47 protein-coding genes and 2 pseudogenes are annotated in these 44,240 nt (G+C 55.9%); 47 read left to right on the top strand and 2 right to left on the bottom strand.

Annotation, left to right across the window (positions count from 1 at the left end; translation table 11 throughout):
- Positions 1 to 66 precede the first annotated feature (66 nt).
- The 27 genes and pseudogenes from H5U02_03515 to H5U02_03385 all read left to right on the top strand — a co-directional run bounded on the left by H5U02_03515 (position 67) and on the right by H5U02_03385 (position 24,669).
- Positions 67 to 195, top strand: a pseudogene (locus H5U02_03515) (MFS transporter).
- A gap of 421 nt (positions 196 to 616) precedes the next feature.
- The gene (locus H5U02_03510; protein ID MBC7341506.1) at positions 617 to 1,069 is read left to right on the top strand and encodes a winged helix-turn-helix transcriptional regulator; all 453 of its coding nucleotides are present in this window, start codon (positions 617 to 619) and stop codon (positions 1,067 to 1,069) included.
- A gap of 120 nt (positions 1,070 to 1,189) precedes the next feature.
- The gene (gene arsB / locus H5U02_03505) at positions 1,190 to 2,290 is read left to right on the top strand and encodes an ACR3 family arsenite efflux transporter (GenBank protein ID MBC7341505.1); all 1,101 of its coding nucleotides are present in this window, start codon (positions 1,190 to 1,192) and stop codon (positions 2,288 to 2,290) included.
- A 279-nt stretch (positions 2,291 to 2,569) separates the two neighbouring features.
- Positions 2,570 to 2,719: a 50S ribosomal protein L33 gene (gene rpmG, locus H5U02_03500; protein MBC7341504.1), complete on the top strand. Its 150-nt coding sequence runs from the start codon at positions 2,570 to 2,572 to the stop codon at positions 2,717 to 2,719.
- 15 nt (positions 2,720 to 2,734) lie between these two features.
- Entirely contained in the window at positions 2,735 to 2,959 is a 225-nt protein-coding gene (gene secE / locus H5U02_03495; protein MBC7341503.1) for a preprotein translocase subunit SecE, read from the top strand.
- 112 nt (positions 2,960 to 3,071) lie between these two features.
- Positions 3,072 to 3,599, top strand: a complete 528-nt coding sequence (gene nusG, locus H5U02_03490; protein MBC7341502.1) for a transcription termination/antitermination protein NusG — start codon at positions 3,072 to 3,074, stop codon at positions 3,597 to 3,599.
- A 36-nt stretch (positions 3,600 to 3,635) separates the two neighbouring features.
- Positions 3,636 to 4,064 carry a 50S ribosomal protein L11 gene (gene rplK / locus H5U02_03485; protein MBC7341501.1) on the top strand — a complete coding sequence of 143 codons (429 nt, stop codon included), beginning with the start codon at positions 3,636 to 3,638 and terminating at the stop codon, positions 4,062 to 4,064.
- A gap of 53 nt (positions 4,065 to 4,117) precedes the next feature.
- Entirely contained in the window at positions 4,118 to 4,819 is a 702-nt protein-coding gene (gene rplA, locus H5U02_03480) for a 50S ribosomal protein L1 (protein MBC7341500.1), read from the top strand.
- 386 nt (positions 4,820 to 5,205) lie between these two features.
- Entirely contained in the window at positions 5,206 to 5,745 is a 540-nt protein-coding gene (locus tag H5U02_03475) for a 50S ribosomal protein L10 (protein ID MBC7341499.1), read from the top strand.
- Positions 5,746 to 5,959: 214 nt separating this feature from the next.
- Positions 5,960 to 6,346, top strand: coding sequence for a 50S ribosomal protein L7/L12 (gene rplL, locus H5U02_03470; protein MBC7341498.1), 387 nt, complete (start codon positions 5,960 to 5,962; stop codon positions 6,344 to 6,346).
- A 279-nt stretch (positions 6,347 to 6,625) separates the two neighbouring features.
- Positions 6,626 to 7,393, top strand: coding sequence for an IclR family transcriptional regulator (locus H5U02_03465; protein MBC7341497.1), 768 nt, complete (start codon positions 6,626 to 6,628; stop codon positions 7,391 to 7,393).
- A gap of 91 nt (positions 7,394 to 7,484) precedes the next feature.
- Entirely contained in the window at positions 7,485 to 9,242 is a 1,758-nt protein-coding gene (locus H5U02_03460; GenBank protein ID MBC7341496.1) for an FAD-binding protein, read from the top strand.
- A gap of 38 nt (positions 9,243 to 9,280) precedes the next feature.
- A complete protein-coding gene (locus tag H5U02_03455; protein MBC7341495.1) occupies positions 9,281 to 10,876 on the top strand; it encodes an acyl CoA:acetate/3-ketoacid CoA transferase in 1,596 nt (531 codons plus the stop codon).
- A 34-nt stretch (positions 10,877 to 10,910) separates the two neighbouring features.
- Complete coding sequence (locus H5U02_03450; GenBank protein ID MBC7341494.1) at positions 10,911 to 11,315, top strand: enoyl-CoA hydratase; 405 nt, start codon at positions 10,911 to 10,913, stop codon at positions 11,313 to 11,315.
- Positions 11,316 to 11,629: 314 nt separating this feature from the next.
- A complete protein-coding gene (locus H5U02_03445) occupies positions 11,630 to 12,058 on the top strand; it encodes a MaoC family dehydratase N-terminal domain-containing protein (GenBank protein ID MBC7341493.1) in 429 nt (142 codons plus the stop codon).
- Positions 12,059 to 12,156: 98 nt separating this feature from the next.
- The gene (locus H5U02_03440; protein MBC7341492.1) at positions 12,157 to 13,146 is read left to right on the top strand and encodes a sugar ABC transporter substrate-binding protein; all 990 of its coding nucleotides are present in this window, start codon (positions 12,157 to 12,159) and stop codon (positions 13,144 to 13,146) included.
- Between the two features lie 82 nt (positions 13,147 to 13,228).
- The gene (locus tag H5U02_03435) at positions 13,229 to 14,740 is read left to right on the top strand and encodes a sugar ABC transporter ATP-binding protein (protein ID MBC7341491.1); all 1,512 of its coding nucleotides are present in this window, start codon (positions 13,229 to 13,231) and stop codon (positions 14,738 to 14,740) included.
- A 69-nt stretch (positions 14,741 to 14,809) separates the two neighbouring features.
- Positions 14,810 to 15,751: an ABC transporter permease gene (locus tag H5U02_03430; protein MBC7341490.1), complete on the top strand. Its 942-nt coding sequence runs from the start codon at positions 14,810 to 14,812 to the stop codon at positions 15,749 to 15,751.
- A 27-nt stretch (positions 15,752 to 15,778) separates the two neighbouring features.
- Positions 15,779 to 17,485, top strand: a complete 1,707-nt coding sequence (locus tag H5U02_03425; protein ID MBC7341489.1) for an FAD-binding protein — start codon at positions 15,779 to 15,781, stop codon at positions 17,483 to 17,485.
- 42 nt (positions 17,486 to 17,527) lie between these two features.
- Entirely contained in the window at positions 17,528 to 17,959 is a 432-nt protein-coding gene (locus tag H5U02_03420; protein MBC7341488.1) for a MaoC family dehydratase, read from the top strand.
- The gene (locus H5U02_03415) at positions 17,956 to 19,479 is read left to right on the top strand and encodes a hypothetical protein (GenBank protein ID MBC7341487.1); all 1,524 of its coding nucleotides are present in this window, start codon (positions 17,956 to 17,958) and stop codon (positions 19,477 to 19,479) included. The genes H5U02_03420 and H5U02_03415 overlap by 4 nt, the downstream gene beginning before the upstream one ends.
- 125 nt (positions 19,480 to 19,604) lie before the next feature.
- Complete coding sequence (locus tag H5U02_03410) at positions 19,605 to 20,378, top strand: IclR family transcriptional regulator (protein ID MBC7341486.1); 774 nt, start codon at positions 19,605 to 19,607, stop codon at positions 20,376 to 20,378.
- A 23-nt stretch (positions 20,379 to 20,401) separates the two neighbouring features.
- Complete coding sequence (locus H5U02_03405) at positions 20,402 to 20,737, top strand: hypothetical protein (GenBank protein ID MBC7341485.1); 336 nt, start codon at positions 20,402 to 20,404, stop codon at positions 20,735 to 20,737.
- Positions 20,738 to 20,846: 109 nt separating this feature from the next.
- Entirely contained in the window at positions 20,847 to 22,361 is a 1,515-nt protein-coding gene (locus H5U02_03400; protein MBC7341484.1) for an acyl CoA:acetate/3-ketoacid CoA transferase, read from the top strand.
- A gap of 16 nt (positions 22,362 to 22,377) precedes the next feature.
- Positions 22,378 to 23,148 carry an enoyl-CoA hydratase/isomerase family protein gene (locus H5U02_03395; protein ID MBC7341483.1) on the top strand — a complete coding sequence of 257 codons (771 nt, stop codon included), beginning with the start codon at positions 22,378 to 22,380 and terminating at the stop codon, positions 23,146 to 23,148.
- A 190-nt stretch (positions 23,149 to 23,338) separates the two neighbouring features.
- On the top strand, positions 23,339 to 23,674 hold the full coding sequence (locus H5U02_03390; GenBank protein ID MBC7341482.1) for a nucleotidyltransferase domain-containing protein: 336 nt from the start codon (positions 23,339 to 23,341) through the stop codon (positions 23,672 to 23,674).
- Positions 23,675 to 24,072: 398 nt separating this feature from the next.
- Positions 24,073 to 24,669, top strand: a pseudogene (locus H5U02_03385) (transcription elongation factor GreAB).
- 93 nt (positions 24,670 to 24,762) lie between these two features.
- Here the strand turns inward: H5U02_03385 and H5U02_03380 are convergent.
- Both H5U02_03380 and H5U02_03375 read right to left on the bottom strand, forming a co-directional pair.
- Positions 24,763 to 25,164 carry a HEPN domain-containing protein gene (locus H5U02_03380; GenBank protein ID MBC7341481.1) on the bottom strand — a complete coding sequence of 134 codons (402 nt, stop codon included), beginning with the start codon at positions 25,162 to 25,164 and terminating at the stop codon, positions 24,763 to 24,765.
- The gene (locus H5U02_03375; protein ID MBC7341480.1) at positions 25,154 to 25,444 is read right to left on the bottom strand and encodes a nucleotidyltransferase domain-containing protein; all 291 of its coding nucleotides are present in this window, start codon (positions 25,442 to 25,444) and stop codon (positions 25,154 to 25,156) included. The genes H5U02_03380 and H5U02_03375 overlap by 11 nt, the downstream gene beginning before the upstream one ends.
- A 446-nt stretch (positions 25,445 to 25,890) precedes the next feature.
- On the opposite strand from H5U02_03375, the gene rpoB reads away from it, so the two are divergent.
- The 20 genes from rpoB to H5U02_03275 all read left to right on the top strand — a co-directional run bounded on the left by rpoB (position 25,891) and on the right by H5U02_03275 (position 44,180).
- Positions 25,891 to 29,613, top strand: coding sequence for a DNA-directed RNA polymerase subunit beta (rpoB, locus tag H5U02_03370; GenBank protein ID MBC7341479.1), 3,723 nt, complete (start codon positions 25,891 to 25,893; stop codon positions 29,611 to 29,613).
- 23 nt (positions 29,614 to 29,636) lie between these two features.
- Positions 29,637 to 33,185: a DNA-directed RNA polymerase subunit beta' gene (gene rpoC / locus H5U02_03365; GenBank protein ID MBC7341478.1), complete on the top strand. Its 3,549-nt coding sequence runs from the start codon at positions 29,637 to 29,639 to the stop codon at positions 33,183 to 33,185.
- Between the two features lie 89 nt (positions 33,186 to 33,274).
- Positions 33,275 to 33,526, top strand: a complete 252-nt coding sequence (locus H5U02_03360; protein MBC7341477.1) for a ribosomal L7Ae/L30e/S12e/Gadd45 family protein — start codon at positions 33,275 to 33,277, stop codon at positions 33,524 to 33,526.
- Between the two features lie 187 nt (positions 33,527 to 33,713).
- Positions 33,714 to 34,097 (top strand): 30S ribosomal protein S12, encoded by a 384-nt coding sequence (locus H5U02_03355; protein MBC7341476.1) that lies wholly within the window; start codon positions 33,714 to 33,716, stop codon positions 34,095 to 34,097.
- 17 nt (positions 34,098 to 34,114) lie between these two features.
- Entirely contained in the window at positions 34,115 to 34,585 is a 471-nt protein-coding gene (rpsG, locus tag H5U02_03350) for a 30S ribosomal protein S7 (protein MBC7341475.1), read from the top strand.
- A gap of 82 nt (positions 34,586 to 34,667) precedes the next feature.
- Positions 34,668 to 36,761 (top strand): elongation factor G, encoded by a 2,094-nt coding sequence (fusA, locus tag H5U02_03345; GenBank protein ID MBC7341474.1) that lies wholly within the window; start codon positions 34,668 to 34,670, stop codon positions 36,759 to 36,761.
- 20 nt (positions 36,762 to 36,781) lie between these two features.
- Positions 36,782 to 37,984: an elongation factor Tu gene (tuf, locus tag H5U02_03340; protein ID MBC7341473.1), complete on the top strand. Its 1,203-nt coding sequence runs from the start codon at positions 36,782 to 36,784 to the stop codon at positions 37,982 to 37,984.
- Between the two features lie 215 nt (positions 37,985 to 38,199).
- Positions 38,200 to 38,508: a 30S ribosomal protein S10 gene (gene rpsJ / locus H5U02_03335; protein ID MBC7341472.1), complete on the top strand. Its 309-nt coding sequence runs from the start codon at positions 38,200 to 38,202 to the stop codon at positions 38,506 to 38,508.
- 19 nt (positions 38,509 to 38,527) lie between these two features.
- Positions 38,528 to 39,154: a 50S ribosomal protein L3 gene (gene rplC, locus H5U02_03330; GenBank protein MBC7341471.1), complete on the top strand. Its 627-nt coding sequence runs from the start codon at positions 38,528 to 38,530 to the stop codon at positions 39,152 to 39,154.
- A 24-nt stretch (positions 39,155 to 39,178) separates the two neighbouring features.
- Positions 39,179 to 39,805, top strand: coding sequence for a 50S ribosomal protein L4 (gene rplD, locus H5U02_03325; protein MBC7341470.1), 627 nt, complete (start codon positions 39,179 to 39,181; stop codon positions 39,803 to 39,805).
- A complete protein-coding gene (gene rplW, locus H5U02_03320; GenBank protein ID MBC7341469.1) occupies positions 39,802 to 40,098 on the top strand; it encodes a 50S ribosomal protein L23 in 297 nt (98 codons plus the stop codon). Before rplD ends, rplW begins: the two co-directional genes overlap by 4 nt.
- Before the next feature lie 41 nt (positions 40,099 to 40,139).
- A complete protein-coding gene (gene rplB / locus H5U02_03315; protein ID MBC7341468.1) occupies positions 40,140 to 40,964 on the top strand; it encodes a 50S ribosomal protein L2 in 825 nt (274 codons plus the stop codon).
- Positions 40,965 to 41,010: 46 nt separating this feature from the next.
- The gene (rpsS, locus tag H5U02_03310; GenBank protein ID MBC7341467.1) at positions 41,011 to 41,295 is read left to right on the top strand and encodes a 30S ribosomal protein S19; all 285 of its coding nucleotides are present in this window, start codon (positions 41,011 to 41,013) and stop codon (positions 41,293 to 41,295) included.
- An 18-nt stretch (positions 41,296 to 41,313) separates the two neighbouring features.
- Positions 41,314 to 41,652, top strand: a complete 339-nt coding sequence (gene rplV / locus H5U02_03305) for a 50S ribosomal protein L22 (GenBank protein MBC7341466.1) — start codon at positions 41,314 to 41,316, stop codon at positions 41,650 to 41,652.
- 3 nt (positions 41,653 to 41,655) lie between these two features.
- Positions 41,656 to 42,321: a 30S ribosomal protein S3 gene (gene rpsC, locus H5U02_03300; GenBank protein MBC7341465.1), complete on the top strand. Its 666-nt coding sequence runs from the start codon at positions 41,656 to 41,658 to the stop codon at positions 42,319 to 42,321.
- 2 nt (positions 42,322 to 42,323) lie between these two features.
- Entirely contained in the window at positions 42,324 to 42,752 is a 429-nt protein-coding gene (rplP, locus tag H5U02_03295; GenBank protein MBC7341464.1) for a 50S ribosomal protein L16, read from the top strand.
- Positions 42,749 to 42,991 (top strand): 50S ribosomal protein L29, encoded by a 243-nt coding sequence (gene rpmC, locus H5U02_03290; GenBank protein ID MBC7341463.1) that lies wholly within the window; start codon positions 42,749 to 42,751, stop codon positions 42,989 to 42,991. Before rplP ends, rpmC begins: the two co-directional genes overlap by 4 nt.
- Positions 42,992 to 43,008: 17 nt before the next feature.
- On the top strand, positions 43,009 to 43,302 hold the full coding sequence (gene rpsQ / locus H5U02_03285; GenBank protein MBC7341462.1) for a 30S ribosomal protein S17: 294 nt from the start codon (positions 43,009 to 43,011) through the stop codon (positions 43,300 to 43,302).
- Positions 43,303 to 43,332: 30 nt separating this feature from the next.
- The gene (rplN, locus tag H5U02_03280; GenBank protein ID MBC7341461.1) at positions 43,333 to 43,701 is read left to right on the top strand and encodes a 50S ribosomal protein L14; all 369 of its coding nucleotides are present in this window, start codon (positions 43,333 to 43,335) and stop codon (positions 43,699 to 43,701) included.
- A gap of 122 nt (positions 43,702 to 43,823) precedes the next feature.
- Positions 43,824 to 44,180, top strand: a complete 357-nt coding sequence (locus H5U02_03275; GenBank protein ID MBC7341460.1) for a 50S ribosomal protein L24 — start codon at positions 43,824 to 43,826, stop codon at positions 44,178 to 44,180.
- Positions 44,181 to 44,240 lie beyond the last annotated feature (60 nt).

The following is a 44,240-nucleotide window of genomic DNA, read 5'->3' as shown; positions in this document are numbered from 1 at the left end:
GGCATGCTTACCTTTCTTACCCCGAGCATGATCTCTGAACAAAATCTTAACCGGAGGTCTGAAGCAATGTCTAAGCGTATGATTCTTCTCATCCTTGGCCTAGCGGGGTTTGTGACTATGACCGATAACTGGGTGGTCTCGCCTATTCTCGCAGCCATCTCAGCCAATTTGCACGTCGATCTGGTGCGGGCTGGAACCGCCTGATCCTTCTCGGCCTCGGGTTCATGTTTGCGCACTCTATCTTCTTAACCGTTGCCACTGAATCTGCGGCTTTACCTCCTTTTTCCGAGATTACGGTTTAGCGCTATTGGCATTGGCCGTAGTGGCACGGCTAGTGGTGCAACCAGGGCCAGCATTGGTGCCTAGCCGGCAGGAAGCTTAGGCTGTCCCTCCTGAGACGGCGCCACAATGGGGCATGGAAGCGTGGTTTCAGCAGGAGCAGGAGGCAGGGGAGGAGGGCGGGGGCGAGGGCGAGACAGGGGTTACCTGTTGACGGGTAAGCGGGCATGATGTACATTAAAAGAAGTATATTATAGATTGCTAATACCGATTTGGTCAAACGTGAGCCTAGAATACTAGGCCAACAGCGTTGTTACTGCAGGGGAGGTGAGGTCGAGTGGTCAGCCGTGAATTTGCGGAAGTGTTCAAAGCGTTAGGCCAAGAAATCCGCCTGAAGATCATCTCATTATTGGCGGAGCATGAATTCTGCGTTTGCGAAATGGAGGAAATCTTGGGGATTACCCAATCGGCGGTATCACAGCACCTACGGGTGCTCAGGCAAGCTGGTTTGGTCGAGGAAGAAAAGATTGGCCAGTGGGTGTTTTACCACTTGCGGCGAGATCAGATAGACAAGTTCTTTCAAGAATGGCAGGAGTACCTCAAACTTCCCCTGGAGCAAAAACCCGGCATGGGGGCTGAACTTAAAAAGGTTAAATATCTGGAGGAGAACCCCAAGGTCTCCTGCCGGCCGGCCGGGAGCGGTTGTTCACCGCGGCAGGGAGTTGGCGGTGGCTCGCCTGGCCCAGTTGATTTTGATAAGCTGGCCTCTGGCTCCGGTTGCTCAAGCTAGCCGGTTGGATCCTGAGTTGGCTCGGGGGCAGATGCCGGTCAGTTAGCTCCCACTAACATCGGGTATTTGCTTTAATCAAGGTACTTGGGATAAGGGACTTGGTTTAAGGAGGTATATTGGATGACTGCCAACCATGCTGCCCCTACTGGTAACAGCACAACACTTTCCCTGCTCGACCGTTTTCTGACCCTGTGGATCTTTTTGGCCATGGCTTTCGGGGTGGGTCTCGGGTACGTGTTTCCGGGCGTAGCCCGGGCCTTGGACCGGTTATCCATTGGTACCACCTCCATTCCCATCGCCATCGGCCTGATTGTGATGATGTATCCGCCTTTAGCCAAGGTCAAATATGAGGAGCTGGGTAAAGTATTCACCAATGGCCGGGTGATGGCCCTTTCCCTGGTGCAAAACTGGATCATCGGCCCTATCCTAATGTTCTTTCTGGCCATCCTTTTCTTGCATAACTATCCGGAATACATGGCTGGCCTAATCTTGATCGGCCTGGCTCGCTGCATCGCCATGGTCATCGTCTGGAACAGCTTGGCCCACGGTGATTCGGAATACGCTGCTGCCCTGGTGGCCCTAAATTCTATTTTTCAGGTGCTGTTTTACTCCCTATATGCTTACATCTTCATTACTTTGGTCCCCGAATGGCTGGGCCTTAAAGGCATGCAGGTAAAGGTATCCATCGGCGAAGTAGCTACCAGCGTTGCCATTTACCTTGGCATCCCCTTTGTGGCCGGCTTTGTGACCCGGCGAGTGCTTCTGCCCATTCGAGGCAAAGACTGGTACGAGAGAACCTTTGTGCCCAAAATCAGCCCCCTGGCCTTGGTAGCTCTGCTTTTCACCATCGTGGTCATGTTCTCCCTAAAGGGGCAGTACATCGTTTCCTTGCCGCTGGATGTGGTGCGGATTGCTGTGCCGCTTGTGGTCTACTTTGTAGTCATGTTTTTGGTCTCCTTTTTCTTGAGCATGAACCTAGGCGTCAACTACCCGCAGACTGCCACCCTGTCCTTTACCGCTGCCAGCAACAATTTTGAGCTGGCCATCGCGGTGGCGGTGGCGGTGTTTGGCATCAATTCTGGCCAGGCCTTTGCTGCGGTAATCGGGCCGCTGATCGAGGTTCCGGTGATGATCGGGCTGGTGAACGTTGCTCTCGCTTTCAGCCGCAAGTACTTCACCCCCGACGGGCTACCCAAATCCAGGGCGGGGATTGTCCCGTGAGGCTAATCCAGAAGCTCACCCTATTGACATAGAAGGTCTCTCTCCATGGTGACATTTTCTCTGTCCGCGCTCACGTGACAATATCACAGTCCCGTGACACGCCAGGGCAGTCCTTATTGACAGTGCTTGTTTGGTATGCTAAAGTAGTTCAGGTGTTTCAGCGGGTACCTGTATGCCTGCACTCCTTGCAGCTTTCGGCACTTTCCCGGTGAAACTTATTGATTAGTTATTATTGGCTGCTTAGCTTAGTTGGACAATGGCCGGGCGAGGTGAAAATAAATGCGCGTTAACATAACTTTAGCTTGTACCGAATGTAAGCATCGCAATTACACTACCACCAAGAACAAAAAGACTCATACCGATCGTTTGGAGCTTCGCAAATACTGCAAGTACTGCGGCTCCCATACCCTGCACCGGGAGATTAAGTAATAGGAAGTGGGAATTATGCCTCCTAATCCCAAAGCAGTTGCCGTGGGCCGTGGCAACATTGGCCAGCGGGTCAGTGGTTATTTTAAAGGCGTATGGGCGGAGCTGAAAAAAGTTCATTGGCCGACTCGAAAAGAGTTGGTCACTTATACAGGCGTGGTCATAGTCTCGGTAATTATTGTAGCTGTGGCTCTGTGGATCATTGACTCCGTCTTCAGCTTTCTGTTAGGACTCATCCTCTAATTCTAAGGCTTTGGTTTTAGCTCGGCCTCCATGCTAGAAAAAGCCTTTGGTGGTAACAATAGGTAGTAAAGCCATATGCCCTACGCGGCGGAGGGAAGAATAAGCCAAGGTTATGGAAAAGAATTGGTACGTCATCCACACATATGCCGGGTACGAAAATAAAGTTAAGGCTAATCTGGAGAAGCGCATCCAATCCATGAATTTGGAAGACAAGATCTTCCAGGTAGTAATTCCCATGGAGGACGAGCTACAGATCAAGGACGGCAAGAAAAAGATCGTTAAGAAGAAGATCTATCCCGGCTACGTTCTCGTGGAAATGATCCTAACCGACGATTCCTGGTATGCGGTTCGGAATACCCCTGGGGTGACCGGCTTCGTTGGCCCTCCATCCAAGCCGATTGCTCTGCAGCCTCACGAGGTAAAGCAGATCCTGCGCCAAATGGGCGGGGAGGAAGCGCGACCGCGGATTACATTTGCCCTAGGTGAAAGCGTCCGGGTAACCACCGGGCCGTTTGAGAACTTCATTGGTACCGTTAGCGAGATTCATCCCGAAAAGGGCAAGCTTCGAGTCCTGGTTTCTATGTTTGGGCGGGAAACTCCGGTGGAACTCGAGTATACCCAGGTTGAGAAGCTGGATTAGACAGATTGGATTAATTGCAGATCGGAGGTGAAATTTATGGCCAAGAAAGTGGCTGCCATTGTCAAGCTGCAAGTACCCGCCGGCAAGGCTAACCCGGCACCACCCGTGGGGCCGGCTCTGGGCCAGCACGGCGTCAATATTATGGCTTTCTGCAAGGAATTCAATGAGCGCACCGCTGCTCAAGAAGGCATGATTATTCCGGTGGAGCTGACGGTCTATGAGGACCGCTCCTTCACCTTTGTGACCAAGACGCCGCCGGCGGCGGTTTTACTCAAGAAAGCAGCCGGTATTGAGACTGCTTCTGGGGAGCCTAACCGCAAGAAAGTGGCCAAGTTGCCTCGTTCCAAGGTGCGGGAGATCGCCGAGACCAAAAAGAAGGATTTGAATGCCAACGATATTGAGGCGGCTATGCGCATGATCGAGGGGACGGCTCGAAGCATGGGCATCGAGATCGTTGAGGGCTAAGAACAGCAAGTGGGAGGAAGGACTTCCGTTAATACCACTAGGGGGAATGAAAGTTGGCCAAACCAGGAAAAAGATACCGAGAAGCGCTCAAACTGATTGATCGAGAAAGGTTATATGAACCGGCAGAGGCCATGGAAGTCATAGAAAAGATCGGCACTGCCAAATTTGATGAGACGGTTGAAGTTTCGGTGAGGTTGGGGGTTGACCCGCGCCATGCTGATCAGCAGGTGCGGGGGACAGTAGTGCTGCCCCACGGCACCGGCAAGACCCGCCGGGTGCTGGTGTTTGCCAAGGGCGAAAAGGCTAAGGAGGCGGAAGCAGCCGGGGCCGATGTGGTTGGCGATGAGGAGTTGGCTGCCAAAATCCAAGGAGGCTGGCTTGATTTTGATGTGGCCATCGCTACCCCTGATATGATGGGCACGGTGGGCCGATTGGGCCGGATCCTAGGCCCTCGAGGCCTGATGCCCAACCCCAAGACCGGTACCGTCACCTTTGATGTAGCTAAAGCGGTGCAGGAAGTCAAGGCTGGTAAAATCGAGTATCGCACCGATAAAGCCGGTATAATCCATGCCCCAATTGGACGGGTATCCTTTGGCAAAGAAAAGCTTACCGAGAACCTCTTGGTGCTGATTGACGCTTTGGTACGGGCCAAGCCAGCGGCGGCCAAAGGTCAGTACTTGAAGAGTATTACCGTTTCCACCACCATGAGCCCGGGGGTTAAGGTCAACCCGTTGCGGGCTGTAGGGGCCAGGTAGCGAAAGCCAGGAGTAAATGGACAATAAGGGGTTAAGCCCGAAATAAAGAAATAAATGGGTTAAGCCAACTTAGAAGGAAACCAGCTTAGCAGAATAAGAATCGATCACCGTAGACGGTCGGCGCTATCGCCTGAAAAGGGCGAAGCTTAATTGTGGAGCCAATCCACGGCCTGCCTAGGTGCCAAGTGGAGCCAGAATAACCAAGTGCACAAGGCCCGGGAGCACGGTCCCCAGGGTAGGTGTGCAATTGGCCAGGCTCCGTAGGAGGGTAGTCTACGGGGCCTGGTTTTTATTTAAGGCCGCAAGGAGAGCCTAGGGCGGTGAATCGCCAGGAAGCACTGGCGAGGATTGAGGGCTTCGAGTGTACAGTTTAGGGAGGTGAGCAAGTGAGCCTAAGGCGGCAAGAGAAAGTTGAAGTAGTAGAGAGGCTTACCCAGTTGCTTTCCAATTCCAGCGCCAGCATCCTTACCGACTACCGGGGCCTTAAGGTGGCCGAGATTACCGAGCTGCGCCGCAAGTTGCGGGAGCTTGGGGCTGAGTACCGGGTGGTCAAGAATACCCTTACCGCCCGGGCGGCTGCTAAAGCCGGCATAAAGGGATTGGAGCCGTGGCTGGAAGGACCGGTGGCCATTGCTTTCAGCGGTAAAGACCCGGCCGCAATGGCTAAGGCCTTAAACGATTTTGCCCGTACCCATAAGGTGTTCTCTATCAAAGCCGGGGTTCTCGAGGGTCAGGTGATTGGCCCGGAAAGCGTGCAGGCCTTGGCCAGCCTGCCATCCCGGGAGGAATTGCTGGCCCGGGTGGTGGGAGGCTTCCAAGCCCCCATCAGCGGCTTGGTCTCGGTGCTGCAGGGGACCATACGCCAGTTGGTCTATGTCCTGGATGCGGTCCGGGAAAAGCAAGCTGCGGGTGGCGAGGCTGCTTGAGGTGCAGTTTCCATGCCGCTAATTGCGGTACCACAGGGGAGCTGGTCTGAAAGCGAACCAGCACTCAATCGGCAGGCAACCAGGACTAAATAGTGTCTTAGCACCCGACTGGGTGATGCCTGGTGGATGGATAGGTGAATTGAGTGCTGGACGGGTTACGGAGCGGAGGGCCAGCCCCCAAGTTAGAGTAAGTTATTCTTAAGGAGGCAGGATAATGTCCAAGGTTAGCGAGATCGTAGAAGCGGTCAAGGGACTGACCGTGCTTGAGCTTTCGGAGTTAGTAAAGGCTTTGGAAGATGAGTTTGGAGTTACCGCTGCCGCCCCAGTGGCGGTGGCCGCTCCGGCTGCACCTGGCGCTGCCCCGGCTGCCGAGGAAGCAGCTGAGGAGCAGACCGAGTTTGATGCCATCTTGACTTCTGTAGGTCAGCAGAAGATTAACGTCATCAAGGTAGTCCGCGAGATTACCGGCCTTGGCCTCAAGGAAGCCAAGGCTTTGGTAGACGAGGCTCCGAAGCCTATCAAGGAAAAGGTGAGCCGCGAGGAGGCCGAGTCCATCAAGGCCAAGCTGGCCGAAGTAGGCGCTGAGGTAGAGATCAAGTAACAGCACCTCGCCCCATAACTTTGGAATGACTTGCAGGCAGATAAATAAAGTACCCGGTAGGGCGATGCTACCGGGTACTTAATTAAGCAGGCTTAGCCCCGGTTGCCAGCGGTGGCACCAGACCTCACTGCTTTCCTCTCTTAAGCTGCCTCTAGTGTCGCAGCAAAATCTCTCCAAAAAATTTTGTCACCCAGCAGGAATCTTAACCTGAGTAGCGAAATATCTTAACAGTTTCCAAACAGGTGAAACTTCGGTTTCATACAATGGGAAAGGTGCTCCATGTCTAATTTGGAAAACACTCAAATTACTAGTTTGGAGCGAGGCTTAGATATTCTTGGAGCGTTCAGCCGGGAGAGGCCGTCGTTGACTGCGGCGGAGATCGCAGAAGTTACTGGGCTAAGCAAAAGCACCCTTTACCGATTTTTGCATGTGTTGGCGAGAAGGGGTTACATCAGCAAGCGGGGCACCGTCTACATGCCCGGGCTCAAGCTGGTCGAGCTGGGGGATATTGCTGGGGCCAACCTGGAAGTCAAGGCTATTGCCAAACCGGTGATGGTGGAGATAGTTAACCGGACAGGAATGACCAGCAACCTTTCCGCCTATTATGATGGCGACATCGTCTACATTGAGAATATCGTCCCCCGGCACGTGCGGGTGGTATCCATGCATGGTGGCCGAGCTCCGGCCTACTGTACCAGTACTGGCAAGATGCTCTTGACTGGTCAGCCAGCCGAGGAGCTAGAGCGGATCATCCAACGGGGCCTGCGTCGGATTACCGCCAACACCATTACCGATCCAGAAAAGCTCAGGGAGGAAATTGAGGCCATCCGGCGGCGGGGCTACTCCATCGACGATCAGGAGCTGGAGGAGGGCTTGCGGAGCGTAGCTGGCCCTATCTACAATGCCCAAGGGGTTATGGTGGCGGCCATGAGCTTAGCCGGACCGGTCACCAGACTAAGGGATGACAGCATTCCCGAGGTTAGCCAAATAATCACCGAGGCTTGCATGGAAATATCCCGGGAGCTGGGATACAATTCCTCGAAGTAGATAAAGATGCCGATGCTGGGAAACCTCTACCAGCGTGACAAACATTGGTTCAATATCTTGTACGAAGATTGTCCTTAGGGAGGGGAAAGCTTTGACCTGCCGCGACCCCCAAATGCTAACGGCAGATGTCTTAATAATCGGAGGCGGTGGGGCAGCTTGCCGGGCCGCTGTGGAGGCGGCTCAGGCAGGAGCCCAGGTAGCCATGGTCCTAAAAGGGAAGCTGGGGCATTCCGGTACCACTGCCGCCCACGTAGCCGATACCGCTGGCTACAATGCCGCCGATGGTATAGTTGACCCCTCGGATGCACCGGAGGTGCACTACCAGGATATTATCCAGGCCGGCCAGGGAATGGCTAACCCCAAGCTAGCCGAAATTCTTGCTTTCGAAGCCGTTCCCAGCGCGAAATATCTGGAGAGCCTGGGGGTACAATTTGAGCGCCAGGGCGACCGGTACGTGGAAGTGCGCGGCTGCTTCGCTTCTAAGCCCCGCATGCACATCCTTCGCGACCACGGCACTGCCATTATGAACGCCTTGGTCCCGCTGGTAAGGCAGCTTGGCATCACCGTAGTGGAGGATGTTACTGTAGTTGACTTGCTGGTGGAGGATGGGATTTGCGTCGGTGCTTGGGGCATCGGCGCTGACGGCCAACCTTTAGTCCTAGCTGCCCCAAGCACCATCCTGGCCGCCGGTGGGGCGGGGCAGCTCTTCAAGTACAGCTTAGCTCCTGGAGACATTACCGGCGACGGCTACGCCATGGGTTATCGGGCCGGGGCTGAGCTGGTGAATATGGAATTCATGCAAGCGGTGGTGGGGATCATTCACCCCATTAAAAGCCAGTTCAACGCCTTTTTGTGGGCGCTCCATCCCCGGCTATACAATGCTACCGGGGAGGAATTCCTGTCCTCCTACTTGCCGGCGGGGCTGACCCCGGCCGAAGCCATGGACTACAAGTCGCGGCATTTCCCCTTTAGTGTGGCCGATCCCGGCCGGTACGTAGAGATTGCTATCCAAAAGGAGAAGCTGGCCGGGCGGGGCTCTAGTCACGGCGGCGTCTACGTGGATTTGACCGGCATCGGCGACCAAGATATCCAAGCTCTGCCAGCTGATAGCCCTTTGCGGGGCGTGTATGGCGCGGTTAAAGACTGGCTGCTGGCCCGCGGCGTGGATATTTCTAGGCTGCCGCTGGAGGTAGTGGTTTACGCCCATGCCATCAATGGTGGGCTAAAGATCGACGAATGGGGAGAAACCACCATCGCCGGCCTTTACGCCTGCGGCGAAGTGGCCGGTGGTCCCCATGGGGCTGATCGCCTAGGCGGGAACATGCTTTTAACCTGTCAGGTATTTGGCGCCCGCGCCGGGAGGGCGGCAGCTAGGCGAGCCAAAGCAGCGACCAGCTCTACCAAAGCCTTACAATCTAAAGCTAATGCTCAAGCCCAAATCCGGCTGCAAGCCGCTTTTTCCCTTGCGGGTACAAGCTCTGGAATTGAGAACAGCGAAATAGCTGTGGCCAGGGCCAAAGAGATCCGGCACCGATTGCAAGAGGCATGTTGGCAAGGGCTTTTGGTGGTACGGACGGAACCGGGCCTCGAAGCGCTCCTGGCCGAACTAGACGTCATGGAAGACGACCTGACCAGGCTGGGCCAACCCTGGCAGACGAATAAAACTTTAGTTCAAACCGCTAACCTAATCACCGTGGCCCGGGTCATAGCTGCCGCGGCTCGAAAACGCGCGGAAAGCCGTGGCGGCCATTATCGAGAAGACCATCCCTATACGAGTGAAAGATTTGCCTATCCTCTAGCCGTTAGGGCTAAGGAAGGGAATCCCCAGGTCTTTCCGTGTCAATGGTGAAAAGCGAGTTAACTTTAGTAGACGGAGGAAGAGTTGTGATGCAAAAACCCATCATCTCCCCCCAACAAGCAGCCGAGCTCATTAAGGATAACTGGGTGGTGTGCGTGGAAGGAGGAAGCGGAGGCCTGGCCGATGCCGAAGCCATCCTTTCTGCCATAGAGGAGCGGTTTTTGGAAACCGGCCATCCCCGGGACCTCACCCTGTATCACTCCAACGGCCTTGGGGACCGGGGGGATCGCTCCATCGGGCACCTAGCCCATGAGGGCCTCATCAAGCGCGCCATTGGCGGCCACTGGGGGCTTTGCCCCAAGATGGGAAAGCTCGCCCTGGAGAATAAGATCGAAGCTTACAACTTCCCCCAGGGGCCCATGGCCCAGCTCTACCGGGAGATTGCTGCCAAAAGGCCGGGCGTAATCACCAAGGTAGGCCTTCATACTTACGTGGATCCTCGGCTGGAGGGGGGAAAGCTAAACGAGATAACCAAGGAGGATCTGGTGAAGCTGGTGGAGTTTGAAGGAGAGGAGTACCTCTTTTATCCCGCCTTTAAGCCCGACGTGGTCCTCCTTAGGGCCAGCCTTGCCGATACCGACGGAAACTTGAGCATGCAGTATGAAACCGGAACCTTCCAGGTCCTCTCCGCCGCCCAGGCCGCCAAAAACTCCGGCGGCATGGTGATCGCCCAGGTAAAGCACCTGGTCCAGTCCGGAAGCTTAGATCCCCGCCTGGTTAAGGTCCCCGGCTTCCTAGTAGACGCCCTGGTGGTGGTGGAGGACCAGTGGCAGACCTATGAAGCCGAGTACAACCCCGCTTACTGCGGCGAGCACCGCGCCCCCCGGGCCCAGATGGAAAAAAGCCCCTTAAACGAGCGCACGGTGGTAGCCCGCCGCGCTGCCATGGAGCTGGTCCCCGGAGTGGCGTTAAACGTAGGCTTTGGCATGTCCTCCCAGGTGGCTACCATTGCCTTTGAGGAAGGTCTAGAAGAGGATGTGATCTTCACCATCGAGCAGGGCCCGACCGGGGGAACCCCGGTATCCGGCATCATCTTTGGCGTATCCAGAAACCCCATCGCCATCATCGACCAGCCCTACCAGTTCGACTTTTACGACGGCGGGGGTCTTGAAGTGACCTTTTTGGGCATGGCCGAGGCCGACCAGGAAGGGAATGTCAACGTAAGCAAGTTCGGGAGCACCCTGGCCGGCTGCGGCGGCTTCATCGACATCTCCCAGAATGCTAAAAAGGTGGTCTTCTGCAGCACCTTTACCTCCGGAGGCCTGAAAGTAGACTTTTCCTCCGGCCGGGTGAACATCCTCCAGGAAGGCAAGTACAAGAAGTTCATCTCCAAGGTGGAGCAGATAACTTTCAGCGGCTCCTATGCCAAAAAGATGAACCAGGAAGTTCTATTCGTTACCGAGCGGGCGGTATTCCGGCTCCTCCCTGAGGGCCTTACCCTCACCGAGGTGGCCCCCGGGATCGACCCTAAAACCCACATCCTCCCCTACATGGACTTCGAGCCCCGGATCGCCAAAGACCTAAAGGTCATGGACCCCCGGATCTTTAGGGATGAGCCCATGGGGATAAGAGAGGAGATATTGGCGAAAGCAAAGAGACAAAGCCAGGCCATGTACGGCAACTGAGATGCGAAGTAATAGGCGGATGGAGGCATCGGCAATGGCGCAGGAATTAGCTATAGGGAGTAAAGGCCAGTTTACCAAGACCGTCACCGAGAGCGACGTCAACCTGTTTGCTGGCATTACTGGAGACTTCTATGACGTTCACGTCAATGAAGAGTTTGCCCGCAAAACTCAGTTTGGCGGGCGCATCGCCCACGGGGCTTATTCAGTAGGGTTGGTTTCGGCAGCCGTTTCCAGATTGCTGGCCCTGGCCGGAGTTACGGGCTATCCGGTGGGGTACGATGTCAAGTTTACCGGCCCCATTAAGCTTGGAGACACCGTGACTACGGAGGTGACGACTGAAGAAGCGCTGGGGGAGGGCAGGTACAGGCTCACGGTCAATTGCGTCAACCAGTCGGGAGTAAGAATCCTTAAGGGTGAAACCGTTGCCCAGGTTCTGTGAGCCGATTTGAGACAAAAGGTGATGAGCGGCGGGTGCATCCGAAAGAAGTATGAAAATGGCCGGGGATGCTGGCGTAAGGCGACTTTGGGCGAGCCGTGCGAGCCGTTGACGAGACCGAGCTCGGAGGCGGGGCCGAGGACAGGACGTCCGAGGCCGGCCTCTTGAGACAGGAGGTCGAATTGGCCGGGAACCCCGCCGAAGGGTGAGGGGGAGCCATACGGATCGCTGGCGAGGCCAGTCTTTCGCCGGTGCCAGCGCCCCGGCATGGGAAGTGTTTCGGAAGCATCGAGTGGCGTTTGGGGAGGAGAAACCACATGGATGAACGAGCGCAACGCATGGAGGCCCTGCCCATGGGGCACAGAGAAGAGCATACCAAGACCATCACCCAGGCCGATGTGGCCAATTTCCTAACTATTAGCGGGGACTTAAATCCCCTATATATCAATGAGGTGGCCGCCAAGCGGGCCGGGGAAAGGGGAATGGTGGTTCCCAGCGCCCTGCTTGTCGGTATTGTATCGGCGGTGATGGCCAAGATGACGGCCCATGTGCCGCCTCCGGGAGGGGTATCGTACCGTTACGCCTTGACGGCTCTTAAACCGGTGCTTCCCGGGGAGACAGTAACCGCATCTTTGGAGGTGATCGGCAAAGACGTTCTGCGCCATGAGATTTACTTTAATGCCAACTGTTATACCGCCAGTGGAGAGAAGGTGATGGAAGGCCAGACAACCCTAAAAGTACTGTAAACTGCAGCTTATGGTTTTATGTCCTATTGTAGCGTGGCTAACGTTACTTGTGAAATGTCGGCAAAGCGACTGAGAATGAAGGGAGATGACAATAAAGAATGCCAAGATCTCTAAAGCAATCCTTAAGGCTCATATCGCTCGCTTTAATCGTAGCCGTAAGCACCGTACTTGTTGGTGGATGCGGAGGCAGCAAGCCATCGGCGGGTTCTGGTTCCCAGGGTGGAAGTCAGAATAAGAAACCGGTGATCGGGTTGTCTATCTCTACCCTTTCGTTTCCTTGGCAGAAGTTCCTCACCGATACTTCAGTGAAAGAAATCGAAAAAATGGGCGGCGAGGCTATAGTTCTCGATGCCCAAGGCAAGGTCGATAAGCAGACTTCTGACATTGAGGACTTGATTACCAGGAAGGTTGACGCCATTCTGCTCAACGCCATTGATGGCAAGGCGGTAGCTCCGGCAGTGGCGGAAGCCAATAGAGCAGGCATCCCGGTAATAGCAACTGCTCGCCGGGTAGAGGGCGCGGAGATGACCCAGTTTGTCGCCTGCGACAATATAAAAGGCGGGCAGCTCGCTGCCAAGATCATTGCTGAGAAGATTAACGGCAAAGGAAAGGTTGCCTTGATCGAAGGGACGCCAGGCAGTTCTTCTACCACTGATCGGACCACCGGATTCAAACAGGGCATCGCTCAATATCCAGGGATAACTCTAGTCTACCAGCGCCCTGGAAACTACAAGCGGGATCAAGCCCTGAACCTCACCGAGGACCTGTTGCAGGCGCATCCCGACATCGCCGGCATCTTCTATGAAAATGACGACATGGCTATTGGTGGGTTGCAGGCAATCGAGGCTGCTGGCAAGCTCCACAAGGTAGTGGTGGTTGGGTATGACGGCATCAAAGAAGGTCTTGAAAACATCAAGGCTGGGCGCCTGGATGCCACCATCTACAACGATGCCATCTCTATTGCTCAGATCTCTGTAGATAGTGCTTTCAAGGTAATTCGTGGTGAGAAAGTGGATTCTTACGTCTCACCGCCCATGCCAGTTATTACCAAGGATAACGTGGATCAGTTCTTGAAGATTTATCAATAAGCGAAGTAATAATCGACCGACGGGCCTAGGAAGAAGATCGAGGCAGTCTTCCGGGCCCGACGGTCGGGACGGAGTGGTGATTATGCAATCCCTGGTACTGGAAATGCAAGAAATATCCAAGGCTTTTCCGGGCACCCAGGCTCTAAAGAATGTAAGCATCGACCTCTACGAAGGTGAGGTCCTGGCCTTACTGGGCGAAAACGGCGCCGGGAAATCCACCCTGATGAAGATTCTCTATGGCGCCTACCAGAAGGACCACGGTAGGGTGATCCTGAGGGGAAAAGAAGTTAACTTCCAGAGCCCTCATGATGCTTTGCAGGCCGGTATCGCCATGATACCTCAAGAAATTAATCTAGCGCCCCACCTGACGGCGACCGAGAACATTTTCCTGGGCGAGGAAGTCAAAGGTCAGGTGCCGGGCATAGTCGACTGGTCGGCCATGAGGCGCAAAGCCAAAGAGCTTCTGGGGAGCCTGGGAGTGAGCGTCGATGTCAATGTGCCGGTGGGCCGCTTGAGTACCGCCATCCAGCAGATGGTAGCTATTGCTAAAGCCTTGTACGTTAAAGCCCAGATCATAATCATGGACGAGCCTACATCATCGCTTACCGATAGCGAGATTGAGCATCTTTTTGGCGTCATCCGTTCGTTAAAGCAGCAAGGGGTAAGCATTATCTACATCTCCCACCGGCTGCACGAAATTCCCAAGATTGCTGACCGGGTAACGGTGCTTAAAGACGGGGCATTGGTTGGTACCCTGCCCATCGAGCAGTGCGATGAAGACAAAATGGTCCTGATGATGGTGGGCCGGCCCCTGGAATCCAAGTTTCCTGCGGTTGAAAGTCCCAAGGGGGAAGAGATCTTTAGAGTTGAGAATCTCAGCCGCGGGAAGAAATTCCAGAACGTTAACTTGGGCGTACGCCGGGGAGAGATCCTCGGGATATTCGGGCTGGTGGGAGCAGGGCGGACCGAGGTGGCCAGAGCCATCTTCGGCCTAGATCCCAAAGACAGCGGCCGGGTATTCATCGAGGGCAAAGAAGTAACCATCAGGGATCCCATGGACGCCATTGCTGCCGGGATCGGCTTTGTCACTGAAGATCGCAAGAAGGGGCTCCTGCTTAAGCAGGATGTAATGAACAACATCGTCATCGCCGCCATCCCCAAGATGTGCCGGCTGGGCTTTATTGACCTGGCGCAAGCCAGAAACCTGGCCCAGGAATACCGGGAGGCCTTGCGTATCAAAACTCCCTCTCTGAGCCAAAAGATCGTAAACCTTAGCGGCGGCAACCAGCAGAAGATTGCCCTGGCCAAGTGGTTCTGCACCCATTCCAAGGTCATTATTTTCGACGAACCTACTCGAGGCATCGATGTTCAGGCCAAATTTGAAGTCTACGAGCACATGAAGCGGTTTGTGGAAAATGGCGGAGCCGCCATCATGATCTCCTCCGAGCTGCCGGAGATCCTGGGCATGAGCCACCGCATCCTGGTTATGCACGAGGGGGAGGTAATGGGAGAGCTTCCTCGCTCCCAGGCTACGGAAGAAAACATCATGATGCTGGCTTCCGGAAAGCGCATTGCCTTCAAGGAGGCGGTCTGATCGAATATGGCAACAAAGGAAGAGGTGGGCAGCATGTCGGCAGAACCAAAAACCATTGCCAGACCATGGATGGATAAGCTGAAAACATCGCAGAATATACCGCTGCTATTGCTCCTTTTAGCCTTGGTGGTAGCTTTAAGCAGCCTTTCCGACGTCTTCCTGACGCCGGTCAACCTGTTCAGCGTAGGAAGGCAGGTGTCCATCAACGGCCTTTTGGCCCTGGGCATGACCTTTGTGATCATCGGCGGCGGCATCGACCTTTCGGTAGGAGCAGTGGTAGCTCTAGTCTCAGCTGAAATTGCCTTGCTGGCCAAGGCGGGCACGCCTACGGTAGTGATTATCCTGGCTGCCCTTTTGGCAGGAGCAGCCATAGGGGCCATAAGCGGGCTTTTGGTGAGCAAAGCCAGGATCACCCCCTTCATTGCCACCCTGGCCACCATGAGCGTCTGCCGGGGCGCGGTGCTGATTATATCTGAAGGTACGCCCATAACCTTTGACTATAATCCGGTATTGAGCTTCATTGGCAACGGCCTGTTAGGCCCGGTGCCCTTTCCCTTGATTGTCCTAGCGTTGGTGGCCATCGTCTGCCATATCATCTCCAAGAACACCAAGTTCGGCCTCCACGTCTATGCCCTGGGAAGTTCTGAGGAGGCGGCCCGCCTTTCCGGCATCAATACCAAGCTGGTTCAGGGCCTGACCTACGTATTGTCCGGGTTGCTCTGCGCGGTGGCGGCCCTGATCCTTACCGCCCGGGTAAACTCAGCCCAGCCCACCGCCGGGGAGCTTTTCGAACTCGATGCCATCGCCGCGGCCGTAATCGGCGGCACCAGCATGACCGGCGGCATCGGCACCATCAGCGGCACCATTCTGGGCGTGTTGATCCTAGGGGTAATCGGCAACGGCCTAAACCTCCTAAACGTTTCTTCCTACTGGCAGTACGTGATCCGAGGGGTAATCATCGTCATCGCAGTTGGCATTGACATCTTGAGGTCCAGGCGGGCCGGCGGCTGATCCTGGCCTATGAAAGGTGGCTAGACCGTGTCCAAGGGTCAGAGCGATGTTATGGCTCTAAATGCTGACGTCCTCATCATCGGCTTCGGCTCCGCCGGCCTCCGGGCGGCCCTGGAGGCGGCCCGGGCCGGGGCAGAGGTCCTGGTGGTAGGAAAAGACCGCCTTAATGAGGGCGGGGCCACCGGCTACGGGGCCTCGGAGGTGGCCGGGTTCAACGTGGGCGACGGGGCTACCGATCCCCTGGACAACCCCGGGGAGCACTACCGGGACATCATGGGGGCCGCCCAGGGGATGGCCGACCCGGTCCTGGCCCGGATGCTGGCCGAGGAGGCTCCCCTGGCCTATGAAGACTTAAAGGGCTTTGGCGTGCCCTTTAGGGAGGAGCAAGGAAGGCCGGTGGCCATCTCCGGCTGCTTTGCCACCCGGCCGAGGATGCACATCATCCCCGGCCACGGAAAGCCCATCCTCTCCGCCCTCCGCCGGGAGCTTTCCCGCTATCCGGTCAAGTTTCTGGAGGAGCACCTGGTGCTGGACCTGGCGGTGAAGGAGAAGAGGTGCATGGGGGCCCTGGCCATGGGAAAGGACGGCCAGCCCCTTCTCATCACCGCCGGGGCGGTGGTGCTGGCCGCCGGGGGAGCGGGGCATCTCTTCTCTCCCAGCCTCTACCCGGAAAGCATCACCGCCGACGGGTACGCCCTGGCCTACCGGGCCGGGGCCACCCTGGTGAACATGGAGTTCATGCAGGCCGGGCTGGGGATCCTCATCCCCGGGTATCCTCCCTCCCTCCTCAACGCCTGGCTGTGGAAGCTGAAACCCAGGCTGATTGATGAGGAAGGTGATGAGGTCCTCTACCGGTATCTCCCCGATCCTGACCTTATGGAGCAGTGCTACCGGGACAAGGGGCACTTCCCCTTCTCGGTGGCCGATGCCTCCCGCTACCTTGAAATAGCGGTCAAGAAGGAAAGCATAAAAGGAAAGGTTTACCTTGACTTCACCGGGGCATCCCCCGAAGGCTTGAGCGACCCCAACCTCAAATCGGTCTTTCAGGCTACCCGGGAATGGTACGCTGCCCGCGGCGTCGATCTCTTAAAAAGTCCGGTAGAAGTAACCTGCGTCGGCCATGCCGTAAACGGCGGGGCGAAGATCGGCCCCGAGGGCGATACCGACCTGCCCGGCCTTTATGCCGCCGGGGAGGTGGCCGGCGGCCCCCACGGGGCCGACCGCCTGGGAGGGAACATGCTCCTTGCCTGCCAGGTGTTCGGCCGCCGGGCCGGAAAAGCGGCGGCCCGGTACGCCCTGGAAGGCCATCGTCCCAGCCTGGGCGAGCCCCGTTGGGTACGCGGCTTTCTTGCCAACCGCTGGGCGGGGGTGGACCAGACCACCTTCTCCTCAATACGCAGAAGGCTCCAGGAGGCCATGTACCGGGACTACCTGATCGTGAAGGATGCGTCCTCTCTGGCCAGGCTTAAGAACACCATCGATGCCCTCCGGCTTGAGGTTTCGGACAAGTCCTCCCTGGGCGCCAGCCCGGAAAGCGTCTGGAAAACCCAGGAGCTGAAAAACCTCCTGGATGTGGCCGGCATCATGGCATCAGCGGCCGGCCTCCGCACCGAGAGCCGGGGCGGCCACTACCGGGAGGACTTTCCCAAAAAGGACCCTGGTTGGGAGAGGGTGATAACCTGCACCTACAGGGCCGGCCGGGAGCCGGTTCTTGGCACCAAGAGTTTTAGCTAGGCAAAAGACTATTACTACCAATTAAAGGAGCCCGGAATCGAGATGAGCTGGAAAGAGCGAATTCAAGTTGGAGGTCGCTTTTCGGTAACCAAGACCATTTCCGAAAGCGATGTGTACTTGTATGCCGGCATAACCGGCGATTTTCATCCCAACCACGTCAACGAGCAGTATGCTTCCACCAAGATGTTTAAGCATCGGGTGGTGCACGGCGCCCTTTTGATAGGGTTCATGTCGGCGGCCACTACCCAGCTTAGGGATGTGCTTGAGCCGCCCGGCTATATGGCCCAGGAGTATCAGGCCAAGTTTGTGGCCCCGGTCTACTTCGGGGACACCGTCACTGTCACCTTGACCGTGGCCGAGATTTTGGCCGAGCGCCGCAAGGTCATTATGAAGGCAGAGATAACCAACCAGGATGGGACCACGGTAGCCCAAGGCTCGGCCACCGTAAAAGTCCTGCGGGGTGAAGAAGAATGAGGGTCATGACAGCCGAAGAGGCAGTAGAGCTAATCCAGGACAACGACACCGTAGCTGTCTGCGGGTGCGAGAACCTCCTGCTTCCGGAAAAGGTGGTCAGCGCCCTGGAAGAAAGGTTTTTAAAAACCGGACATCCAAGAAACCTGACCGAAGTCCATCCCATCATCTACGGCATGGGGGTGGGCCTGGGGCTTGAGCATTTCGCCCATGAGGGCATGACCCGCCGGGTCATCGGCAGCGGCTACAGCTACCTGAAGACCTCCCGCATGAGCCAGATGGCCCTTCTGGGCGAGGTGGAAGCCTACGTGGTGCCCATGGGGACCGTGTTTGGCCTGCTCCGGGATATCGCCTCCGGGCGGGACTTCCACCTGACCAGCGTGGGCCTAAATACGTTTGTCGACCCCCGTATCGAGGGCGGCCGGCTGAACCAGCGCACCACTGCCGATATATGTTCTCTAAGGGTAATCGACGGCAAGGAATACCTATGTTATCCCACCTTCCCCATTAACGTGGCCATCATCCGCGGCACCACCGCCGATACCCACGGCAACATCACCCTGGAGGATGAACCGGTCACTTTAGGCATCGCCACCCTGGCCATGGCGGCCAAAAACAGCGGCGGCAAAGTGATCGCCCAGGTCAGGCGCCTGGCCGAAGCCGGGAGCTTAAAGCCCAGGGAGGTGGTGGTGCCGGGCATCATGGTGGACGCCATCGTGGTGGACCCCGATCAAACCATTTCCGGAGGCAAAGAACTAAATCCCGCTCTCACCGGAGAGATCAGAATGCCACTAGAAGCCATCGAGCCGCTGCCGCTAGATATAAGGAAAATAATTGTCCGGCGGGCGGCGGCTGAGCTTGGGGAGGCCCGGATAGTGAATCTGGGGGTTGGAATTCCGGTGGAGATCCCGAGGATTGCCCTGGAAACCGGTATCATCGATCGGCTTACTTTCTTCCCCGAGCACGGGTCGGTGGGAGGCGTCCCGGCCGGGCGCGAGGTCTTTGGCGCCAACATCAACCCCGAAGCCATCATCGATTCGACCCAGGTGTTTGACTGTTTCCAGGGGGGCGGTCTGGACGCCACCTTCCTCGGCTTTGGCGAGATCGATGAGCTCGGCAACGTCAACGTCAGCAAATTCAATAATGTGGTTCCCGGTTGCGGCGGCTTCATCGACATCACCCACCGCACCAAAAAGATCGTCTTCTGCGGAACCCTGACTGCCGGAGGGTTGGAAGCGGAAGTAAAACACGGCAAGCTGGTTATATCCAAGGAGGGAAGGTTCCGCAAGCTGGTCAAAAGGGTGGAGCAGATAACCTTCAATGCCGAGAACGCCAAAAGGTGCGGCCAGGAGGTTACCTACGTTACTGAGCGGGCGGTGTTTAAGCTCACGGCCCAAGGCCCGGTTCTCACAGAAATTGCTCCAGGCGTGAGGCTTAAGGAAGACGTCTTGGAGAATATCGATTTTCCAGCTCAGGTCAGCCCGAACCTCAAAATTATGGACCAGGCCCTGCTTTTAGAGTAATTTAGTGGAAGTTTATTAGCATAGGGAGGAATCGGCGTAAGACTGTCGAATACCTAAGGTGTTCCTAGAAAGTGAGATCTTAGTCCCATTCTATGGGAACACCTTAGGAGATGAGGGATGTCCGGGTGCCGGAGAGACCGAACCAGATAGTTACTCTAGAACGGGCGCTTAGCATCCTCCTTGCCTTTAGCCAGGAAAGGCCGGTGTTATCAGCGCAAGAAATCGGTTCACTTACGGGTATTAAAAGAAGCACTTTGTACCGGTTTCTTGATGTCCTCGAGCAATATCAGATGCTGGCCAGGGAAAGGGCTGGCTATAAACTTGGCCTTAAGCTCCTGGAGCTGGGCAACATCGTAGCCAAGAATATGCAGCTTAGGCCCATTGCTAGGCCCTACATGATCGAATTGGTCAATCAGACCGGGCTGACCGCCAATCTAGCGGTTTACGATCGGGGCGAAATCCTTTATGTGGAGAACATAGTGCCCAAGGATGTCAGGGTTGTCTCCATGTATGGGGGTCGAGGCCCGGCACACTGCACTACCACCGGAAAAGTCCTGCTTTCGGGACAGTCCGAGGAAGAATTGGAACGACTTATTGCCAGAGGCCTAACAAGATATACCGATTACACCATTACCGATGGAGCCAAGCTCAAGTGTGAATTAGAAAAGATCCGGCACCAGGGGTACGCTATCGATGATCAGGAGCTGGAAATAGGGCTTCGGGGAGTAGCCGCTCCCATCAAAAACTCCAAGGGGGAAGTGATAGCGTCGCTAAGCCTTTCTGGGCCGACCACCCGGCTTAATGATGAGACCATTCCTCAACTGATTGAGCTGGTGGTAACGGCTTGCGAGGCTATTTCCAAGGAGTTGGGATATCAGGACCGTGGGAGTGACAGCTGACTAGCAAGTAACTCGGGAGCAAAATGGAAAGGCCACCTGGTCCCTCCGCCAAGAGTAACACCAGGTGGTCCGGTCGTAGCCCCTGGGGATATCATCCCCAGGTCTACCCTTTTTGTGATTTTAACACTGATCACGCCAGCGGTAAAGGAGTTGATCTACATGCGGTGGCCGGCATGATCTCCGGCCCCATGATAGCCTACCTTTGGAAATCAAACGCCATGCTCCGGGACTGGATGTTTGAAGGATTGCCGGCAGTAGTTGGGGCGGCGTTGATTGTAATTGTGGTAAGCTTGTTGACTAAGAAGCCCAATGAGGACGAGGTGGAAGAGGACTTTAAGCTCTTGGGCGGTGCTGAGTAAGAGATTGCTGAGAAGCGAGATCGGGCCGGAGGGCCGCTTGCGGCCCTCCGGCCCACGCCCCGCAGGCACGTACTTGGGCAAGCAAAGAGCATGCGAGGAGGAAGATACGTTGGTACGATTTCTAAGTCCTGACCAGGCGGTAGAGTTAATCCCTGATAACGCTACTGTACTGGTGTGCGGGAACGGCTCGGTGTTAAACCCGGACACGGTCTTAGCTGCTTTGGAGAAGCGGTTTCTTGAAACTGGCCATCCTCAGAGCCTTACTGAGGTTCACCCGGTGGTTATGGGCTTTCACCCGGGGACTGGCATCGACCGCTTTGCTCATGAGGGCATGACCAAGAGAGTAATAGGCAGCGGGTACGGGGTTTGGAAGTTGAGAAACATGAATGAAATGATCCGGCAGTGTAAGGTTGAAGCCTACAACCTTCCCATGGGAGTATTGTTTCAGTTGATGCGGGCCATTGCTGCCGGGCAACCGGGCCTGATAACCCCAGTAGGCCTTCATACCTATGTAGACCCACGGGTAGAAGGCTGCGGGTGGAACGAGATCTCAAAGGACGATAGCTTGGTTAAGGTTATCAATCTGGAAGGGCAAGAGTTCCTCTTTTATAGAGGTTATCCCATAGATGTGGCCATCATTATGGGCACCACCGCTGACGAGGACGGCAACATATCGGTGGAAGACGAACCGTCCACTCTAGGCATACTGCCGTTTGCTATGGCTGCTAAGAACAGCGGGGGCGTGGTTATTGCCCAAGTCAAGCGCAAAGCCGCTAGGGGTTCGCTCCACCCGCGGCTGGTGGCGGTACCGGGTGTCCTGGTGGACGCGGTAGTAATTGATCCCGACCAGCCCCAATCAGTTGAGCGGTTTGAAGCGGGCTTGACCGGGCAGCTTCGGGTTCCCCTGGATCAAATTCCTCGTATGGATGAAGGGGTTGAAAAAGCGATTCTCAAACGGGCAGCGAAAGAGTTACAGCCCGGGGATCTGGTCAATCTTGGGTTTGGGTTGCCGGCTTATATGCCTTGGGTGGCGGTAGAACTCGGCCTGCACGACCAGGTTAAGTTTACCACTGAGCATGGTACCATTGGTGGGATTCCGGCCGGCTGGACCTTGTTTGGGACCGCTTATAATGCGGACATGCTCCTTGATTCTTCTTCATTATTTGATCTTTACGCCGGGGGTGGACTGGATGTTACCTGCCTCGGTATGGCCGAGGTAGATGCCCTAGGTAACGTCAATGTGAGTGCTTTTGGCGAAAGAAAGCCTGGCTGTGGCGGCTTCATTGATATTACCTTTAAGGCCAAAAAAATCATCTTTTGCGGCACCATGACCGCCAAAGGGCTGAGGGAAGAGATAAGGGATGGGCAACTGGTCATAGTTCAAGAAGGGACGGTGAAGAAGTTCGTTCCCCAGGTACAGCAGATCACTCTCAATGGCCGGGAGGCAGTCCGGAAAAACCAACAGGTGCTGTACGTCACTGATCGATGCGTGTTTAGGTTAACTCCTAATGGCTTGCAGCTAGTTGAAGTGGCTCCCGGGATTAGGGTGGATGAACACATCCGGCCGGTGGTCCAGTTCGAGTTTTCAGTTGCCGATCAGCTTGGGGTGATGGATGTATTCTAGCTGAGGAGGGGCGGCGGTGGCATTTCAAGATCTGCGGATAGAGCTTAAGAACCAGGTTGCCACTGTGGTTATCTCTAGGCCAAAGAAGCTTAATGCGCTGACCCTAAATACGAAGGCGGAAATTGCTCAAGTTATGACTGGTCTATCGGCCGACCGTGATGTCCGAGCAGTAATTCTCACCGGTGAAGGCGAGCAATCCTTTTCGGTGGGCACTGATGTGAATGAAATGAAAGATTTGTCACCGGGGGAAGCCAAGCAATTCATTGAACGAGAGCGGACGGCTTATACCTCGATTCGCGATTGCCGAAAACCGGTCATCGCCGCCATCAACGGATATGCACTTGGCGGTGGCTGCTGTTTGGCTATGGCTTGCGACTTCAGGATAGCTTCTGAGCATGCCGTCCTCGGCTTAACTGAGCTGGAAATGGGCGTTCCCGTGCCGGTCGAAGGAGCGTTGCTAATTGGTTTGGTGGGGGTAAGTAAAGCCAAGGAGATGATCTTTACCGCTTCCCGGATTTCGGCTCAGGAGGCCAATAAGATAGGGCTAGTTAACCGGGTTGTGCCTTTACCTGAACTCTTGCCCGAATGTTATCGGCTGGCAGAGAGGATATTGAGACTCGACCCTAGGGCTATTGCTCTCCAAAAGGAGATCTTCAACAAATGGATGGAGTTGCCGCTGGAGGCGAGCATACAGTATTCGGTCAATGCTTTTGCCCTAGCCTTTGCTTCTTGCGCCCCAAAGCGCGCCATAGCTTCGTTTCTAGAGCGGCCCCGCCATAAATCCTAAGCGCTTTGGCTAGCTTCCACTTCCTAAATATAACCCAACCCTTGGCTGCCCCCAAGCGGGCAGCCAAGTGGTTTTTCCTGGCCCGGAGCAATGCAGTTCTGCGAAGAAGTTGGCTTTCCTGGCACAGTGTGGTATCATGGTGTTACATGGGAAAAGCTGTAAATGGTGAGAAGAGGAAAAAGGTGATACCATGAAGGAACAAATACCTGATCGGATAAGCAGGGCTATCCAAGAGTTCTGCTATCTATTGAGAAAACGTTTGGGCCCAAAAGTTATAGAAACTCGCTTGTTCGGCTCAGTGGCTCGTGGTACTTTTACTCCCCAGTCGGATATCGATATTCTGGTAATTGTCCAGGACAACGATAAGGCTTACAGAGAAGTGATAATAGATCTAGCCGTAGATATTAATTTGCAATACGATGTTGTGATATCGCCGATCATTATGTCCGTAGAAAGCTTTTCCAGGCCTTTATTTCAAGAAACCTATTTCTATAAATCCATCCAAGAAGAAGGAATATCGCTATGAGCATGGATTTATGTCGGTGGCGATTGGAAAAAGCCAAGAACACCTTTAAGGAAGGGGAACAGCTTTTAGAAGCTGGTTCTTATTAAGCGCCGCATGCTCGGCCGGGGTTTTATCTCCCAAGGCTTTTTTTGTTACCGCCAAGCTGCCTTAGGAAGTTGAAAGCAGCCAGAGCATCCCGGTACTCTGAGAAGAACCAGGCCGGGATCAGGCGGTCTTCCTCCAGGTCCTGGCTGGTGGCCGTTCTTTCTGGCGTGCCACCCGCACCTGGGGCAAGACGGGTTATTAAAAGCTTTACGGCTCGAAGTTTGGTTACCCTCCTTTACTGGCGTTTGGTCGAGGTACAAGATTCTCCACAGGGAGGGGGGTAACCTTCATAACGGCAGAGTACTTGTGCTGCAATAGGTTTAGGAAATTTGTTTTGGAAGCATCTCCAGCTTGGGTTGAAGCTCAAGATTAATGAACAGAAGAGCGCGGTAGACCGGCCGTGGAAACTGAAATACCTGGGGTTTAGCATGTACAAGAATAAGGGGAAAGTCCTCATTCGCCTAGCTCCGCAAACCATCGAACGGGTCAAGAACAGAATCCGAGAGTTTACCTCCCGGAGCAAACCCGTGAGCATGGAGGCCAGGATTCCGCGCATTAACGCCTATCTGGGTGGCTGGATGGGGTACTTCGCCTTAGCTGAAACCCCCAGTGTCTTCAAGGGCCTCGAGGAGTGGCTCAGACGCCGCCTTCGCCTGTGCCTCTGGAGGTAGTGTAAGCGAGTCCGAACCCGCTACCGCGAACTACGCGCACTAGACTTACCAGAATGGGTTGTACACGAGTTCGCCAACTCTCGTAAGGGACCATGGCGGATGGCCCGCGGGCCGATGAATAGAGCCCTGGGCAACACCTACTGGGAAGCCCAGGGCTTGATGAGTTTGACCGCACGTTACCGTAGCATTCGTCAAACTTGGCGAACCGCCCGGTGCGGACCCGCATGCCGGGTGGTGTGAGAGGACGGGGGCTAGCCGCCCCCTCCTACTCGATTTTCCTAGCCCAGAGAAGTGCAATTCTGGCCCTCGTCCTATTAAGTGAGCAGGGATATATCACTCGGAATGGAGAAGGCATCTTCTTGAGGTGTTGTAGATGGCCTCCGCCATTTCTATGGCCTTCTTAGCTTCTTCATTGGTAGCCGGCGGTGCATCCCCAGGGTAACGTCCCTCGGTAGCCCAATCGGTAAGCCAATCTAGGTCAAATTTAGCAAGCAGTTGTTGCTCATTAGGCGGCAAGAGATCAACAAGATAAGCCAGGTCATGTTTATAGGCAAACCTAATTCCGTGCTGAATCAGAAGGGCTTTCAGGCTTTTCTCGGCGCATTGCTGTGAGAGGTAACACGCTAGGTCAGTCTCAGGATCCCTGTCGTTAAATGCCATTTTGGCTACGCGCAGGTCTCTTCTGGCCTTATCTAGCCACTTTGCGGCTTCCTGCTTTCTTACTTCACTGCTCATAAAGCACCCTCCCCTCGTGGAGGGCGGGGTGGTATACTGTCCACCAGGCCTCGTTGTACTTTCTAACGTCTTCCGGGCAAGCAACTATAATGTCTTTTGGAACCTTGAAATCCCGCAGCTCTCTTCTAATGGCTACCTGTAGCTTGCGCTTCTGCTCCCGCCTACAGCGGATAACAATTAAAAGGTCTATATCACTATCTGCTCCAGCATCTTCTCTTGCCAATGAGCCGAAAAGAATTATCTTCTGGGGGTTAAACTTTTCTACGATCCGTTTGGCCATTAACTGTACTACTTCATTCACGGCCGCTTGCCTCGCTTTCTTGTACGCCGCAGCGGACCTCCCAGATGCCGTGCGCTACTTCATCTTACAAATATTAGTATCACACCGTCACTGGGTCTATCAAGGAGAAGAACCGTCTAAGCCCCAGTAACCCATGCCAACATTTTCTCTGTCCGCGCCCACGTGACAATATCACCTCCCGTGACACACGCCAAATTTTTTCTTGACAACTGCCCTGCCTTGAAGTATCATCTCAGGATGCATTGGTATGCACTTATCTGGATCCGAGTATAAGGTTTTCCTACTTGGGTAAATAATATCAAAGATAGGGGTCTTTGTCTTCATTGGGGGAAAAAGCGAGGTTTTAAACGGAAAACCTTGCTTTTACATTCCCTCGAATGAAGGTTTCTTTTGTCTTTTGCTTTTAATTTTGTGGGGGTGAGCCTGTGGAATATCCATACCCGGTTCCGGTAGGCTCGAGGACGCGCTATAGCTTTGGTAAGATCCATGAGGTTCTCGAGATGCCCAACCTCATCGAAGTACAGAAGAAGTCCTACGAGTGGTTTTGGAAGGAGGGCTTGCGCGAGACTTTTCGGGACATTTCTCCCATCCAAGACTTTACCGGAAACTTGGTTTTGGAGTTTGTAGATTATACCCGGGGAGAACCCAAATATAGCATCGAAGAGTGTAAGGAGAGGGACATGACCTACTCCGCTCCCCTAAGGGTCAAGGTGCGCTTGATTAACCGGGAGACGGCAGAGGTCAAGGAACAGGAAGTGTTCATGGGCGAATTTCCTTTGATGACAGAGAAGGGCACCTTCGTCATCAACGGGGCTGAGCGCGTAGTCGTCAGCCAGATGGTACGGTCCCCCGGCGTATACTACGGGGAGCAACAGGACAGCGCCGGCAACAAGGTTTACGAGGCTACCATTATTCCCAATCGGGGGGCTTGGCTGGAGCTGGAGAGCGATGCTGCCGGCGCCATCTACGTCCGGGTAGACCGCACCCGCAAGCTTCCGGTCACGGTTCTGCTTAGGGCCTTGGGCTATGGCAATAAGTTTAAGATCTTAGAGCTTTTTGAAGACGATCCCCATATCCAGGCTACCTTGGAGCGCGATAATACCGATTCTGAGGAAGAAGCCCTGGTGGAGATTTATAAGCGGCTGCGCCCCGGTGAGCCGCCTACGGTGGAGAGCGCCCGCAACCTCTTGATCAACCTCTTTTTTGATCCCAAACATTATGATTTGGGCAACGTGGGCCGCTACAAGCTCCAGAAGAAGCTCAAGCACGGCATCCTGTGGGAAGAAGACTTGGTGGCCAGACCGGGCGAGGGCGTTATACCTAGCGCTGTACCTGGAGCCAGTGCAGGTGGACCTGCCAACGGCGAAGGCAAGGCTTACTTGCGCATTCTCACCAAAGAAGACGTGGTAGCCACCATCAAGTATTTCATTAAGGTAATGAACGGCGAGGCCCCCATTGATGATATCGACCACCTGGGCAACCGGCGGCTACGGTCGGTAGGGGAGCTTTTGCAAAACCAGTTCCGCATTGGCTTGGCCCGGATGGAACGGGTGGTCAAGGAACGAATGAGCATCCAGGACGTGGAGGCCATCACCCCCCAAGTGCTCATCAACATCCGGCCGGTGGTGGCGGCGGTCAAGGAATTCTTCGGCTCCAGCCAGCTTTCCCAGTTTATGGACCAGACTAACCCTTTGGCCGAGCTTACTCACAAGCGGCGCCTTTCGGCCCTAGGCCCGGGAGGTCTGAGCCGGGAGCGAGCTGGCTTTGAAGTCCGAGATGTACACTACTCCCACTACGGGCGCATCTGTCCTATTGAAACTCCAGAAGGACCCAATATCGGCCTCATTGGTTCGCTGAGCACCTACGCCCGCATCAACGAGTTCGGCTTCATAGAGACCCCTTATCGCAAGGTGGATCAGGAGCGAGGCGTAGTTACCGACGAGATCGAGTACTTCAGCGCCGATGAAGAGGACAATTATGTCATTGCCCAAGCCAACGCCCCTCTGGACGATGAGGGCCATTTCCTGGAGAAACGGGTAGATGCCCGTTACGCCGATGAGATCCTGACGGTCCCAGCCGAACGGGTGCAATACATGGATGTTACTCCCAAGCAGGTTTGGAGCGTGGCTACTTCCCTCATTCCTTTCCTGGAGCATGACGATGCCAACCGGGCCCTGATGGGCGCCAATATGCAGCGCCAGGCGGTACCCCTTATCCGTACCGAGGCTCCCTTGGTGGGGACCGGGATGGAGCAGAAGGCGGCCCATGATTCCGGCGTAGTGGTGCTGGCCGAGAAGCCAGGCAAGGTGGAGCGGGTGACTGCTACTGAGATCCTGGTCCGCAACGATGATGGCACGGTGAGCACCTATCGGCTGGCGAAATTCTCCCGCTCCAATCAAGGTACTTGCATCAATCAGCGTCCTATAGTTCGCAAGGGTGACCGGGTGGAAGCCGGTCAGGTACTGGCGGATGGGCCCTCCACCGATCAGGGAGAGCTGGCTTTGGGCAAGAACGTATTGGTAGCCTACATGCCCTGGGAGGGCTACAATTACGAGGACGCCATCCTCATTAGCGAGCGCCTAGTCCGGGACGACGTGTTTACTTCCATTCATATCGAAGAATATGAGTGCGATGCCCGCGATACCAAGCTAGGCCCGGAGGAGATCACCCGCGATATCCCCAATGTCGGCGAGGAAATCCTGCGCGACCTAGACGAGCGCGGCATCATCCGGGTAGGAGCGGAAGTCCACCCTGGGGATATCCTGGTGGGCAAGGTTACTCCCAAGGGCGAAACCGAGCTTACAGCTGAAGAAAGGTTGCTTCGGGCCATATTTGGAGAAAAAGCTCGGGAAGTTCGAGATACCTCCTTGCGCGTGCCCCACGGCGAGTCGGGTATTGTAGTAGACGTTAAGATCTTTTCCCGGGACAAGGGAGATGAGCTGGCTCCGGGGGTCAACCAGCTGGTGCGGGTTTACGTGGCCCAGAAGCGCAAGATCTCCGAGGGCGACAAGATGGCGGGGCGCCATGGAAACAAGGGGGTTATTTCCCGTATCCTGCCCGTGGAGGATATGCCGTTCTTGCCAGACGGCACTCCAGTGGATATTGTCCTCAACCCTCTAGGCGTGCCCTCGCGAATGAACATTGGCCAGATCCTAGAATGCCATTTGGGCTGGGCGGCCAAAGCCTTGGGCTTATATGTTGCCTCGCCTGTGTTTGATGGCGCCGACGAGGACGATATCATCAAGATGTTGCAAAAAGCTGGTTTACCACCTACCGGTAAGACCAAGCTGCGCGATGGCCGTACCGGCGAGCCTTTCGACAACGAAATCACGGTGGGCTACATCTACATGCTGAAGCTAGCCCACTTAGTGGATGACAAGATCCACGCCCGTTCTACCGGACCTTATTCCTTGGTTACCCAGCAGCCCTTGGGCGGCAAGGCGCAGTTTGGCGGCCAGCGCTTCGGAGAGATGGAGGTTTGGGCTCTAGAAGCTTATGGCGCGGCTTATACCTTGCAAGAGATATTGACCGTCAAATCGGATGACGTGGTGGGCCGGGTGCGCACCTACGAAGCGGTGGTGAAAGGAGAAAATGTGCCTGAGCCTGGCGTACCCGAGTCCTTCAAGGTGCTGATCAAGGAGCTGCAGAGCCTAGGGCTGGACGTAAAAGTCCTCTCGGAAGAAAACCAGGAGATCGAGATCCGCGAAGATGACGACGATATCGGGGAAACCGCCAAAGAACTGGGCATTGATATTAAAGGGGAAGAGCCGGTGCGAAAGCGGGAAGACGAGCTACCAATAGAGGAGCCGGAGGGAGAAGAGGAAGAAGAGGAAGAGGAAGAGGAAGAAGGCGAAGACTTGGTGGCTTTTGGTGAAGAAGGCGTAGATGAGGGCGATGGAGAGGAAGAGGTGGAGCTTCCGATCCTGGCCGATGAAGATACCCTTGATGACATCCATCTTGATGACGAAGACTTGGGTGCCGATGATGACGAGGTATTCCTGAAGCGGCAAAGATCGAAGCGGCGCGCCCTAATCTCGGAAGCCGATGAACTTGAAGACGAGGAAGAAAGCGGCTTAGACTTGGAAGACCTGGACAGGGAGGAGCTGCCAACGCCCAGAAGCCGGCGCCGCACGGCACGCGGAAAGTAAAGAGGTCAGGGAGGAGCGATAGCGTGCTAGACGTAAGTAACTTCGACCGCTTGCGGATAGGTTTGGCCTCTCCGGAGCAGATCCGGGCTTGGTCCAGCGGTGAAGTGAAAAAACCAGAGACCATAAACTACCGGACCTTAAAGCCCGAGCGGGAAGGATTGTTTTGTGAGAAAATCTTTGGTCCCACCAAGGACTGGGAATGCCACTGCGGCAAATACAAGCGGGTACGCTACAAGGGTGTAGTCTGCGATCGCTGCGGGGTTGAGGTCACGCGAGCTAAAGTCCGGCGCGAACGCATGGGGCATATAGAGCTGGCGGCCCCGGTTTCCCATATTTGGTATTTTAAGGGCATTCCTAGCCGTATGGGCCTGATCCTGGATCTGTCCCCTCGGGCCTTGGAGAAGGTGCTGTACTTTGTTTCCTATATAGTATTGGATCCGGGCGATACGCCTTTGGTGAAAAAACAGCTGTTGACGGAAACCGAATACCGGGAATACCGCGAGCGCTACGGCAACCGTTTCCAAGCTGGCATGGGAGCCGAAGCCATTAAGCAATTGCTCCAGGAAATTGACCTGGATAAGCTCAGCCAGGAGCTCAGGCGTGAGGCCAAAGAATCCAGTGGCCAGAGGCGGGTGCGGGCGGTCCGTCGGCTGGAGGTGGTAGAGGCATTTAGGCAGTCGGGCAACCGGCCAGAGTGGATGATCCTGGATGTCATCCCGGTTATTCCCCCGGAACTGCGGCCCATGGTACAGCTGGACGGCGGCCGCTTTGCCACTTCTGATCTAAACGACCTGTATCGCCGAGTCATCAACCGCAACAACCGTCTGAAGAGACTCTTGGATCTGGGCGCTCCCGACATTATTGTCCGCAATGAAAAGCGGATGCTCCAGGAAGCGGTGGACGCTCTGATCGACAATGGACGTCGGGGCCGGCCGGTTACCGGGCCTGGAAATCGCCCCCTCAAGTCCTTGAGCGATATGCTTAAAGGCAAACAGGGCCGGTTCCGCCAAAACCTGCTGGGCAAGCGAGTTGATTACTCGGGCCGCTCGGTTATCGTGGTAGGCCCAACCCTAAAGATGCATCAGTGCGGGCTGCCCAAGGAGATGGCGCTGGAGCTGTTCAAGCCCTTCGTCATGAAGCGCTTGGTCGACAAGGGGTATGCCCACAACATCAAAAGCGCCAAGCGGATGGTCGAGAGGGTCAAAGATGAAGTATGGGATGTGCTGGAGGAAGTAATCAAGGAGCATCCGGTATTGCTCAACCGAGCTCCTACCCTGCATAGGCTGGGCATTCAGGCCTTTGAGCCCATCCTGGTGGAGGGAAGGGCGATCCAGATCCATCCCCTGGTATGTACGGCTTATAACGCTGACTTTGACGGCGATCAGATGGCGGTGCACGTACCCCTTTCTGCTGAAGCCCAGGCTGAAGCCAGGTTGTTGATGCTCTCCACTGGAAATATCCTGAACCCCAAGGACGGGCGCCCGGTGGTCACCCCCACCCAGGATATGGTACTGGGAGTTTACTACCTTACTGCTGTACGGCGGGGAGCTAAGGGCGAAGGTCGCATCTTTGCCAGCTATGAGGAGGCTTTAGCAGCCTATCGGGAGAAAGTGGTGGACCTACACGCCCTGATTAAAGTGCGGCTGGATGGCAAGATGGTGGAGACCAGCGTTGGCCGCCTGATCTTCAATTTTGAAGTTCCCATTCCCAAAGAGCTAGGGTTTATCAATCACGAGGTAGGGAAAAAGGACTTAGGTCACCTGGTTGACCAGTGCTATCGCTGCCTGGGGGCTTCGGGCACTGCCAAGGTGCTGGACGGCATCAAAAAGGTGGGCTATGACTTTGCTACTAAAGCCGGGGTCACCATTGGCATAGGCGATCTTATTGTCCCCACCGAGAAGGACGAGATCATTCGCGAGACTGAGGCTAAGGTGGAGCAAATCGAAGATCAGTACCGCCGCGGGTTGATCTCCGAGGACGAGCGCTATGAACGCATCATCGAGGATTGGAACCAGGCCACCGAGAAAGTGACAGATCAGCTCATGTCGGGCCTGGACCAGTTTAACCCGGTATTCATGATGGCCAACTCGGGAGCCCGAGGCAACGTCCAGCAGATCCGCCAGCTGGCTGGCATGCGGGGATTGATGGCCGACCCAGCGGGCCGGATCATTGACCTGCCCATCCGTTCCAACTTCCGAGAAGGACTTACGGTTCTAGAGTACTTCATTTCCACCCACGGGGCCCGCAAAGGCTTGGCGGATACCGCTCTGCGGACGGCTGACTCAGGCTACCTCACCCGGCGGCTGGTGGACGTCTCTCAGGATACTATTGTTCGCGAGCAAGATTGCCATGCCACCGACGGCATTGAAGTGGAGGAAATTCGTGAGGGCGACCAAGTCATTGAAGGGTTAGCGGAACGCATCATCGGCAGGTATGCCCTGGAGGATGTGCGCCACCCGGAGACCGGCGAGGTTTTGGTAGCCGCCGATAACGAGATCGATGAGGATGCGGCAGCCCGGATCGTTGAGTCGGGTATTAAGAAGGTAAAGATCCGTTCGGTTCTTACCTGCCGGACTCGCTATGGAGTTTGTGCCAAGTGCTACGGCCGCAACTTGGCCACCGGCAGCCCGGTGGAGATCGGGGAGGCAGTGGGCATCATTGCTGCCCAGTCCATTGGCGAGCCAGGCACCCAGCTGACCATGCGTACCTTCCACACCGGCGGCGTGGCCGGGGAAGATATCACCCAGGGCCTGCCTCGGGTGGAGGAGCTGTTTGAAGCTCGAAAGCCCAAGGGATTTTGTATCCTCAGCGAGGTTTCCGGGACGGTAAAGATAGGCGAGGCCCGCGGGCGGCGGGAGATCCAAGTGGTGACCGATGATGGGTTGTACGAGAGCTATGTCATTCCCCATGGGTCCCGGGTGAGAGTAGAGGACGGCCAGCGGGTGGAGGCGGGCGATCCCCTCACCGAAGGGCCAATTAACCCCCATGATCTTTTAAAGATCAAGGGGCCTAAGGCGGTACAGACCTACCTCTTACGGGAAGTGCAGCAGGTTTACCGTATGCAGGGAGTGGATATTAACGACAAGCACATCGAGATTATCATTCGCCAAATGCTGCGCAAGGTAAAAGTAGATAACCCTGGTGATACCGGGCTTTTGCCCGGGGGTATACTGGACAGCTTTGAGTTTGAAGAGGAAAACCGGCGGGTGATGGAACAAGGAGGGGAGCCGGCCACCGCCCGGCCGGTGCTCCTGGGGATCACCCGGGCTTCCCTGGCTACCGATTCCTTCTTATCGGCAGCTTCCTTCCAGGAAACTACCCGGGTGCTTACCGATGCTGCCATTAAGGGCAAGACGGATCTGCTGCTCGGGCTAAAGGAAAACGTAATCATCGGCAAGCTTATTCCAGCCGGCACCGGCATGAGCCGCTACCGCAGCCTAAAGCCGGTACTGGTAGACGGGGAAGCCAAGGTGGCCAAGGCTGAGGGGGCAGAGGGCGAGGCCGAAGAGCGGGTACTGCCGGCCGGCGAGGCGGTCGAACAGGCACCGGCGCCTGCTCCCGCCCCGGCATAGGGCAGGGAAAACTCCAGTTGACAGCTGGCCTTGAAGCGTGGTACAATCTCACGCGTGCGTGCGTAAGCAAAAGGGGAGAAGGAGAAACCATGGTTCTGGAGGACCTGAGGAAGGCTAAGCGCAGGAGCGTTGGTACCCGGGAGACCACTAAAGCAGTGCAGAAGGGCCTAGCCCGGGCAGTCTTCGTGGCTCGCAACGCCGAGCCTCATGTGACGGAGCCATTATTGAGGTTATGCCAGGAAAAGGCAGTAGAAGTAGTGATGGTAGATGATATGGAAGAACTAGGGGCGGCCTGCGGCATTGACGTAGGCTCGGCCTCGGCGGCAATATTGAGAGATTAACCGGGGAAGTCCCCCCCCATGCCGCTTGCTAGCGGCACCTCGGGGGCTGGGCCGGAAGCGATCCAGCACTTAACCAGCAGGCAACTGGGACTTAGTAAGGGTGACTTAGCATGGCTGGGCAACGCCTGATGGGTGGGATAGGCGAATTGAGTGCTGGGAAATGATTTTCGAAAGAGGAGGTGGGATTGTGCCTACTATTCATCAGTTGGTAAAGCAAGGGCGGGAAAAGGTAACCAAGAAATCGTCGGCTCCGGCTCTGCGGGAGTCGCCGCAAAAGCGGGGCGTGTGCACTAGAGTTTACACCACTACCCCGAAAAAGCCCAATTCGGCCTTGCGCAAGGTAGCGCGGGTGCGGTTGACCAACGGCATCGAAGTGACCGCCTACATTCCCGGCATCGGCCACAACCTGCAGGAGCACTCGGTGGTGCTGATCCGGGGAGGCCGGGTTAAGGACCTTCCAGGGGTACGTTACCATATCGTGCGGGGAACCCTGGATGCTACCGGGGTAGCCAATCGCAACCAAGGGCGTTCCAAGTATGGAGCCAAGAAGCCCAAGAAGGCTGCGCGTTAAAGCAAAGGGGGGATACGATGCCACGGCGAGGAAGGGCACCAAGGCGCGAGGTGCCGCCTGATGTAGTCTACAATAGTGTACCCGTAGCCAAGCTAATCAATAAAGTCATGCTACATGGTAAGAAGCGGCTAGCTGAGTCGATCTGCTATGGGGCCTTCGACATTGTGGCCGAGAAGACTGGCAAGCCGCCTCTGGAGGTACTGGAGCAGGCCCTAAAGAACACCATGCCGCTCCTAGAAGTCAAGGCGCGCCGGGTAGGTGGCGCCAACTATCAGGTGCCGGTGGAAGTGAGACCTGAGCGCCGCCAATCCCTAGCCATCCGGTGGCTGGTAGAGTATGCGCGGCAGCGTTCCGGAAAAAGCATGGAGGAAAAGCTGGCTGCCGAGCTTATTGATGCAGCCAACAACACCGGAGGGGCAGTAAAGAAAAAGGAAGACACCCACCGCATGGCAGAAGCCAACAAGGCCTTTGCCCATTACCGCTGGTAAATCAATCGGCAGCGAGGCGGGCAGGCGGGTGAATCAAGGTATAGAAATCAAGAATCTAGAAATCTAGAAAGGAGGGATAGTAATGGCCAGAGAAATTGCCCTGGAGAGGACGCGCAATATCGGCATCATGGCTCATATCGATGCTGGCAAAACCACCACAACCGAAAGGATCCTATTCTATACCGGCAGAGTTCACCGCATCGGCGAGGTCGATGACGGCGCGGCTACCATGGATTGGATGGTCCAGGAGCAGGAACGGGGTATTACTATTACCTCCGCGGCTACTACTTGTCACTGGCGCGATCACCGTATCAATATCATTGACACGCCCGGACACGTGGACTTTACAGTAGAGGTAGAGCGCTCGCTGCGGGTACTGGACGGGGCTATTGGCGTCTTTTGCGCTGTGGGAGGGGTTGAGCCCCAATCAGAAACCGTCTGGCACCAGGCCGATAAGTACCACATCCCGCGGATAGCCTTTGTAAACAAGATGGATCGCCTGGGCGCCGATTTCTACCGGGTACTGAAGGAAATTGAAGATCGGCTGGGGGCCAACCCGGTGGCTATCCAGTTGCCGGTGGGGGCTGAGGATAGTTTTTCGGGCATTATTGACCTTATCAATAGTTGCTTCCTAGTATGGGAGGATGAGGCTGGTACCATTTATCACCAGGAGCCCATCCCGGCTGATATGGAAGAAAAGGCCCGGCAATACCGGGATAAGATGCTGGAGGCCTTGGCGGAGATTGATGACCAGATCATGATCAAGTATCTGGACGGGGAAACCGTGACTCCGGAAGAAATCCGGCAAGCTTTGCGGCGTGGCACCTTGTCCGGAGCCGTCGTCCCGGTGCTATGCGGTTCCGCCTTCAGGAACCGCGGCGTGCAGCCGCTTTTGGATGCGGTGGTGGATTATTTGCCTTCCCCCATCGATATTCCGGCAGTGGAGGGTGTAAATCCGGACACAGGTGAGGAAGAAAAGCGCTTAGCCGATGATGGAGCTCCTTTCTCTGCCTTGGCGTTCAAGGTTATGACCGATCCTTATGTGGGCCGCCTTACCTTCTTTAGGATTTATTCTGGAACCCTAAAAGCGGGTTCCTATGTTTTGAATGCCAATACTGGCAAGAAGGAGCGCATCGGCCGGATCCTGCGCATGCATGCCAACCATCGGGAAGAAACCCTGGAGATGTATGCCGGCGACATCGGAGCGGCGGTGGGCCTTAAAAATACCTTTACCGGCGACACTCTGTGCTCCGAGGACCACCCCATAAGGCTTGAGTCCATCAGCTTCCCGGAGCCGGTGATCTCGGTGGCCATTGAGCCTCAGACCAAGGCTGACCAGGAGAAGCTAATCATTTCCTTGCAGAAGCTGGCGGAGGAGGATCCTACCTTCCGCACCTACACCGACCAGGAGACGGGGCAGACCCTGATCTCCGGCATGGGAGAGCTACACCTAGAAATAATTGTTGACCGCTTATTGCGGGAGTTCCATGTGGATGCCAGAGTGGGCCGGCCGCAGGTGGCTTACAAGGAGACCATTACCCGGCGGGCTAAAGCCGAGGGGCGTTATATCCGGCAGACCGGAGGCCGCGGCCAGTACGGCCATGTTTGGTTAGAAATTGAGCCCTTGGAGCGCGGCCAAGGGTATGAATTCGTGGACCGCATTGTGGGCGGGGTTGTGCCCAAGGAGTTTATCCCGGCTGTAGACGCCGGGGTACGGGAAGCCATGGAAAACGGAGTCTTGGCTGGCTATCCCACGGTAGATGTGCGGGTTAGCTTGGTCGATGGCTCTTACCATGAGGTAGATTCATCGGAAATTGCCTTTAAGATTGCTGGCGCCCAAGCTTTCAAGCGAGCGGTGGAACAAGCAGGGCCGGTACTGCTAGAGCCGGTGATGAAGGCGGAGGTGGTGGTTCCCGAGGAGTATCTAGGCGATGTGCTGGGAGATCTAACTTCGCGGCGAGGGCAAATTGAAGGGATGGAACAGCGAGGCAATGTTCAGGTGATCCGAGGTTATGTTCCGTTGGCTACCATGTTTGGGTATGCCACCGACTTGCGCTCGCGAACCCAAGGTCGGGGCACCTACGTAATGCAGTTTGACCATTATGGGGAAGTTCCCAAATCCATTGCTGACGGTATTGTGGCCAAAAGGCAAGGCAAGATAGAGTTGCAAGCCTAATTCAAGAAGGAGGACGAATTATGGCCAAACAAAAATTTGAGCGGACCAAGCCCCACGTCAACGTGGGCACCATCGGGCACGTAGATCACGGCAAGACCACCCTGACTTCTGCCATTACCTTGTGCCTGGCCAAGGAAGGGAAGGCGACCCCTCGGAGCTTCGACTCCATCGACAACGCTCCGGAAGAGCGGGAGCGGGGTATTACCATTGCTACCGCCCACGTGGAATACGAGACCGACAAGCGTCACTATGCCCACGTTGACTGCCCGGGCCACGCCGACTATGTCAAGAACATGATTACTGGCGCGGCGCAGATGGACGGGGCGATTCTGGTAGTCTCGGCTGCCGACGGCCCCATGCCTCAGACCCGTGAGCACATACTCCTGGCCCGCCAAGTAGGCGTTCCTTACATTGTAGTCTTCCTGAACAAGGTGGACATGGTGGACGATCCCGAGCTGATGGAGCTAGTGGAAATCGAAGTTCGGGATCTATTAAATGAGTATGAGTTTCCCGGCGACGAAATTCCCATCATTGCCGGCTCGGCTCTAAAGGCAATGGAGTGTGCTTGCGGCAAGCGGGACTGCCAGTGGTGCAGCAAGATCTGGGAGCTTTTGGATGCGGTGGATAGCTATATTCCTACTCCCCAGCGGGATAAGGATAAGCCCTTCCTCATGCCCATTGAGGACGTATTCAGCATTACCGGCCGCGGCACCGTGGTTACCGGCCGAGTTGAGCGGGGTACCATCAAGGTGGGCGACGAGGTGGAGATCGTTGGTCTAAGCCCCGAGCCTCGAAAGACGGTGGCTACCGGGGTGGAAATGTTCCGGAAGATCTTGGAGGTAGCCGAGGCGGGCGACAACATCGGCGTGCTGCTGCGCGGCATCGACAAGAAGGAAGTGGAGCGCGGCCAGGTGCTGGCCAAGCCCAAGTCCATCCACCCGCACACCAAGTTTGACGCTGAAGTTTACGTCCTGACCAAAGAGGAGGGCGGGCGCCATACTCCGTTCTTCCCCGGATACCGGCCGCAGTTCTATTTCCGGACCACCGATGTTACCGGGGTCATCAAGCTGCCTGAAGGCGTGGAAATGGTAATGCCCGGCGATAACATCAAGATGAACGTGGAACTGATCACCCCCATTGCCATTGAAGAGGGCTTGCGCTTTGCTATCCGTGAAGGTGGTCGTACCGTTGGCGCTGGGGTAGTTACCCACATTATCGAGTAGCCGGGGGCCCAAGGGCCTAGGCGTAAAGTGGGTGCCGGCTTGCTGCTGGCCCCGCGAGGGAGCGCTAGGCCCAAGCTCGGGCCAAGGGTTAAGGATGATGAGTAGGGCGATGAAGCGGGAGGTTGCCGCTTGGTCGGGCGGAATCTCAGCCTTGGCCAAGCGGGGAATTTCCGCGGAGAAGGCCTGTAGATCAGGCGAGCTGGAGGAGGATAAATATGGCGCAGGACAAGATCCGTATTCGCTTGCGGGCATTTGATCACCGGCTGTTGGACCACTCTTCGGTGCGGATAGTTGAGACGGCTAAGCGCACCGGAGCCACGGTGTCTGGTCCTATCCCGCTACCTACGGAAAAAAGCATATATACTATCTTGCGGTCGCCGCACGTAAACAAGGACTCGCGGGAACAGTTTGAGATGCGCACCCACAAGCGGCTCATCGATATCTTGAATCCTACTCCCAAGACGGTAGATGCGCTGATGCGCCTAGATTTACCCGCGGGCGTAGATATTGAGATCAAGCTCTAGGGGTAGGAGGTGAGCCTGCATGAAAGCCATTTTAGGAAGAAAGCTGGGCATGACCCAAGTTTTTGATGAAGAAGGTCGTGCGGTGCCCGTGACTGTAATCAAGGCTGGGCCGTGCGTGGTAGTACGGCGGAAACGCAAAGATCCGGATGGATACGATGCCATCCAGGTAGGGTTTGAGGCCGTAAAGGAGTCCAAGCTGACCAAGCCGGTCCGAGGGCAATTTGCCAAGGCTAAGGTGGGGCCGTTCCGGGTCCTGCGTGAATTTCGAGTAGGCGAGGGCGAAGAGTACTCGGTTGGGCAGGAGATCAAAGCCGATGTTTTCAGCGCCGGGGAGCTGGTAGATGTAACTGCTACCTCCAAGGGTAAAGGTTTTGCAGGCGGAATCAAGCGGCATGGCTTCCAGCGGGGGCCCATGGCCCATGGTTCCAAGTACCATCGCCGCCCGGGATCCTTGGGAGCTAAGGGACCGGCGCGCACTTTCAAGGGCCGTAAGCTCCCAGGCCACTTGGGTGCAGCCCGAGTGACGGTTCAGAACCTGAAAGTGGTAAGTGCCGATGCTGAACGCAACCTGCTTTTGGTGCAAGGTTCCGTACCCGGTCCAGCTAAGGGCCTGGTGGTAGTGAAGAGCCCGGCCAAAGCTCGCTAGACCGTACGGAAAGGAGTGAGAGGGATGCCCAGAGTGCCAGTTTACAACCCGGAGGGGCAGCAAATAGATGAAATCGAACTAAAGGAAGAAGTATTCGGGGTCCCGTTGAACGAGGCCCTGTTGCACCAAGCGGTGGTACGGGATATGGCCAATGCCCGCCGGGGCACGGCCTCAACCAAGGAGCGGGGAGAGGTGGCCGGCGGCGGAAAGAAACCATGGCGCCAAAAAGGCACCGGTCGAGCCCGGGCCGGGACTATCCGATCGCCACTTTGGCGGCATGGTGGGATCGTATTTGGGCCCAAGCCCCGAGACTATTCCCAGGCCATGCCCAAGAAGATGCGGCGGGCGGCGCTGAAGTCAGCCCTATCGGCTCGGGTAGCTGATGGCGATTTCATTGTGGTGGACGGACTTCGGTTTGAGGCCCCTAAAACCAAGGCTATGGCCCAGGTATTGCGCAACCTAAAGGTAGAGGATAGCGCCTTGATCGTGACTGCAGGCGATGACAGGATTATTCACCGCTCGGCTCGTAACCTGGCTGGAGTCTTGCCGATAAAGGCCCAGGAGCTATCGGTCTACCGACTGCTGGCTTTTGATAAGCTGGTGTTTACCCGAGACGCGGTACAAAAGATAGAGGAGGTGCTGGCGGGATGAGCCTTTTTGAAAATCCGCGGGACATAATTATCCGGCCGGTTATCTCCGAAAAGTCAACCCAACTAATGGAAGGGAACAAATATACCTTCATCGTCCACCCCCGGGCCAACAAGAGCCAGATCAAGAAAGCGGTGGAGGCTATTTTTAAGGTTTCGGTGACCAAGGTCAACACGGTCAAGGTTCGAGGTAAATTGCGGCGCCAGGGGCGGACCCAAGGGTACACTCCGGCGCGGAAGAAGGCCATTGTCACCTTAAAGCCGGGCGACAAGATCCAGATCGTCGAGGGTCTATAAAGGGCAAGGTGTTGGTAGAAGACTGTTAAGGAGGGAGAGGTATGGCGGTAAAGAGCTACAAGCCAACTTCTCCAGGTAGGCGGCAGATGACCGTTTCTACCTTTGAGGAGATTACCAAGGTTAGGCCGGAACGGTCGCTAGTGGCTCCCAAGAAAAAGAAGGCTGGCCGCAACAATCAGGGCCGGATCACGGTGCGCCACCGCGGCGGCGGCCATAAGAAATTGTACCGGATTATTGATTTTAAGCGCGACAAGGACGGAGTGCCGGCTCGGGTGGCCGCCATTGAGTACGATCCTAACCGCTCGGCCCGGATTGCCCTCCTGGCTTATGCTGATGGGGAGAAGCGGTATATACTTGCTCCCAACGGGCTCTCAGTTGGCGACCGGGTGGAATCGGGGCCCGATGCCGACATCAAGGTGGGCAACTGCTTGCCGTTGCGCCACATCCCGTTGGGTACCGTGGTCCACAATGTGGAGTTGAAGCCGGGAAAGGGTGGCCAGTTGGCTCGGTCGGCCGGGGCTTCGGTGCAGCTGATGGCCAAGGAGGGCGAGTTTGCCCATTTACGTTTGCCTTCGGGAGAAATACGCTTGGTGCGCCAGGACTGCCGGGCTACCATTGGCCAGGTGGGGAACCTGGACCACGAGAACATTAGCCTGGGCAAGGCTGGTCGCCAGCGCTGGCTGGGCATTCGGCCTACCGTGCGGGGCGTAGTCATGAACCCAGTGGATCATCCCCATGGGGGCGGCGAAGGGAAAGCGCCAGTGGGCCGCAACCCGGTAACGCCTTGGGGCAAGCCGGCGCTGGGCGCCAAGACGCGCAAGAAGAATAAGCCTTCCGACAAGTATATCGTCAAGCGACGGAAGTGATTAAGGAGGACTTCAGTCAATTGAGGGGTAAAGGAGGCGGTGCGCAGTGGGCCGCTCTTTAAAAAAGGGTCCGTACTGTGACCCTAAGCTTCTCGCCAAGATTGAGGCTATGAATGAAAAAGGCGAAAAACGAGTAATCAAAACCTGGTCGCGGCGCTCCACCATCTTTCCGCAGATGGTGGGTCACACCCTAGCCATTCACGATGGGCGGCGCCATGTTCCCATCTATATTACCGAGGACATGGTGGGCCATAAGCTAGGGGAATTTGTGCCCACTAGGCACTTCCGGGGACATGGAGCCCACACCGAGCGCTCTACCGCCCTGAAATAAAACCTGGAGGGATAGGCATTGGAAGCTAAGGCAGTAGCCAAGTTCATCCGTATCGGCCCCCGCAAGGTGCGGCCGGTGGCCGATCTAGTTCGCGGAAAGAGCGTAGCTGAGGCTCGAGCCATCCTTCGGGCGGTGCCGCAGCGGGGTGGCAGGGCCATCGGCAAGTGCTTGGATTCGGCTGTGGCTAATGCCGAACACAATTACGAGATGGATCCTGAGAGCCTTTACGTTAAGCGCATTTTTGTGGACGAGGGCCCTACCCTCAAGCGCTGGCAACCTCGGGCCATGGGTCGGGCCAACATTAGGCGGCGGAGAACTAGCCACATAACGGTAGTAGTTGGCCAGAAGGAGGAGTGATTAGTGGGACAAAAGGTTCATCCCAAGGGCCTGCGCATAGGTATCATCAAGGATTGGGATGCCCGGTGGTTTAGCCGCAAGCAGTTTTCCGAGCTCCTCTTGGAGGATGTCCGCATTCGCAAATTGCTCAAGCAAAAGCTCTATGCGGCTGGTATTTCCCGGATAGAGATAGAGAGAGCTGCCAACCGGCTGAAAGTTACCGTCCATGCAGCTAGGCCGGGTATCATCATTGGCCGGGGCGGGACCGAGGTGGAGCACCTGCGGCGGGAGCTGGAAGCGCTTACTGGTAGACAGGTCAACCTAAGCATAGTGGAGATCAAGAAGCCGGAGCTAGATGCCCAGCTGGTGGCCGAAAGCATCGCCTCCAGCCTGGAGCGCCGGGTATCCTTCCGCCGGGCCATGAAACAAGCAGTCAGCCGGGCTATGCGCATGGGAGCAGAAGGTATTAGAGTCAGCTGCGCCGGCCGGCTGGCAGGGGCGGAAATTGCGCGCACCGAATGGTACAGCGAAGGCAAGGTGCCTTTGCACACCCTGCGGGCGGACATTGATTACGGGTTCGCTGAGGCCAATACCACCTACGGCAAGATCGGGGTCAAAGTGTGGATTTATAAAGGCGAGGTACTCACCCGGCCCGAGGTTGCTAAGGCGAGCGCCGAAGGGGGGCAATGAGCATGTTAATGCCAAAACGAGTTAAACATCGGAAACAACACCTCGGTACCATCAGGGGGACGGCTACCAAGGGGAATGAAGTGGTCTTTGGTGAGTTTGGACTGCAAGCCCTAGAGCCGGCTTGGATAACAGCGCGCCAGATTGAGGCGGCGCGGGTAGCCATGACCCGTTATATCAAGAGGGGCGGCAAGGTCTGGATTAAGATTTTTCCAGATAAACCGGTTACCGACAAACCGGCTGAGACCCGGATGGGTAGCGGCAAAGGAGCGCCGGAATATTGGGTGGCGCCGGTTAAAGCTGGGCGGGTGCTGTTTGAGCTAGCTGGAGTGAGCGAGGAGGTAGCCCAGGAAGCGCTACGGCTAGCTGCCCATAAATTGCCCATCAAGACTCGTTTCGTGAAACGTCAGGAATTGGGGGGTGGCAAGGAATGAAGCCGGAGGAAATCCGTGAACTGTCAAATGAGGAATTGGAGCGCAAGGTGGAGGACCTCAAGGAAGAGCTCTTTAACCTGCGTTTCCAGATGGCCACTGGCCAGCTGGATAACCCCCTTCGGATTCGCGAGGTTAGACGGGATATAGCCCGAGTGAAGACCATACTCCGGGAGCGGGAATTGAAGGAGGAGCGCGCCCAGATGGGCGATCCAGCCCGCCGGGCAGCTCAGGGTAGCTGAGGAAGGAGGAACTAGGTTTGGCGGATATAAGGCCTAAGCGCAAGGTTCGGTTGGGCCGGGTCGTTAGCGACAAGATGGATAAGACCGTGGTTGTCCTAGTGGAATCTTTTCGCAAGCACGATCTCTACGGGCGGCGGATGCGGACCAGCAAGCGCTACCTAGCCCATGACGAGGAGAATCGATGCCGGGTAGGCGACAAAGTGTTGATCATGGAGACTCGACCGCTCAGCGCCCGCAAGCGCTGGCGGGTAGCAGAAATCCTAGAGACTTCTGCCCAGCCAGTGCCCGAGCACGACCTGGGGGAAGAATAGGGTGACCTCTAAGTTATAGGAGGGAAGGCCATGATACAGCAGGAGTCAATCTTAAAGGTGGGAGACAATACCGGCGCGAAGAAATTGCTTTGCATCCGCGTCTTGGGGGGTTCTAAGCGCCGTTATGCCAGCGTTGGCGATGTCATCATCGCTTCGGTCAAGGAGGCGGCCCCCGGCGGTGTGGTCAAGAAAGGTGAAGTGGTGCGAGCGGTGGTGGTTCGTACCAAAAAGGAAATTCGCAGGCCAGACGGCTCCCACATTCGCTTTGATGAGAATGCAGCTGTAATTATCAATGACCAGGGGACGCCCAGGGGAACCCGTATCTTTGGACCGGTGGCTAGGGAGCTAAGGGAGCGCGATTTCATGAAGATCGTCTCTCTGGCACCGGAGGTGCTGTAAATGCTCCGATTGTTGGTGGGCAGTGGCAAGAGCCGCCGTCTGGGCGCATCCCCCATCGGAGTCGAGCTCGATGGTTCTTGGGGACGGGGGTGGACGGCGGTTGTGGCGGCTGTCCACCGACAATGGCGGTTTTGACGGAGGTGATACCTGTGAGTTCGGCCAAATGCCACGTTAAGAAGGGCGACACGGTTTTGGTATTGAGCGGGAAGTATGCTGGAAAAAGGGGAAAAGTCCTTACCGTCATTCCGGACCAGGGCCGGGTGGTGGTGGAAGGAATAAATATTGTTAAGAAGCACCTCAAGCCGACGCCAAAAATGCAGCAGGGCGGCATCCAAGAGCGCGAGGCCCCCTTTCCTGCCTGCAAGGTTATGGTAGTCTGCGGAAGCTGCAATACTCCTACCCGGGTGGGGCGGAAATTCCTGGCAGATGGAAAGAAAGTGCGCTACTGCAAGAAATGCGGCGAGGTGCTGGACAAGTGAGGAGGTTTGGCAGATGGGTTTGCCCCGCCTAAAAGAGAAATACCTTAGCGAGGTCAGGCC

The sequence above is a fragment of the Clostridia bacterium genome, from assembly GCA_014360065.1.
In the GTDB taxonomy this organism is placed as follows: domain Bacteria; phylum Bacillota; class DSM-521; order Neomoorellales; family JACIYF01; genus JACIYF01.
This window is presented reverse-complemented; position numbering and strand designations above follow the sequence as displayed.

What these genes read in the sequence shown, in the direction of transcription:
- arsB (MBC7341505.1), top strand. Translation starts at nt 1,190, where the DNA reads ATGACTGCCAACCATGCTGCCCCTACTGGTAACAGCACAACACTTTCC.
- rpmG (MBC7341504.1), top strand. Translation starts at nt 2,570, where the DNA reads ATGCGCGTTAACATAACTTTAGCTTGTACCGAATGTAAGCATCGCAAT.
- secE (MBC7341503.1), top strand. Translation starts at nt 2,735, where the DNA reads ATGCCTCCTAATCCCAAAGCAGTTGCCGTGGGCCGTGGCAACATTGGC.
- nusG (MBC7341502.1), top strand. Translation starts at nt 3,072, where the DNA reads ATGGAAAAGAATTGGTACGTCATCCACACATATGCCGGGTACGAAAAT.
- rplK (MBC7341501.1), top strand. Translation starts at nt 3,636, where the DNA reads ATGGCCAAGAAAGTGGCTGCCATTGTCAAGCTGCAAGTACCCGCCGGC.
- rplL (MBC7341498.1), top strand. Translation starts at nt 5,960, where the DNA reads ATGTCCAAGGTTAGCGAGATCGTAGAAGCGGTCAAGGGACTGACCGTG.
- H5U02_03465 (MBC7341497.1), top strand. Translation starts at nt 6,626, where the DNA reads ATGTCTAATTTGGAAAACACTCAAATTACTAGTTTGGAGCGAGGCTTA.
- H5U02_03455 (MBC7341495.1), top strand. Translation starts at nt 9,281, where the DNA reads ATGCAAAAACCCATCATCTCCCCCCAACAAGCAGCCGAGCTCATTAAG.
- H5U02_03450 (MBC7341494.1), top strand. Translation starts at nt 10,911, where the DNA reads ATGGCGCAGGAATTAGCTATAGGGAGTAAAGGCCAGTTTACCAAGACC.
- H5U02_03445 (MBC7341493.1), top strand. Translation starts at nt 11,630, where the DNA reads ATGGATGAACGAGCGCAACGCATGGAGGCCCTGCCCATGGGGCACAGA.
- H5U02_03440 (MBC7341492.1), top strand. Translation starts at nt 12,157, where the DNA reads ATGCCAAGATCTCTAAAGCAATCCTTAAGGCTCATATCGCTCGCTTTA.
- H5U02_03435 (MBC7341491.1), top strand. Translation starts at nt 13,229, where the DNA reads ATGCAATCCCTGGTACTGGAAATGCAAGAAATATCCAAGGCTTTTCCG.
- H5U02_03430 (MBC7341490.1), top strand. Translation starts at nt 14,810, where the DNA reads ATGGATAAGCTGAAAACATCGCAGAATATACCGCTGCTATTGCTCCTT.
- H5U02_03420 (MBC7341488.1), top strand. Translation starts at nt 17,528, where the DNA reads ATGAGCTGGAAAGAGCGAATTCAAGTTGGAGGTCGCTTTTCGGTAACC.
- H5U02_03415 (MBC7341487.1), top strand. Translation starts at nt 17,956, where the DNA reads ATGAGGGTCATGACAGCCGAAGAGGCAGTAGAGCTAATCCAGGACAAC.
- H5U02_03405 (MBC7341485.1), top strand. Translation starts at nt 20,402, where the DNA reads ATGGAAAGGCCACCTGGTCCCTCCGCCAAGAGTAACACCAGGTGGTCC.
- H5U02_03390 (MBC7341482.1), top strand. Translation starts at nt 23,339, where the DNA reads ATGAAGGAACAAATACCTGATCGGATAAGCAGGGCTATCCAAGAGTTC.
- H5U02_03380 (MBC7341481.1), bottom strand. Translation starts at nt 25,164, where the DNA reads ATGAGCAGTGAAGTAAGAAAGCAGGAAGCCGCAAAGTGGCTAGATAAG.
- H5U02_03375 (MBC7341480.1), bottom strand. Translation starts at nt 25,444, where the DNA reads ATGGCCAAACGGATCGTAGAAAAGTTTAACCCCCAGAAGATAATTCTT.
- H5U02_03360 (MBC7341477.1), top strand. Translation starts at nt 33,275, where the DNA reads ATGGTTCTGGAGGACCTGAGGAAGGCTAAGCGCAGGAGCGTTGGTACC.
- rpsG (MBC7341475.1), top strand. Translation starts at nt 34,115, where the DNA reads ATGCCACGGCGAGGAAGGGCACCAAGGCGCGAGGTGCCGCCTGATGTA.
- fusA (MBC7341474.1), top strand. Translation starts at nt 34,668, where the DNA reads ATGGCCAGAGAAATTGCCCTGGAGAGGACGCGCAATATCGGCATCATG.
- tuf (MBC7341473.1), top strand. Translation starts at nt 36,782, where the DNA reads ATGGCCAAACAAAAATTTGAGCGGACCAAGCCCCACGTCAACGTGGGC.
- rpsJ (MBC7341472.1), top strand. Translation starts at nt 38,200, where the DNA reads ATGGCGCAGGACAAGATCCGTATTCGCTTGCGGGCATTTGATCACCGG.
- rplC (MBC7341471.1), top strand. Translation starts at nt 38,528, where the DNA reads ATGAAAGCCATTTTAGGAAGAAAGCTGGGCATGACCCAAGTTTTTGAT.
- rplD (MBC7341470.1), top strand. Translation starts at nt 39,179, where the DNA reads ATGCCCAGAGTGCCAGTTTACAACCCGGAGGGGCAGCAAATAGATGAA.
- rplW (MBC7341469.1), top strand. Translation starts at nt 39,802, where the DNA reads ATGAGCCTTTTTGAAAATCCGCGGGACATAATTATCCGGCCGGTTATC.
- rplB (MBC7341468.1), top strand. Translation starts at nt 40,140, where the DNA reads ATGGCGGTAAAGAGCTACAAGCCAACTTCTCCAGGTAGGCGGCAGATG.
- rplP (MBC7341464.1), top strand. Translation starts at nt 42,324, where the DNA reads ATGTTAATGCCAAAACGAGTTAAACATCGGAAACAACACCTCGGTACC.
- rpmC (MBC7341463.1), top strand. Translation starts at nt 42,749, where the DNA reads ATGAAGCCGGAGGAAATCCGTGAACTGTCAAATGAGGAATTGGAGCGC.
- rplN (MBC7341461.1), top strand. Translation starts at nt 43,333, where the DNA reads ATGATACAGCAGGAGTCAATCTTAAAGGTGGGAGACAATACCGGCGCG.
- H5U02_03275 (MBC7341460.1), top strand. Translation starts at nt 43,824, where the DNA reads ATGGCGGTTTTGACGGAGGTGATACCTGTGAGTTCGGCCAAATGCCAC.